The organism is Sporosarcina sp. P29 (assembly GCF_002743265.1).
GTDB lineage: Bacteria > Bacillota > Bacilli > Bacillales_A > Planococcaceae > Sporosarcina.
In genome coordinates this window covers 1-55,155 of sequence record NZ_PDYX01000019.1, presented here as the reverse complement: position 1 = coordinate 55,155, position 55,155 = coordinate 1, and the positions used below count along the sequence as shown (strand labels likewise).

General features: G+C 43.6%; 59 protein-coding genes and 1 riboswitch. Of the genes, 31 read left to right on the top strand and 28 right to left on the bottom strand.

The window, feature by feature from the left end; all coding sequences use genetic code 11:
• Window positions 1-666 precede the first annotated feature (666 nt).
• From CSV68_RS13665 to CSV68_RS13640, 6 genes are all read left to right on the top strand, one after another.
• Window positions 667-1,011: a lmo0954 family membrane protein gene (locus CSV68_RS13665; protein ID WP_099662407.1), complete on the top strand. Its 345-nt coding sequence runs from the start codon at window positions 667-669 to the stop codon at window positions 1,009-1,011.
• Window positions 1,012-1,026: 15 nt separating this feature from the next.
• A complete protein-coding gene (locus CSV68_RS13660) occupies window positions 1,027-1,659 on the top strand; it encodes a PspA/IM30 family protein (protein WP_099662406.1) in 633 nt (210 codons plus the stop codon).
• Between the two features lie 50 nt (window positions 1,660-1,709).
• Window positions 1,710-2,411, top strand: coding sequence for a cell wall-active antibiotics response protein LiaF (gene liaF / locus CSV68_RS13655; protein ID WP_099662405.1), 702 nt, complete (start codon window positions 1,710-1,712; stop codon window positions 2,409-2,411).
• On the top strand, window positions 2,408-3,451 hold the full coding sequence (locus CSV68_RS13650) for a sensor histidine kinase (protein WP_099662404.1): 1,044 nt from the start codon (window positions 2,408-2,410) through the stop codon (window positions 3,449-3,451). Before liaF ends, CSV68_RS13650 begins: the two co-directional genes overlap by 4 nt.
• Window positions 3,426-4,058: a response regulator gene (locus CSV68_RS13645; RefSeq protein ID WP_099662403.1), complete on the top strand. Its 633-nt coding sequence runs from the start codon at window positions 3,426-3,428 to the stop codon at window positions 4,056-4,058. Before CSV68_RS13650 ends, CSV68_RS13645 begins: the two co-directional genes overlap by 26 nt.
• Window positions 4,059-4,333: 275 nt before the next feature.
• Window positions 4,334-5,164: an undecaprenyl-diphosphate phosphatase gene (locus CSV68_RS13640; protein WP_099662402.1), complete on the top strand. Its 831-nt coding sequence runs from the start codon at window positions 4,334-4,336 to the stop codon at window positions 5,162-5,164.
• A gap of 562 nt (window positions 5,165-5,726) precedes the next feature.
• On the opposite strand, the gene CSV68_RS13635 is transcribed toward CSV68_RS13640, so the two are convergent.
• On the bottom strand, window positions 5,727-6,464 hold the full coding sequence (locus tag CSV68_RS13635; RefSeq protein WP_099662401.1) for an MBL fold metallo-hydrolase: 738 nt from the start codon (window positions 6,462-6,464) through the stop codon (window positions 5,727-5,729).
• A gap of 405 nt (window positions 6,465-6,869) precedes the next feature.
• Here CSV68_RS13635 and CSV68_RS13630 point away from each other — a divergent pair, with 405 nt between their 5' ends.
• From CSV68_RS13630 to CSV68_RS13610, 5 genes are all read left to right on the top strand, one after another.
• On the top strand, window positions 6,870-8,066 hold the full coding sequence (locus CSV68_RS13630; RefSeq protein ID WP_099662400.1) for a class I SAM-dependent rRNA methyltransferase: 1,197 nt from the start codon (window positions 6,870-6,872) through the stop codon (window positions 8,064-8,066).
• A gap of 83 nt (window positions 8,067-8,149) precedes the next feature.
• Window positions 8,150-8,536: a hypothetical protein gene (locus tag CSV68_RS13625; protein ID WP_099633923.1), complete on the top strand. Its 387-nt coding sequence runs from the start codon at window positions 8,150-8,152 to the stop codon at window positions 8,534-8,536.
• Between the two features lie 16 nt (window positions 8,537-8,552).
• Window positions 8,553-9,047: a DUF1648 domain-containing protein gene (locus tag CSV68_RS13620; protein ID WP_099662399.1), complete on the top strand. Its 495-nt coding sequence runs from the start codon at window positions 8,553-8,555 to the stop codon at window positions 9,045-9,047.
• A 91-nt stretch (window positions 9,048-9,138) separates the two neighbouring features.
• Window positions 9,139-10,869 (top strand): DUF2207 domain-containing protein, encoded by a 1,731-nt coding sequence (locus tag CSV68_RS13615; RefSeq protein ID WP_099662398.1) that lies wholly within the window; start codon window positions 9,139-9,141, stop codon window positions 10,867-10,869.
• 23 nt (window positions 10,870-10,892) lie between these two features.
• Entirely contained in the window at window positions 10,893-12,296 is a 1,404-nt protein-coding gene (locus CSV68_RS13610) for a cryptochrome/photolyase family protein (RefSeq protein WP_099662397.1), read from the top strand.
• Here the strand turns inward: CSV68_RS13610 and CSV68_RS13605 are convergent.
• A complete protein-coding gene (locus CSV68_RS13605; protein WP_158233528.1) occupies window positions 12,293-13,174 on the bottom strand; it encodes a MerR family transcriptional regulator in 882 nt (293 codons plus the stop codon). The genes CSV68_RS13610 and CSV68_RS13605 overlap by 4 nt on opposite strands.
• Before the next feature lie 128 nt (window positions 13,175-13,302).
• Here CSV68_RS13605 and CSV68_RS13600 point away from each other — a divergent pair, with 128 nt between their 5' ends.
• From CSV68_RS13600 to CSV68_RS13590, 3 genes are all read left to right on the top strand, one after another.
• A complete protein-coding gene (locus CSV68_RS13600) occupies window positions 13,303-13,749 on the top strand; it encodes a hypothetical protein (protein WP_099662395.1) in 447 nt (148 codons plus the stop codon).
• Between the two features lie 206 nt (window positions 13,750-13,955).
• Entirely contained in the window at window positions 13,956-15,026 is a 1,071-nt protein-coding gene (locus CSV68_RS13595; protein WP_099633929.1) for an ABC transporter permease, read from the top strand.
• A 4-nt stretch (window positions 15,027-15,030) separates the two neighbouring features.
• On the top strand, window positions 15,031-15,723 hold the full coding sequence (locus CSV68_RS13590; protein ID WP_099633930.1) for an ABC transporter ATP-binding protein: 693 nt from the start codon (window positions 15,031-15,033) through the stop codon (window positions 15,721-15,723).
• Window positions 15,724-16,285: 562 nt separating this feature from the next.
• Here CSV68_RS13590 and CSV68_RS13585 read toward each other — a convergent pair.
• The 7 genes from CSV68_RS13585 to CSV68_RS13555 all read right to left on the bottom strand — a co-directional run bounded on the left by CSV68_RS13585 (window position 16,286) and on the right by CSV68_RS13555 (window position 21,900).
• Complete coding sequence (locus CSV68_RS13585) at window positions 16,286-17,302, bottom strand: ThiF family adenylyltransferase (protein WP_099633931.1); 1,017 nt, start codon at window positions 17,300-17,302, stop codon at window positions 16,286-16,288.
• On the bottom strand, window positions 17,299-18,072 hold the full coding sequence (locus tag CSV68_RS13580; RefSeq protein ID WP_099625385.1) for a thiazole synthase: 774 nt from the start codon (window positions 18,070-18,072) through the stop codon (window positions 17,299-17,301). Before CSV68_RS13580 ends, CSV68_RS13585 begins: the two co-directional genes overlap by 4 nt.
• On the bottom strand, window positions 18,069-18,275 hold the full coding sequence (gene thiS / locus CSV68_RS13575) for a sulfur carrier protein ThiS (protein ID WP_099633932.1): 207 nt from the start codon (window positions 18,273-18,275) through the stop codon (window positions 18,069-18,071). Before thiS ends, CSV68_RS13580 begins: the two co-directional genes overlap by 4 nt.
• Window positions 18,259-18,858 (bottom strand): thiamine phosphate synthase, encoded by a 600-nt coding sequence (locus CSV68_RS13570; protein ID WP_099662394.1) that lies wholly within the window; start codon window positions 18,856-18,858, stop codon window positions 18,259-18,261. The genes thiS and CSV68_RS13570 overlap by 17 nt, the downstream gene beginning before the upstream one ends.
• A gap of 70 nt (window positions 18,859-18,928) precedes the next feature.
• A riboswitch (TPP riboswitch) is annotated at window positions 18,929-19,037 on the bottom strand.
• 57 nt (window positions 19,038-19,094) lie between these two features.
• A complete protein-coding gene (locus CSV68_RS13565) occupies window positions 19,095-19,784 on the bottom strand; it encodes a Crp/Fnr family transcriptional regulator (RefSeq protein ID WP_099662393.1) in 690 nt (229 codons plus the stop codon).
• Complete coding sequence (locus tag CSV68_RS13560) at window positions 19,762-21,663, bottom strand: heavy metal translocating P-type ATPase (RefSeq protein WP_099662392.1); 1,902 nt, start codon at window positions 21,661-21,663, stop codon at window positions 19,762-19,764. The genes CSV68_RS13565 and CSV68_RS13560 overlap by 23 nt, the downstream gene beginning before the upstream one ends.
• A gap of 15 nt (window positions 21,664-21,678) precedes the next feature.
• Window positions 21,679-21,900 carry a heavy-metal-associated domain-containing protein gene (locus CSV68_RS13555; RefSeq protein WP_099633936.1) on the bottom strand — a complete coding sequence of 74 codons (222 nt, stop codon included), beginning with the start codon at window positions 21,898-21,900 and terminating at the stop codon, window positions 21,679-21,681.
• A gap of 165 nt (window positions 21,901-22,065) precedes the next feature.
• On the opposite strand from CSV68_RS13555, the gene CSV68_RS13550 reads away from it, so the two are divergent.
• The 5 genes from CSV68_RS13550 to CSV68_RS13530 all read left to right on the top strand — a co-directional run bounded on the left by CSV68_RS13550 (window position 22,066) and on the right by CSV68_RS13530 (window position 26,803).
• On the top strand, window positions 22,066-22,746 hold the full coding sequence (locus CSV68_RS13550) for a phosphoribosylaminoimidazolesuccinocarboxamide synthase (RefSeq protein WP_085427902.1): 681 nt from the start codon (window positions 22,066-22,068) through the stop codon (window positions 22,744-22,746).
• Window positions 22,747-23,353: 607 nt separating this feature from the next.
• Window positions 23,354-23,878 (top strand): diaminobutyrate acetyltransferase, encoded by a 525-nt coding sequence (gene ectA, locus CSV68_RS13545; protein WP_233190416.1) that lies wholly within the window; start codon window positions 23,354-23,356, stop codon window positions 23,876-23,878.
• A 66-nt stretch (window positions 23,879-23,944) separates the two neighbouring features.
• Window positions 23,945-25,225, top strand: coding sequence for a diaminobutyrate--2-oxoglutarate transaminase (gene ectB / locus CSV68_RS13540; protein WP_099662391.1), 1,281 nt, complete (start codon window positions 23,945-23,947; stop codon window positions 25,223-25,225).
• A gap of 15 nt (window positions 25,226-25,240) precedes the next feature.
• A complete protein-coding gene (locus CSV68_RS13535; RefSeq protein ID WP_099633938.1) occupies window positions 25,241-25,630 on the top strand; it encodes an ectoine synthase in 390 nt (129 codons plus the stop codon).
• Between the two features lie 576 nt (window positions 25,631-26,206).
• Window positions 26,207-26,803 carry a superoxide dismutase family protein gene (locus CSV68_RS13530; RefSeq protein ID WP_233192924.1) on the top strand — a complete coding sequence of 199 codons (597 nt, stop codon included), beginning with the start codon at window positions 26,207-26,209 and terminating at the stop codon, window positions 26,801-26,803.
• A 709-nt stretch (window positions 26,804-27,512) separates the two neighbouring features.
• On the opposite strand, the gene CSV68_RS13525 is transcribed toward CSV68_RS13530, so the two are convergent.
• The 3 genes from CSV68_RS13525 to CSV68_RS13515 all read right to left on the bottom strand — a co-directional run bounded on the left by CSV68_RS13525 (window position 27,513) and on the right by CSV68_RS13515 (window position 29,463).
• Entirely contained in the window at window positions 27,513-27,803 is a 291-nt protein-coding gene (locus CSV68_RS13525) for a DUF2653 family protein (protein WP_099627715.1), read from the bottom strand.
• On the bottom strand, window positions 27,788-28,237 hold the full coding sequence (locus CSV68_RS13520; RefSeq protein WP_085427907.1) for a hypothetical protein: 450 nt from the start codon (window positions 28,235-28,237) through the stop codon (window positions 27,788-27,790). The genes CSV68_RS13525 and CSV68_RS13520 overlap by 16 nt, the downstream gene beginning before the upstream one ends.
• A 98-nt stretch (window positions 28,238-28,335) precedes the next feature.
• On the bottom strand, window positions 28,336-29,463 hold the full coding sequence (locus CSV68_RS13515) for a CAP domain-containing protein (RefSeq protein ID WP_099662389.1): 1,128 nt from the start codon (window positions 29,461-29,463) through the stop codon (window positions 28,336-28,338).
• Window positions 29,464-29,739: 276 nt separating this feature from the next.
• On the opposite strand from CSV68_RS13515, the gene CSV68_RS13510 reads away from it, so the two are divergent.
• Window positions 29,740-30,201: a hypothetical protein gene (locus CSV68_RS13510; RefSeq protein ID WP_099634016.1), complete on the top strand. Its 462-nt coding sequence runs from the start codon at window positions 29,740-29,742 to the stop codon at window positions 30,199-30,201.
• A 21-nt stretch (window positions 30,202-30,222) separates the two neighbouring features.
• Window positions 30,223-30,390, top strand: a complete 168-nt coding sequence (locus CSV68_RS17210; protein ID WP_158232159.1) for a hypothetical protein — start codon at window positions 30,223-30,225, stop codon at window positions 30,388-30,390.
• Window positions 30,391-30,436: 46 nt separating this feature from the next.
• On the opposite strand, the gene CSV68_RS13505 is transcribed toward CSV68_RS17210, so the two are convergent.
• The 4 genes from CSV68_RS13505 to CSV68_RS13490 form a co-directional block, all read right to left on the bottom strand.
• A complete protein-coding gene (locus tag CSV68_RS13505; protein ID WP_199175034.1) occupies window positions 30,437-32,593 on the bottom strand; it encodes an MMPL family transporter in 2,157 nt (718 codons plus the stop codon).
• A gap of 142 nt (window positions 32,594-32,735) precedes the next feature.
• Complete coding sequence (locus tag CSV68_RS13500; protein ID WP_009766462.1) at window positions 32,736-32,936, bottom strand: cold-shock protein; 201 nt, start codon at window positions 32,934-32,936, stop codon at window positions 32,736-32,738.
• 191 nt (window positions 32,937-33,127) lie between these two features.
• Window positions 33,128-34,126, bottom strand: a complete 999-nt coding sequence (locus CSV68_RS13495) for an inorganic phosphate transporter (RefSeq protein ID WP_099633943.1) — start codon at window positions 34,124-34,126, stop codon at window positions 33,128-33,130.
• Window positions 34,127-34,139: 13 nt separating this feature from the next.
• The gene (locus CSV68_RS13490; RefSeq protein ID WP_099633944.1) at window positions 34,140-34,760 is read right to left on the bottom strand and encodes a DUF47 domain-containing protein; all 621 of its coding nucleotides are present in this window, start codon (window positions 34,758-34,760) and stop codon (window positions 34,140-34,142) included.
• A gap of 232 nt (window positions 34,761-34,992) precedes the next feature.
• Between CSV68_RS13490 and chrA the strand changes: the two genes are divergently transcribed.
• From chrA to CSV68_RS13455, 7 genes are all read left to right on the top strand, one after another.
• Window positions 34,993-36,180, top strand: a complete 1,188-nt coding sequence (gene chrA, locus CSV68_RS13485) for a chromate efflux transporter (protein ID WP_099662387.1) — start codon at window positions 34,993-34,995, stop codon at window positions 36,178-36,180.
• A 72-nt stretch (window positions 36,181-36,252) separates the two neighbouring features.
• Window positions 36,253-37,470, top strand: a complete 1,218-nt coding sequence (locus tag CSV68_RS13480; protein WP_099633946.1) for a multidrug effflux MFS transporter — start codon at window positions 36,253-36,255, stop codon at window positions 37,468-37,470.
• Window positions 37,471-37,683: 213 nt separating this feature from the next.
• Window positions 37,684-39,069, top strand: a complete 1,386-nt coding sequence (fumC, locus tag CSV68_RS13475; RefSeq protein ID WP_099662386.1) for a class II fumarate hydratase — start codon at window positions 37,684-37,686, stop codon at window positions 39,067-39,069.
• 84 nt (window positions 39,070-39,153) lie between these two features.
• Window positions 39,154-39,678 (top strand): PCYCGC motif-containing (lipo)protein, encoded by a 525-nt coding sequence (locus CSV68_RS13470; protein ID WP_099662385.1) that lies wholly within the window; start codon window positions 39,154-39,156, stop codon window positions 39,676-39,678.
• A 785-nt stretch (window positions 39,679-40,463) separates the two neighbouring features.
• Window positions 40,464-41,456 carry a GNAT family N-acetyltransferase gene (locus tag CSV68_RS13465; protein WP_233190418.1) on the top strand — a complete coding sequence of 331 codons (993 nt, stop codon included), beginning with the start codon at window positions 40,464-40,466 and terminating at the stop codon, window positions 41,454-41,456.
• The gene (locus tag CSV68_RS13460) at window positions 41,453-42,127 is read left to right on the top strand and encodes a Dph6-related ATP pyrophosphatase (RefSeq protein ID WP_099662384.1); all 675 of its coding nucleotides are present in this window, start codon (window positions 41,453-41,455) and stop codon (window positions 42,125-42,127) included. Before CSV68_RS13465 ends, CSV68_RS13460 begins: the two co-directional genes overlap by 4 nt.
• Before the next feature lie 61 nt (window positions 42,128-42,188).
• A complete protein-coding gene (locus CSV68_RS13455) occupies window positions 42,189-42,626 on the top strand; it encodes a GNAT family N-acetyltransferase (RefSeq protein ID WP_099633950.1) in 438 nt (145 codons plus the stop codon).
• A gap of 104 nt (window positions 42,627-42,730) precedes the next feature.
• Here CSV68_RS13455 and CSV68_RS13450 read toward each other — a convergent pair whose 3' ends face one another.
• The 11 genes from CSV68_RS13450 to CSV68_RS13400 form a co-directional block, all read right to left on the bottom strand.
• On the bottom strand, window positions 42,731-43,261 hold the full coding sequence (locus CSV68_RS13450; RefSeq protein WP_099633951.1) for a YceI family protein: 531 nt from the start codon (window positions 43,259-43,261) through the stop codon (window positions 42,731-42,733).
• Window positions 43,262-43,334: 73 nt separating this feature from the next.
• A complete protein-coding gene (locus tag CSV68_RS13445) occupies window positions 43,335-44,240 on the bottom strand; it encodes a DUF5996 family protein (protein WP_099662383.1) in 906 nt (301 codons plus the stop codon).
• 125 nt (window positions 44,241-44,365) lie between these two features.
• On the bottom strand, window positions 44,366-44,647 hold the full coding sequence (locus CSV68_RS13440; protein WP_199168455.1) for a GNAT family N-acetyltransferase: 282 nt from the start codon (window positions 44,645-44,647) through the stop codon (window positions 44,366-44,368).
• 41 nt (window positions 44,648-44,688) lie between these two features.
• A complete protein-coding gene (locus CSV68_RS13435; protein ID WP_099662382.1) occupies window positions 44,689-45,279 on the bottom strand; it encodes an alpha/beta hydrolase in 591 nt (196 codons plus the stop codon).
• Between the two features lie 19 nt (window positions 45,280-45,298).
• Window positions 45,299-45,922, bottom strand: coding sequence for a flavin reductase family protein (locus CSV68_RS13430; protein WP_368665185.1), 624 nt, complete (start codon window positions 45,920-45,922; stop codon window positions 45,299-45,301).
• A 3-nt stretch (window positions 45,923-45,925) separates the two neighbouring features.
• Window positions 45,926-46,819: a VOC family protein gene (locus CSV68_RS13425; RefSeq protein ID WP_099662381.1), complete on the bottom strand. Its 894-nt coding sequence runs from the start codon at window positions 46,817-46,819 to the stop codon at window positions 45,926-45,928.
• Window positions 46,820-46,841: 22 nt separating this feature from the next.
• Window positions 46,842-47,795, bottom strand: a complete 954-nt coding sequence (mhqE, locus tag CSV68_RS13420) for a ring-cleaving dioxygenase MhqE (RefSeq protein ID WP_099662380.1) — start codon at window positions 47,793-47,795, stop codon at window positions 46,842-46,844.
• A gap of 82 nt (window positions 47,796-47,877) precedes the next feature.
• Window positions 47,878-48,333, bottom strand: coding sequence for a MarR family winged helix-turn-helix transcriptional regulator (locus CSV68_RS13415; RefSeq protein ID WP_099633956.1), 456 nt, complete (start codon window positions 48,331-48,333; stop codon window positions 47,878-47,880).
• 206 nt (window positions 48,334-48,539) lie between these two features.
• Window positions 48,540-49,223 (bottom strand): polysaccharide deacetylase family protein, encoded by a 684-nt coding sequence (locus CSV68_RS13410; protein ID WP_233192926.1) that lies wholly within the window; start codon window positions 49,221-49,223, stop codon window positions 48,540-48,542.
• A 427-nt stretch (window positions 49,224-49,650) separates the two neighbouring features.
• Complete coding sequence (rsiV, locus tag CSV68_RS13405; RefSeq protein ID WP_099633958.1) at window positions 49,651-50,523, bottom strand: anti-sigma-V factor RsiV; 873 nt, start codon at window positions 50,521-50,523, stop codon at window positions 49,651-49,653.
• On the bottom strand, window positions 50,520-51,017 hold the full coding sequence (locus tag CSV68_RS13400) for an RNA polymerase sigma factor SigV (RefSeq protein WP_199175033.1): 498 nt from the start codon (window positions 51,015-51,017) through the stop codon (window positions 50,520-50,522). Before CSV68_RS13400 ends, rsiV begins: the two co-directional genes overlap by 4 nt.
• Before the next feature lie 207 nt (window positions 51,018-51,224).
• Between CSV68_RS13400 and CSV68_RS13395 the strand changes: the two genes are divergently transcribed.
• The 3 genes from CSV68_RS13395 to gloA all read left to right on the top strand — a co-directional run bounded on the left by CSV68_RS13395 (window position 51,225) and on the right by gloA (window position 53,971).
• The gene (locus CSV68_RS13395; RefSeq protein ID WP_099662377.1) at window positions 51,225-52,478 is read left to right on the top strand and encodes an amidohydrolase family protein; all 1,254 of its coding nucleotides are present in this window, start codon (window positions 51,225-51,227) and stop codon (window positions 52,476-52,478) included.
• A gap of 322 nt (window positions 52,479-52,800) precedes the next feature.
• Complete coding sequence (gene gloB, locus CSV68_RS13390; RefSeq protein WP_099662376.1) at window positions 52,801-53,502, top strand: hydroxyacylglutathione hydrolase; 702 nt, start codon at window positions 52,801-52,803, stop codon at window positions 53,500-53,502.
• A gap of 88 nt (window positions 53,503-53,590) precedes the next feature.
• Window positions 53,591-53,971: a lactoylglutathione lyase gene (gene gloA / locus CSV68_RS13385; protein ID WP_099633962.1), complete on the top strand. Its 381-nt coding sequence runs from the start codon at window positions 53,591-53,593 to the stop codon at window positions 53,969-53,971.
• Between the two features lie 786 nt (window positions 53,972-54,757).
• Here gloA and CSV68_RS17460 read toward each other — a convergent pair.
• On the bottom strand, window positions 54,758-54,895 hold the full coding sequence (locus tag CSV68_RS17460) for a DUF3953 domain-containing protein (protein WP_255407213.1): 138 nt from the start codon (window positions 54,893-54,895) through the stop codon (window positions 54,758-54,760).
• Between the last annotated feature and the right edge of the window lie 260 nt (window positions 54,896-55,155).

Sequence of the window (55,155 nt, the reverse complement as noted above, 5' to 3'; positions counted from 1 at the left end):
GTCAACCGAGTTTCTAGATTGGGTAAGATACGCAATTTATCATTCTTAGAACCACAACCAAAATAAATAAAACTTAGCAGCGCAGGCACAACTGCGGGGTAGGCCGTGGCCGGGAGACAACTGGCAGCACCACCGCCAGCTGGCTCCTGGCTGTAGGCAATCCCCCACGTGCCTGCGCGAGTCCAGAAAGCAGACACTCACTAACTTCAGTACCCAACCACCAGTCGAGCAACGACCCCAACAAAAGTGCCAAAGACCCGCAGCCGCCTAGTCTTTCCGTCAACCGCGTTTCTAGATTGGGTAAGATACGCAATTTATCATACTTAGAACCACAACCAAAATAACTACCACTCAACAGCGCAGGCACAACTGCGGGGTAGGCCGTGGCCATGAGACAACTGGCGGCACTTTGCCAGCTGGCTCCTGGCAGTAGGCAATCCCCCACGTGCTTGCGCGGGTCCAGAAAGCAGACACTTACAAACTTCAGTAAACAACAACCAGTCGAGCAACGCCCCTAACCACATAGTCATTCCAACAAAACAGTTCCCAGCTGCGATACCTACTCACACTCAGCCTAAAGTCTGAGTAAGAAATCCGCTATGGGACCGTCGGAGAAAGCCGAAATTCATTATAAACTAAGGTTACAAATGAAGGGAGGACATCAACATGAAAAAACTTGGACTACTATTACTAGGAATTGTGGCAGGTTTAGCCCTAGTGCTAAACGTTGGCCCCATCATCGCTTTAGCAGTTACCGGAGCGATTGCACTTGTCAGCTACCACTACTGGAGAAAAAGCCACTCGATGTTCGCGAAAGTATTCTGGATGACGATCTTGATCATCAGTGTAATCAGCTCGATTTCAAACATCGGTGCATTCATCGGGATCATCGCATTGGTTGGAGTCTATTATGTATATCGCAAATGGAACGACCGCAATGTCCATCCGAATGTCATCTCCAATGACCCGTTCACAAACTTCGAACGCCAGTGGAATGAACTTACAAAATAAAAGGAGAGATGCAATATGAACGCATTTTGGCACAAATTGAAATATACGGTACAAGAAGATTTGAATAATTTGATGGATAAGCCGCAGAAGAAAGAAAATCCACTTGAGTTACTGAATCAGTATTTCCTAGATGCGCAAAAGCAAACAGCGGAAATCGGTAAGTTGCTTGAACGCCAAGGAAGACTGAAAGAAGAATTGGAAAACGAATGTCAGGATGCGGATTTGATGGCGGTAAAACGTCGTCATCAGCTAGAACTCGCTGAAGCGACAGGAGACGCAGAGTTGATTGCGTTTGCGAAAGAAGAAGTAGAGGCATATGAAGGACGAGTTGCCCGTTTGTCTGCGAGTATCCAAGACGCTACGCAAGAATTGCTGTCATTGGAACGGAAGTTTGAAGAGATGAAGCACCGCGTGAAGGATATGCGTGTTCGCCAGTTGCAATTGATGGGCAAAGAGAACGTGACGCGTGCGCAGGAAAAGATGGATCGTTTCGTCAAGCCGGATCAGTCATTCTCCACACTTGACGACTTGCATGCATACATCGAAAACCTTGGCGGTGGCACGAGAACGCCACAATCGCACTCGTCAATGGAGCAACGTTTAGATTCATTAGAGAAATCTAACGCAAAAACGCAAGATATTGTGTAAACTATAAGAGGAAGCATCGCGCTTCCTCTATCGAGAAGGGAGAGAATGGAATGGCTAAGAGGGATTCTACTAAAGTTTCGGTATACTTACTTGCTCTTTTGGCAATTGCTTTCGTCGAATCCATGTTGTTTTCAAACGGTAATTTCATCTTCCTCCTTCTCGGTTGGGGATTTCTCGATTATGGTTATCGAAAACGCGGAAAATGGACAGCAATTACAGGTATCGTCTTCATCGTGATCGCGCTTTTGACGTTATGGAGTGTACGTCTGCTGATTTTAGCAATTGTCTTGTATATTATAATGAAGTTATGGAAAGGCACACCGGCCAGTGAAGTATTTGGTGATTTGCAAAAGCCCCGAGTTAGACGATCGCAAGGTATGTGGAGAAACCGCTTATTCTCGGTCCAATCCACACCATTTGCGACGTATGAGTGGGAAGATATGCATCTGCAAGGGTTTTTCGGTGATGTACATGTCGATGTGACGGATACTGTATTGCCTAAAGGGGCTTCCTTTATTTCGATTCGGCAAATCTTCGGTAAAGTGCGTATTGAACTGCCTTATGACATCCCGGTGCGAATTCACTATGCCACATTGTATGGTGAAGCAAATCTTTTAGGTATGGCCCCACAGCAATTATTCAATGAAACGATACAGGAACATGATGGCTATGAAACGAAGCGATCGAATGATCCCGAGTTGATTATATCGGTGTTTACTTGGATTGGCGATGTGGAGGTGCGTAGAAAATGAAGGCAATCATTGGTCGCACCATTCTCTTGACGTTGACGTTTAGTACGATCGTCGCGGTCTTTTTCTATTTATTCATTGATGTATCCATCGCTGAATATCAAAGGTTGCTACTCGATACGGAAGCTGCGGATATGCCGTTGCTTGTCTGGTTATTCACAACGATTTTCATCATCAGCTTAGGAATTGCAAGCTGGATTAGCCTAAACAGCAGAACGAAAGAGAACATCATTATTGGGAAACTACAAGATTTGTATGCTAAACAGGAATTTACGAGCTCGAATAAAATGAAAAAACAAACGAATCGTTCCATTGAACAGCTGTATGAAGTACTCGAAGCCCAGCGAAATAGTTTGCGTAAGATTACGGATGAGCGAGTAGAGACACAAAATAAAATTATTCAGGAACGAATCGTCCAAGAACGTCAAAGGTTGGCGAGAGAGCTGCATGATTCTGTGTCACAACAATTGTTTGCGGCGTCCATGCTGTTGTCAGCACTTGCGGAACAGGCGGAAGAAGGTCCAATTCGTAAGCCGTTACTGCAAGTGGAGCGAATGGTTCAGCAAGCACAACTAGAAATGCGGGCGTTACTTCTTCATTTACGTCCGGCTGCACTGCATAACCAAACGCTTGCGAAAGGTCTCGAAGAGTTATTGAGCGAATTACAGGAGAAAGTAACGTTTGATATTACACATCGTTTAGAAGACATTGAGCTATCTAAAGGCGCGGAAGATCATTTATTCCGGATTGCACAAGAAACGTTATCGAATACACTTCGTCATGCCAAGGCAACGGAAGTAGAAATTTTATTAATCGAACGGGATGGATTGGCGATTTTGCGCGTGCAAGATAATGGCGTTGGATTTAAGCAAGATGACGGCAAAGGTGGATCATATGGTTTACAGAATGTGAAAGAACGTGCAATTGAGATCGGCGGCAGTTGTAAGATTGTCTCGGTACCGTCTCAAGGAACGATCGTAGAAGTGAAATTACCGATTTTGAAAGGGGAGCTGGCAGATGATTCGAGTGCTGTTGGTAGATGATCATGAAATGGTGCGCATTGGCGTATCGACGTATTTGCAAATGCAACCGGATATCGAAGTGATTGCGGAGGCGGAAAATGGTCAGATAGGTGTCGTGAAAGCACTGGATTTACGTCCCGATATTATTTTGATGGACATGGTCATGCCGGTTATGAACGGTGCTGAGGCGACGGCTGCGATTATCGATAAATGGCCGGAAGCGAAAGTCATTATCGTCACCAGCTTCCTCGATGATGATAAATTATATCCCGCACTTGAAGCCGGGGCTGTCAGCTATATTTTAAAGACATCCAATGCGAAGCGCGTGGCCGACGCTATTAGGGAAACGATGAAAGGGCAAACTGTGCTCGAGCCCGAAGTGACTTCTAAAATGATGACAAAAATGCGCGGTGGTCAGACGCATGCATTGCATGAAGATTTAACCGATCGTGAACTAGAAGTGTTATTATTATTAGCTAAGGGTAAATCCAATCAGGAAATTGCGGATGAACTATTCATTGCATTAAAAACTGTTAAGACTCACGTTAGTAATCTATTATCTAAATTGGAAGTCCAAGACCGCACTCAAGCGGTTATTTATGCGTTTCAAAATAAATTAACGGATTAATAGTCTACAAGTAAAAGCTACGGCATATTAGTAGATCAACGATAAAACTGTGGATAAACAGCGATTTTAATTGGAATAGTCTGAAGTTACGAACTTCTCCACAATCTATCCACGTACTATGTGTATAAGTATTCAGTTATATGCAAAAATAAAAAGTATGCACATGTGGATAAAAATATTCTGTCGGAAACTTATCCACTGTTTGTTACGTCATGGTAGACTGGATAAAAGAAAATAGAATAGCAGAAGGGTAGCCTTCGCGGAAAGAGAGTCATATGGAATTATTTGATTTAATTAAAGCGTTAATATTAGGGTTCGTAGAAGGAATGACGGAATTCGCGCCCGTTTCTTCGACTGGTCATTTGATTATTGTCGATGATATGTGGCTGAAGACGGAAGAATTTCTCGGGAAATATCCTGCAATAACATTTAAGATTGTCATTCAGCTAGGTTCAATTTTGGCTGTAGTCGTGGTTTTTTGGAAACGGTTATTTAGTTTAGTCGGTTTGTATAAAGTGGATAGCGAAGTCAAAATGAGCGAGCGTTTCAATTTGCTACACGTCATCGTTGGTATGTTGCCAGCTGTGATTTTTGGCTTTGCGTTGAAAGATTTAATTGATGATTATTTATTCGGTGTGGAAACGGTTATTTTTGCGCTAGTCGCAGGTGCGGTGCTGATGATCGCGGCAGATAAGTTTGGACCGAAAAATCCACGCGTGCAAACGTTGGATCAGATTACATATAAACAAGCATTCACAGTTGGACTGGTTCAGTGTTTGTCGTTATGGCCAGGATTTTCACGTTCGGGTGCGACAATTTCCGGAGGTGTATTGTTCGGAATGAATCACCGAACGGCTGCTGACTTTACGTTCATCATGGCGGTTCCGATTATGATGGGCGCAAGTCTAGTGTCGGTATTAAAGAACTGGGAGTATATGTCGATGGATGACATCGGGTTTTACGTGGTTGGTTTCTTAAGTGCATTTGTGTTCGCACTAATTTCAATCCGTTTCTTCCTGAAGTTAATTTCAAAGGTCAAGTTAATGCCGTTTGCGATTTATCGTATTGTGCTGGCAGCGATCTTGGCAGTGATTGTGTTTTTATAAGAAGTGAAGCGACCTTTGTGTAAGTGGCAGAGGTCGTTTTTTGTGGAATGAAATTCAAAGGCTGGCGTAGGATACGGTAGGGGATTTGCGCTCTAGGCGGACTCGTGTCTTATGGGTGGGCGGTGAACCACACCCTTCCGCTTCGCTCCGTTGGGTATTTCACCTGTCCCACTGATCCTCCTAGAGTCGCCGCCTGCCGCTTCAATCCTTTGCAATATCAGTGGGTTATAGTTATCAAAGTTCATTAAAGTTAGTGTTGTAATCATTTCTGTTTTTGACCTTAGATTAGTTTAAGGAAAACAATAATTCACTTTCTACTGGCAGTAAGTGACCCACATTCTTCTACTATCTATGTAGGATTGCAACGGAAGATAGGGGCGACTCCCGATGGATCAGCGCGGGCCTTGAGACCCCGCATTGATGCCTTAATTTCTGCAAAGTACACAGAAATACGGCAAAGCTAACCCTTCGCTGTTCGCTTGTCTCAAGGTCGCGCCCATGGGAAAGCGTCCCCTATCTGGAGTTGCAATCCCTTCATACTCACCAGTTTACTGTTCCAGTTTTAAAGTACTGTATACCTTTTTCCTACTTCTGCAATTTCCGTTAAACCGCTGAACGTTTTCTCCGCTTCATTCAATATCTCATTAATATCACCATGATGTGGCAGATGGGTGAGGACGAGTTGTCCCACGTCTCCTTGCTGTGCCATGTTTCCTGCTTGGCTACCTGCCATGTGACCTGGTGATTTGCCGAGGTGTTCTTCGTATAGATTGGCCTCGCAGAATACGATGTCTGCGTGTTGCGAGAACGTCACGAGCTTGTCGGACCATTCCGTATCGGCCGTGAAGACAGCTGACTTGCCGTCTACTGTGAACTTCATTGCGAGACAGTAGACAGGATGGGTGGTTGGACAAAACGTAACAGTGAACGGTCCGATTCGAACGGATTGGTTTTCTTGAATTTCGATACCTCGCGTTTGCTCTTTATACGACAACTTCGCAAATTGTTCCTCGTCCTGCGCATGTCCGTAAATCGGCAGTGGAGGGGAAGGTTGTCCAAGGTAGTACTGAATCAATCGGCTATATTGCAGGCTTCCTATGTCTGCGATGTGATCGGCATGATAATGGCTGATGACAACGGCGTCGAGTTGGTCGAGTTCGATGTAGTTTTGCAGGGAAGATAATACGCCACTGCCACAGTCGAATAGGCAATGGAATCCTTCGTGTTCAATGAGAAATGAAGAGGTGGCGCTGTTCGCTTTCGGATAGCCGCCCCAGATGCCTAAAGGGATGATGTTCATGTGAATTCCTCCTGTTTGCTTATTTTAGTACTTTCATTGTAAGTGAAGGGTGTGTAAATGTCGTGAAAGTAAGTGTTGTTTTGAGGTGTGGACTCCAATCGCCACCTTTCACTTTTGTGTCATCCAGTTCCAACGGCTAGGATCTCGGGTCATAAGTCGTGCTGGTCGTGAGGCAAAGGGCGCCTCAAGTCCAGCCCGTCTTATGCCTGTCGATCCTGACGAGCCGCTTTCACTTTTGTGTCATCCAGTTCCAGCGGCTAGGATCTCGAGTCATAAGTCGTGCTGTTCGTGAGGCAAAAAGCGCCTCAAGTCCAGCCCGTCTTATGCCTGTCGATCCTGACGAGCCGCTTTCACTTTTGTGTCATCCATGCGATAATAGAGAAAATACACTTTGAGGATGACGATATGAGTAAATTAGTTGAAATACAGTTAAATGCACAGGGCACGGTGGCTTTGAAGAAGGGGTATCCGTTGATTTTGAAGGATGCTGTGATGAGTAGTGAGATTCAGGCGAAGGAAGGTAGTTTGATTCGTTTGACGGATCGATACCATAAGTATTTGGCTACGGGTTATTATGGAATTCAAAATAAAGGAATCGGCTGGGTGCTGACTTCGAATGAAAAAGAAGAGATTGACTTTGATTTCTTTGATCAGAAAATGGCGACTGCTTTTGAGCGTCGTGACGCGTATATGAAAGATCCGAATACGACGGCTTTCCGTTTATTTAATGGAGAAGGCGACGGAATTGGTGGCGTGACGATCGATTATTTCGATGGTTATTATATGGTCAGCTGGTACAGTGAAGGCATTTATGCGTTCCGTCACCACGTCTATAATGTGTTGGATAAGCGTGGAGGTTACAAAGCGGTTTACGAGAAGAAGCGTTTTGATTCACAAGGGCAGTATGTGGAACAGGATGATTTCGTTCAAGGAACACCTGGAGATTTCCCGATTATCGTCAAAGAGAATGGTATGAACTTTGCGATTGATTTGAATGATGGCGCCATGACAGGAGTTTTCCTTGATCAGCGCGATGTACGTGAAGCGATTCGTGACAATTATTCGGAAGGTCGCGAAGTGTTGAATACGTTCTCTTATACAGGAGCGTTTTCGGTTGCAGCGATTTTAGGTGGAGCTAAGAAAACGACGAATGTTGATTTGGCGAAGCGTAGTGTCGCGAAGACGATTGAGCAGTTTAGCGTGAATGGCATTGATTATGAGCAGCAGGACATTAAAGTAATGGATGTCTTTGACTATTTCCGTTATGCGAAGCGTCATGACATGAAATTTGGACTCGTTGTACTCGATCCGCCGAGCTTTGCGCGTTCGAAGAAGTATACATTTAGTACAGCGAAGGATTATCCTATGCTGATGAAAGAAGCGATCGCGGTTACGGAGAAGAACGGTATTATCGTAGCTTCTACTAATAACGCAAGCTTCAGTATGAAGAAGTTTAAAGGTTTCATTGAGCAAGCATTCAAAGAGACGGATATTCGCTATAAAGTACTGGAAGAATCCTCGTTACCAAGAGACTTCCGTACACCACGGGACTATCCTGAATTTAATTATTTAAAAGTCGTGATTGTGCAGAAGTTACGTTAATTCGTCACAAAAACGTTGGGTGACACTGTCAATATTTCCTAGTACGATGGATCTAATGAAGTCGTGAAACGGGAGGAAGACATATGAAACAACTACTTGCGCTGTTGGCTGTGGTGTCCGTCTTAGTACTAACTGGCTGTTCCAATGTGTATAGCCAGGAAGACGGCTATCGCATGGCAATCATCAATCAAGGGTTTCCTGTTCCGAAAGAAGCGTATGAAGTGAAAGCAGAGGATTGCATAGGAGAGATTTCCAAATCGGCAAAGTATAAGCTAAAGGGAATCGGTGACGCAGACGGCAATCCGCCAGATCATTATTTGCGTACGATCGAGGAATGGGGCTGGGTAGAGATGGTGGAAGACCGTAGAGGATCCATCCATTTCTATGAGAAACAAGGCAAGATTATGTCGCTCAATATTAAAGAGAATGTCTTTGATGTATTTGAAATGACGAGCGCAACGGAATCATAAGTAAGGTGGCGAGAGTATGGAGATGAAAAAACCGAAGCTAGACATAGAGAAACCTGCTGTTGCAAAAGCGTTCGATGTGTTGGTTATCGCTTTATTCGCTGCTTCTCTCGTCTATTTAGTGTTGCAGTGGAATCAATTACCGGATCAAATTCCTGCGCATTTTGGTGCGGATGGGGAAGTGGACCGTTATGGGTCGAGAATGGAATTATTGCTGTTACCAGTCATTGGTATCGTTATGTGGGTAGGGATGTGGATGCTAGAGAAGTATCCGCATGCATATAACTACTTGAATTTGCGTCCTGATAACGTAGAAATCCAGTACCGCTATGGCGTGGTATTTATGAATGTAATGAAAAACATTTCGACACTATTATTTGTTTTTCTCATATGGCAGACAACCAATATCGCCTTGGCTCGAATCGAATCATTGAATATGCCGATTTTTATCACGATACTCGGGTTATTATTCGGTTCGATGGGTGTTTATTTTTATAAAGTAATGAAACTGTAGAGAATAGCTGTATTGTATTCCTAAGATTCTGCCAATAAATGAATCTATTGATCACCTCTTATCGTATACTCCTGATAAGAGGTGATTTTTTATGAAATGGAAACTGTTACTCGTCGCTTTACTAGCTTTCCTAGTTCTACCGACGACAGCTGGGGCTGTAGATTTCAGCATTTCGGATGTGAAAATCAACGCGCAGTTGGAACCGGATGGGACTGTTCAGGTGAAGGAGCAGCATACGTATGATTTCGATAGTGAATTTAACGGGATTATTCGTGAAATTCAACCGAAACAAGGAGCATCAATTGAAGACTTTACGGCTTCTGAAAAGGGGAAAGCGTTAGAGATTGAGAAGCGTGACGCGGAATATCGTGTGCACCGCAAGGGAGACAGTGAGGTCATTGTCTTTGATTTGCAGTACACGATCCGCAATGGAATGGAAAAGTATAACGATGGTGCACAGTTCCACTGGCCATTTTTTGACCGTCGTAATGAAACCGATTATGGCAATATGACAATTACAATTATACCTCCTAGTCAAGCGTCTGACGTGATGTTTATCGGCTATGACAGTGCAGAAGAGACAGGGGAAGTACAACCGGATGGAACAGTCATATTTTCATTGGGAGAAGTTCATGCAGGAGACAATGGAGATATTCGCGTTGTCTACGAGCCGTCTTTATTCCCAGCGATGACTGTAGTAGATGGCGACATCCGTCCAACGGTGAAAAAAGATCAGGAAACAGCAGCTATGCTACGTCAGGAGTTCAGTGAGAAACAACAGATGATCGGCACTGTGGGTAGTGTTAGTGCAACGGCGGGTATTTTTGGGGTTGGTTTGATTGGATTTTTTGCGAATGCTAGAAGGAAAAGATATGTGAAGGAAGCATACTATCAAATGGAGTCGAATGGTTTCTACGTTCCAGCGAATGATATGAGCTTACCAGCAGTACTTCTTTTCAAGAATGGAGTGGCTTCCGTCGAGCTGATGTCCGCGGCGCTGCTTGATCTCGTTCGGAAAGGGAATGTGAAGCAACTATCCGATGAAGAGTTTGAATTGGTCGATGCGAACGTTAAGTTAGAACATGAGAAGCAACTAATTCAGCTGTTATTTTTCCAAATTGGTCATGATAAAAAGTTCACATTGAGTGAGTTGAAAAGTTACACAAAAGAAGAGAAGAATTATGAAGCGTTTGATAAGAAATTTGTCGCATGGAAAGATCTTGTAAAAGCAGAATTGAATGAATATGAAATGAAGGTTAAGACTACGAAAGAACGTGTAATCCTAAGTTTAATTGGTGTACTTGGAATTGGATTCGCCATCTCCTTTATCTATTATGAGTTATATTTACAGCTAGTTATAGTGGGAATTTTGACGTTGGTTGCATTTGGATTCGCATTGTTTTATAGTCCATATAATTATGAAGGGACTTTGCGTAAACTCGAGTGGGAGCGAGTAGGTCAATGGATGAAGGAACTAGATACGAAGAAATGGGAAGGGTTATCCATTGATGATCGATTCCGTGTGTTGATTTACGGAGTGGGCGTGAAGCACCCTGAACTGGACGCGTATTATAAGGACTTCGTCAGCGCGCAGAAGCAGCTTGATCAAAATCGCACTCGTCATGATGAAAGATACCCACATGATACAGCAGACACACAGTACGGAAGCTCCTACTACGGAGGTGCCGTCTACAACCCTGTATTCCTTGCAGGTTCATTCAACCAAGCGTCATCCAATGTATCGAATAACGCTCCAAGTAGTGATAGTAGCAGTGGAGGCGGAGGAACCGGTGGCGGTGGCGGAGGATCGGGTGCGTTTTAAAGTAAGTAAAAGGAGGGAACAGAGTGAGTAAAACAATAGTTTGGTTCCGAAAAGATCTGCGTTTGCATGATCATCCCGCATTGGTGGAGGCGGCAGCACATGGTGAAGTGTTGCCCGTTTTCATTTTGCCAGTAACGCGTCACGCAGCATCGGATTGGTGGTTACATCACAGCCTGCTGGAAATAATCGAGCGCTTTGCGGAGCAGCAAATCCAGTTCGTCGTTAGACAAGGACAACCTGTTGAACAGTTGATGAAGCTAATAGATGAAAGCGGGGCAGAACAGCTTGTTTTCAATGAATTATATGATCCGGAAAGCCGTGAAGCAGAACGTGAAGTAGCGGAGGCTTGTGAGAAAAGACGAGTTCAAGTGCGTTCATTCCAAGGGGCACTACTCGTTGCGCCCGATGCGATTTTTAATAAAACGAATCAGCCATATAAAGTATTTACGCCCTACTGGAGGCGACTGCGCCAAGAACCCATCGCGACACCGCTTGCTACTCCTGAATTCGTGTCGTCTACTACTACACTACAATCTTTGTCTTCAGATGAATGGAGACTGTTATCGGATTTCCCTTGGTATGACAAGCTCGCAAGCTATTGGCAACCTGGTGAAAAAGCTGCAATGGAATGTTGGGAAACGTTCCGAGATAGTGGGTTATACGACTATTTAATAGAACGGGATCTTCCAGCACAATCTAGTGTCTCGCGTATGTCACCTTATTTGGCATGGGGTAATGTTAGCGTGCGTTCGCTATGGTACGGTGCGTTAGTTGCGGCGGAGGACGTTGGTGATCAACAAGTGGAAGCTTTTATTCGACAATTGGCGTGGCGCGACTTTGACAATTACCAGCTACTGTATTTTCCTGAGATGTTGACGAAACCTGTGCGGCCTGAGTTTGAAAATTTTCCGTGGCAACCAGCCGACGGTCAGCTTGAGGCTTGGAAAACAGGGCGTACCGGTTATCCGTTAGTTGATGCCGGGATGCGTGAACTATGGGAAACAGGCTATATGCATAACCGTGTACGGATGGTTGTGGCTTCTTTTTTGATCAAGCATTTATTGATCGATTGGCGTGAAGGTATGGCGTGGTTTGAAGAGACGCTGGTAGACTTGGATTTAGCGAATAATGCGATGGGATGGCAATGGGTGGCGGGCAGTGGTTTTGATGCTTCGCCGTATTTTAGAGTGTTTAATCCGATCCTTCAGGCGAAGAAATTCGATGGAGATGCGCAGTATATAAAAAAATGGCTGCCCGAGTTAACGGACATGCCAGTAAAGTATGTATTTCAGCCGGCGGAAGCACCGATTGATGTGTTGGAATCGGCAGGCGTTACGATAGGCACAACCTATCCGGCTCCGATCGTTGATCACCAAGCTGCCCGTGCGCGTGCATTGGCAGCATATGATACATGTAAAAACTCTTAAATCTCATCAATCGACTCCAGCAGACGGATATGTTGTAGATGTAACCGATCCGCCCAAATGATTGCCCCGTATCCACCTAGATAAAATTCAGTATCGGGATGTTGGCCTGCAAACTCGTCCAACTCCTGGATCATCTGCGGATCTTTCTCAAACGGAAACGTAGTGGATGCTGACAGCAACACTTTGACAGGCTTTATCTTTTCTATAAGAGACTGGATAGCGCCTGGAGCAGGTGAAGATCCAATCATTGCTGTGCGCCAACCGTCGAGCATGAGTTGCAGTAGAAAAATATGCACTGGGATTTCATGTGATTCATTCGGAAGACACGCGCCAAGCAGTATAGGCGAGTCTTCCCGGTATTGAAAATTGCGACGTAGCTGAACGAGCTGATCCCGCACGACCAAACTCGACAAAGCTTCCTGATATTCATCCCATTCACCACTAGCCCAGTGATCGCCTACTTGCTGTAAGAATGGAATCACGATTTGCTGCAGATAGTGTTCAAGTCCTAATCGATGATAGGCCGCTTGTAAGGAGAAGTTTAATTCTAGCTCATCACAATTTTTACCGTGGCGCAATAAGTCGCTCAGTGTATCTTCCAAATAGTTGTTTTCAGAATTCGATGGAATAGTGGAGTTTTTTTGAGACTTTGCCATTTCAGCTGCTTGTGATAGCGCAAAACCCTCTTCTGCATAGCGCTTCATCAGCAAAAATAACCGAATGTCCTCATCATGATAGACTCGATAGCCATTATCGAGACGCTGTGGAATTACGATATCATAGCGCTCTTCCCACTTCCTCAAGACTTGCCTCGACAAGCCTGTTTGATCTGCAACCTGTTTAATGGTATACGTAGGGGTTTCAGACGACGGCTTCAAAGCAATCAACCTTTCTGTGTACTAAAATTAGCGATCAACTATCGCTCTGTTCTTCATGTCTAACATTATACATAGATTTGACGAGGCAAGTCAAATCTGTTATTTTTACATTCTAGGAAGGTGTCTAAATGAAAAATACATATATTGTGCAAGGTACATGGATTGGTGTCATAACGGGGATTTTTCTCGCTATACTATTGAAAGGGGTGCAGTCCGTTACAGGTCACAAAGTGTATACTTTGCTATTGAATGTAGATTACATCCCCATCGTAAAAGAGTATGCATTTCCAGAAGTTATTGAAGTGTTTTTTCATCTAATTGTATCAGTTGTGCTCTGTATCATACTAGTGACGTTGTACGATAAATGCAACGGTTTCATCCGCAATCATGTGATTCTATTCACTTTTCTAGTGAATGTCGTTATCGGATTAATCTTGTATCCAACGACTTCATTTTCTGACCGAACGCCAAATGTTACGAACATGGTTTCCTTGTTTTGGTGGATTGCGGGACACGCGGTATATGGTTTCTTTGTAGGGGTTTTGATCAGTAGGAATTCGAAAAGTAAGAATTAGGTCTATGCTAATCAATTATTCTAGTATTTGTAGGCAGAGCGATGTATAATCAATTAACATAAACATTATACAAAGTGTAAACAAACTAAGGGATAGCAGTATATTTATATCAGTAGAGTAAAATGAATAATTGCGCAAAGCATTTCATCGATTTATGGTATATCGAAAGAAAAAGCAAAAATTTCTTATAAAGGAAGTGAGAATGCATGTTTTTAGCTTGGAGTGAAATTAAAAAGAACAAATTACGGTTTTTACTCATTACATCGATCTTGCTATTGGTGTCGTTCCTCGTGTTCTTCCTATCAGGACTGGCAAATGGGTTAGCCAGCATGAACAGAGAAGCGATTGACACATGGAAAGTTGATGCGGTGTTACTGACAGAGGAATCCGATAAAAGTTTATACGAATCGGCACTCAACAAAGAAGTAGCCGATGAGCTAGATGCGAAAGAAACAGCTGTTGTCAGTCAAATGGGTGCCATTGCGAACAACGGTGACACCAAGCAAAACGTTATGCTCTTCGGTATTGATCGAGATGAGTTTATCAAGCCGGAAGTCAGTGAAGGGGACCCGACGTTTTATGTTCAAAACGGTGTGGTAGCATCGGATGTGTTGAAAGATGAAGGCTTTAAGATCGGCGATACGCTGGAGCTATCTTCATCTGATACGGAACTGACGATTGTCGGCTTTACGGAAAAGGCTCGTTTTAATGCATCACCTATACTTTACATGAAGTTAAATGACATGCAGAAAATTAAATTTGGAGACGCGTATACAATGAATAAAGATATTGTCAACGCAATTGTCATTAAAGACAAAGAATGGGATGCACTATCCTTGCCAGACAATACGGAAATCATTGAAACGGAAACGTTCATTGAGAATCTGCCGGGTTATACTGAGCAGAATTTGACGTTAACATATATGATTTATTTCCTATTCGTTATCTCGGCTGCAATCGTTGCGATTTTCTTGTACGTGTTGACAGTACAGAAAATCAGCATGTTTGGCCTAATGAAAGCGCAAGGGATTTCCAGTGCCTATTTGGCAAGATCAGTTATCGCGCAGACATTCATTCTTGCGCTAATCGGGGTTGTCCTCGCATTTGGTCTGACATTACTTGCGGGAAGTTTCTTACCTAACGCAGTGCCTATCATGTTTGATATACCTACCATGATTATTTATGGTTTGATCTTAATAGTAGTGGCGATTCTCGGAGCTGTCATTTCGGTTTGGACGATTATCCGAATTGATCCGCTCGAAGCGATAGGAGGGTAAAACGATGGTACTCGAATTACGAAACGCGAAAAAGACGTTCGGTGAAGGCAATACGCTCGTTGAAGCGATGAAAGAGACCAATTTTGTAGTCGAACGTGGCGAATTGGTCGCAGTCATCGGTCCATCCGGTTCAGGTAAAAGTACGTTCCTGACGGTGGCTGGGGGTCTACAAACACCAAGCGAGGGCGAAGTCATCATTAACGGCAAAGAATTATCGCAGCTAAATGAAAAGCAACGTTCTAAAATTCGTTTGCAGGAAATTGGTTTTATATTACAAGCTTCCAATCTTGTCCCGTTCTTAACTGTTGACGAGCAACTCGAATTGCTAAACAAAGTGAAGAAAGACAATATGTCGAAAGACGAGCAACGTAAGTTATACGAGGATTTAGGTATTACCAAGTTGCATAAGAATTATCCTTCCGATTTATCGGGCGGCGAGCGTCAACGTGTGGCGATTGCCAAAGCGCTGTTCAGTAAGCCGGCGATACTTTTGGCAGATGAGCCTACTGCTTCGCTCGATTCTGATCGTGCGTTTGAAGTAATGGAGTTGTTACGAAATGAAACGAAGTCCAATCAAACGGCAACCATTGTCGTGACGCATGACGTACGATTGATCAAGTACGTAGATAAAGTGTACAAGATGACGGATGGTGTATTGAGGCTAGAGAGTTCGGCTGAGGCGGATGTGACTGAGTAAGTGTACGGCTAGAATTTTAATGAAATAAACGCTTCGGACGGCCGTTTTAGGGCTTTCCGGAGCGTTTTTTATGATGGTGTTTTGATGGGCACCTGATATAGAGTTTACTATTGAGCTCGCTCATAAAATCGTGGGCGCGCTCAATAGTGTTGGCAATCCGCTCAAAGTGACACGCTAGCCGCTCTACGCGGTAAGTTATCCGCTCATAAAACTGCTGGGGCGCTCTATACTGCTTGCGATCCGCTCAAAGTGACACGCTAGCCGCTCTACGCGGTAAGTTATCCGCTCATAAAACTGCTGGGGCGCTCTATACTGCTTGCGATCCGCTCAAAGTGACACGCTAGCCGCTCTATGCGGTGAGTTACCCGCTCATAAAACTGCTGGGGCGCTCTATACTGCTTGCGATCCGCTCAAAGTGACGTGTTACCCGCTCAATGCCAAGTTCAATCGTGTAGCTCATTCATAAAATCATGGCTGCGCTCAATAGTGTTGGCATCCGCTCAAAGTGACCCGCTACCCGCTTATAAAACCACGCACAACCGCTCTACCTAAGATCCAATCGTCACCCAAGCAAACCTGCCACGATCTTCCGCGCGGCCGTAATATCCTTCGTTCCATGCACCAACATCCGGCCATCGCGGAATAACACGAGTCGATGGTCGTTATATTCACAGGAAACTAAATAAGGGTTTTGCTTTAAATTAGAAACAATATCGCGAATGGAATTAGCAAATGGCATCAGCTCAACTTGTCGGTTCTTCGGCCATGTCAGTTGAACCGTGTCGCGTCCGCATAGTACGGCTGTACGAATTACTTCATTGGCAGACAAGTAAGGATAGACAGGGGTGTCTGAGCAACTTGGACAAGTAGGTTTTTTCATGCTTTGTACGTTCATGGCGGCACGTTCGCCTGTCCAGAGATCGACGGATTCCAGGCGGGGTTCCATCGTCGCCCCCGTGATACACTTCAGCAGTTCCGCGGTTTGACGGGCGGCAGTCGTGACGACGATGGGCGAGATGACGCCGACTGTATCGCATGTTAAAGACTGTGGCGGCAACGCTTCGAGCAGACAATGTAAGCAGGGCGTTCCTTCTTTTACACCAATAGGAAATGTCAGCCCATAGCTACCGACGCAAGCGCCCATGAAGAAGGGGATGCCGAGTTGTAATGCGGCGTCATTTGCGAGTAATCGAGTTTCGATATTATCTGTGCCATCGAGAATGAAATGATGGCCTTCGAATAATTCAAGGACATTTTCAGGCGTCACATCCGCCACAATCCCACGAACTTTCACGTCGCTGTTGATCGCGCGCAATCGGCTTTCCGCAGCGATTGCTTTCGGCAATTGATCGATGACATCTTGTTCTGAGTATAATTGCTGTCTATGAAGATTAGTCCATTCCAAAATATCGCGATCGACAATGGTCAGTTCGCCGACGCCTGCCCGCACTAGCATCTCCGCTCCTGAAGAGCCAAGAGCACCAGCTCCTAAGACGAAAACTTTTGCTTCGCGGATACGCTGTTGCCCGATTGGTCCGATGGGTGCAAACAGCTCTTGCCGAGAATATTTACTGTTCAAGTCGTCACAAGCCCTTCAGTTGGACTGCTAGCCACGCCGTAATCGCGGACCGGCATACGTCCAGCTTTATAACCGAGACGTCCCGCTTCAATTGCGAGCTTCATTGCCTCGGCCATCATGACGGGATTGGCTGCTTCCGATACGGCTGTGTTCAGCAATACACCGTCTGCACCGAGTTCCATCGCGAAAGCAGCGTCTTTTGGAGAGCCGACCCCTGCGTCAATAATGACGGGTACATTGGACTGCTCAATGATAAATGACAAATTCAACGGATTTAGAATGCCTCTGCCCGAGCCGATTGGCGCAGCACCCGGCATGATAGCGTGGACACCTAATTCACATAGTTTTCTCGCAAGTACTACATCGTCTGAAGTATAGGGTAATACAATGAAACCTTCCTCTAACAGCATTTCAGACGCGCGTAATGTTTCCACAGGATCAGGAAGCAGCGAACGGCTACAGCCGATGATTTCCACCTTCACCATGTCGCAAAGTCCGGAAGCTTTGGCGAGACGTGCGATATGTACGGCTTCTTCCGCTGTGCTAGCGCCTGCTGTATTCGGAAGCAATGTATAGCGCGTTAAATCAAGTTGTTCGAGGAAATTGGGTTGCGAAGCTTCAAAAATATCCATGCGTCGTACCGCAAATGTCAGAATCTCTGCTTCTGACACCGCCACTGCTTGCTTTTGAATATCAAATGAAGGATATTTCCCTGTGCCTAGTAATAAACGTGAAGAGAATTCTTTATCTGCAATTTTTAACATGTTCATCCGCCTCCTACAAAATGTATGATTTCAATTTGGTCTCGGTCCATGATCGGTGCGTCGTAGTGATCTTTCTGCAAAATTTCCTTGTTTTTCTCCACGATCAAAATACGATCGCCAAGCCCTAAGTGCTCAAGTAACTGCTGGATCGTCTCTACTTCAGGAATGACGGGGTACGAATTGCCGTTCAGATCAATCATTTTCTCCATGAGATACCTCTCCTTTTCTATAACTCTGCAAAGTTTTCAGTGAACGCATAGGGGATAATACGGCCACGCCTGTCACGTGATTTTGCTGTAAATTAGGTAAGTGATGCGGCTGAATTCCACCAATTGCATACACAGGAATCGAACTACACTGTGCAATAGAAAACAACTCTTCCGTTCCACGCGCTGGCAGCCCAGGTTTCGATGACGTTTCGAAAACATGACCGTACAATAGCCAGTTTGCTCCCTCATCCATAGCTACCTTTGCTTCTTCCAATGAATGAATCGAGCAACCAAAAGAGAGCTCGGGGAATTCTCGATGTGCATCCTGTAACGACATTCCATAGCCAGTCAGTTGCACTTTTTTGAGCTTCAGTCTTCTAGCCAAGTGAGGTCTGGCATGAAGAATAAGCTTGTCGAGTGGGAATTCAGTACTTGCAAGACGGGTAACTAGATCTACTAGCTGTTCATCTGACTTGGACTTTTCTCGCAAAATGATGGCATCAAGAAACGGTGCTGTGCGCAACAAATGTAGTGTCAGTTCATCCACCGAAAGACGGTCGTCGGTCACGCCCAATAATTTCATTCATTCCCCTCCAATAGAAAAAACCACTTCCCGAATCGGAAAGTGGTAGAAATGTCGACAGAAATACATACGGAACGACTCGCCACTTCCCTCCGCAGGTGCTAACCTGTTCAGGTAATAAGGGTTTCAGAGCCACACTCTTTTCTCAGTCCTTGTAAAGGATTCCCCTAATGGTCAAAATATTTGGTTTTCAGAACTAGCCTATCACGTGTACGATAGAATGAAAAGCGTTTCTTTTATAAAAGCAATAAAGCATCCAAATCTAGAATTTCTACTGCTTTCATACTGGACTGGCGAATCCAGCCAGACTCTTCGAAGGCGCTTAACTTTCGACTGATTGTCTCGGGTGTCGTCCCTAAGTGAGAGGCAAGGTCTTTGCGACTCATTGGTAACTCGACTATCAATTGTCTTTGTTCTTCTGATAAGTCAACTAGGTAAAGTGCGATACGCGTTTCTGCTGATTCCATACCGATTCGCGCCGCTCGTTGTTCCGTTCGGGCGAGGCGGGAAGAGAACTCCTCTAACATCTTCAATGAAATCGCGGGATGTTCTTGTAGAAGTTGCTGCATTTGGTCCCGTTGAATAACACATAGTTCTACGGGTTCGAGTGTTTCTGCATAGGCGTCATGAGGTTTAGCATCAAATAACGATAGCTCGCCTGTGAAATCTCCCGGCTCTAAAATTCGTACGATCTGCTCTTTGCCGTTTTCTGACAGGCGATATATTTTGATTCGTCCTTTATGCAAAATATACAAGCCTTCGGAGCGGTCGCCTTCATTGTAAATAATTTGTCCACGTGGGTAGGGGGTGCTTCGTGCAAGTTCTACAATGTGCTTCATCTGATCTTTTTCCAAGTGATTGAACAGTGGAACAAGCGATACACACATTCGATGATCGGTCGTGTTATTGTGGGGCTGCTGACTCATTCACCTTCACCTCGCTTACATTTCGATTGGACACTTTGTCACTAGTATAGCGTATTAATCGAATGGCGTTCAATATGACAAGAAGCACACTTGCTTCGTGGATAAGCATGCCGGATGCTAGGAAGACTTTGCCTAGCAGTACACCGATTAGCAATAAAACTACTGTGCCGACTGCGAAGAAAGTGTTTTGCTTCATATTGTTCACAGTCGCTTTCGATAATGCATAGGCGTGGGCGAATTGATCCAGTCGATCCGCCATCAAGACGATATCCGCTGTTTCCATGGAAATATCTGTTCCGCCTTTACCCATTGCCAGTCCGATATCTGCAGTGGCGATTGCCGGCGCATCATTGATTCCGTCACCTGCCATCGCTACTCGATGTCCTTGCGCTTTCAACTTTTGGACAGCGGCTACTTTGTCTTCAGGTAGCAGCTCCGCATAGACGCTATCGAGACCAAGTTGTTCGCCAACGAGTCGGGCGGTGTGTACATTGTCGCCGGTTAGCATAATCATTTGTTTGATACCATTTCTTCGTAGTTTAGCTAGGGCAGCCGCGGCTTCTGGACGGATTTGATCCGCTATGGAAATAATACCTGCGATTTCTCCTCCAATACTGATGAACACGGCTGTGTTACCTGCTTTTTCTCGCTTGGATGCATACTCTTCTATAGTTGGAGAGATAGCTATACCTTGTGAGATCATCAGCTTTCGGTTACCAGCTGCCAGTTGTTGGCCATCTACTTCAGCAAGAAGTCCGTTACCTTTCATAACTTGTGCGTCTTGTGCTTGGTGTTTTAAATGAATCAAGCGTTTTTTTGCTTCGCGAACGATCGTTTGACCGAGATGGTGTTCAGACATCAGTTCAGCTTCTGCAGTTAAGCGTAGTAGCTCTTCTTTGTCGATGCCAAAGCTATGGATGTCAGTAACTTCTGGACGTCCTTTAGTTAAAGTACCTGTTTTATCAAAGACGACAGTGTCGATTTTCGCCAATTGCTCCATCACGTCGCCACCTTTAATGAGCACGCCGTGACGGGCTCCGTTACCAATTCCGGCTACGATCGAGACGGGGGCTGAAATGACGAGGGCACCAGGACAAGCGATGACAAGGAATGTTAATGTCATTTCGATATTGCGTGTGAATATATAGACGATAATCGATAGGATGACGATGGAAGGTGTATAAATGTTAGCAAATCGCTCTAAGAATTTTTGAGTTTTCGACTTGGCTTCTTGTGCTTCTTCGACTAGCTCGATAATACGAGCGAATGCTGTATCGTCACCTACACGTTCTGCAATTATTTCAATATAGCCATTGTCTACTAACGTCCCGCTAAATACTTGATCATCTAGTGATTTGGATGCGGGTACCGATTCTCCTGTGATGGCTGCTTCATTTAGAGAAGCATTTCCTGAAACAATCGGACCGTCTACCGGAACTTGTTCACCTGAGCGAACGATTACCCGGTCACCGATTTCTACGTCATCAACAGCAATCGTGACAAGTTTACCATCCCGAAGGACACTCGCTTCTAGCGGGGCCAGATCAACAAGTGCTTTGAGGGAAGAGCGTGTTTTCTCCATTGTACGAATTTCAAGTAATGCTCCAAATAAAAATAGGAAAGTCACTGCCGCGGATTCTACATACTCGCCGATAAACAGTGCACCGATTACAGCGATGGTGACAAGAAGCTCAATACTGAAAGCTTTCATTCGAATAGCTTTCCACGCTTTTATAGCAATCGGAGTACCCGCAATGATAGTGGCAGCGATTAATGTAATCTGACGCGCGTCATGAAAGCCCGCGAAGTGCAAGATGATCGCTATACCAAGCAACATCGCGGATAGGGAAGTGATGCGCACAGTTTGTTTTGCATTCATTTGAATACCTCCTCTTTATGAGACTTTTTGATTGAGAACTGGATAGCCGAGTTTGACAATTAATTCCTGCAATTCATTGGCTTCTACGACAGATTCATCAAACTCGACCCGAACTTTACTGGAGTGGAATAATACTTTTACTTGTTGTACACCTTTCGCTCGGGATAGGGCACCTTCAATTTTCTTAACACATGATGGGCAGCTGAATGGCTCCATTAAAAATACGGCTTTTTTCATTTTCCTCATCCTTTTCGTTTGTATTTATTATCTTAAGTATAAGAAATTTTTGTGTACACTGCCTTGACGCCTGTCAAGATTCGTCAAACAAGACTTTTTCTTCTGACCAAAGTGCTTTATACTGAATAAGTAGTACACATTTATGAATAGAGGAGAATCGTACGGATGAAATTAACCTATTCTGGTAAAACGAAAGACGTCTACCGCTTGGAAGATGGCCACGTGCTATTGAAATTCAAGGATGATGTAACAGGGGAAGATGGTGTATTCGATCCAGGTGCCAACACAGTAGGCCTGACAATTGATGGCGCCGGAAAGTCCGGACTTCGCATGACACAATACTTTTTTGAGAAATTGGCGGAGCAAAACATACCGACACATTACATCGATGCTGATCTAGATGAAGTAACGATGACGGTGAAGCCTGCTACGGTCTTTGGTAAAGGATTAGAAGTGATTTGTCGATACCGTGCGGTCGGAAGTTTCTTGCGCAGATTCGGTGCGTATGCTGAAGAAGGACAAGTACTCGATGCTTTCGTGGAAGTGACATTGAAAGACGATGAACGTCAAGATCCACCTATTTCAGAAGATGCTTTGGCACAACTTCACATTTTGACGCATGAAGAATACGCAACTCTTAAAGAATTAACTCAGCAAATTTCTGAAGTAGTCCGATCAGAGATGGCAGAAAAAGGTTTAGAGCTATATGATATTAAATTAGAGTTTGGTCGCGATCCTGAGCGAAATATCATGTTAATCGATGAAATTTCAGGAGGCAATATGCGCGTCTATCAAGGCGATACATATATTGCACCAATGGAATTAGAAAAGATATTATTTTCATAAAATTCAACCGGAAACGAAAAATGTTTCCGGTTTTTTATATTCTCTCTCAGGCTATACGCTGACTGCCTTAGTCGCGCTTTACTTTTTAATCAAATAAATAAAATGATATATTTACTGTTGACAACGTTTTCAGAGTTTCCTATAATAGCAACCAGTGTCACAGGCGACACCTAGTTTGCTTCTTCGCCAGTGTGGGAACGTTGGTTGGATGAATGCGTATGGTAGTAAATTTTAGATAATGAAAGTGTCTTTCATATCAGCGAATCTTTAATCTATCTGCTGTTTCCATGAACAAAAGCTCCCCGCTTTTGTAAAGGCGCTCTTTTTTGCTCTTCATACCGCAAGGCAGAAAGATAGCACCCATAGTAGCCAGCACGAATCTCCATTTTGGCTTTTCTACGTAAGTACCCTTGCTATATCCGCTTGATTCATAACTAGAATCTGCCGAGTGTATGTGCTCGGTCCGTAAAAACCTCACATTGATGACTATTCGACGAACGTATTATAAGTAGATCGTGTTCTCGGGTAACGAAGCGCACATCTTAGAAATTCACAGATGATGAATACTTGTACAACTACATGTAAGAGAACTTGGAGGAGAAACTGTTTGGACACAAAACACAAAGTTTCGATTGCAGGGCTAGATCCGAACGATCCGTATTCATTTCGTATTCCGACTGTAGACGATGGAAAGTTCATCTGGCAGCTCATTAAAGATACGAACGTACTGGATTTAAACTCTTCCTATAGCTATTTGCTGTGGGCAGACCAATTCAGTGACACGAGTATTATCGTAGAAGATCACGGAAAGCTTGTAGGCTTCATTTCAGGCTTTATTCAACCGAAAGCGCAAGATACATTGTTTATCTGGCAAGTCGCAGTCGATGAATCGGTACGTGGTAAGCGTATAGCTTCCCGTATGTTGCATACGATTTTGCAAAGTAATGCATGTCGGAATATTCGCTATCTAGAAGCGACCGTCACACCATCTAATGAGGCGTCTACTAAGTTATTTACAGGCTTAGCACGCGATTTGGAGACGGAATGCACGATAACGGATGGCTATACGAAAGATCAATTCCCTGGTGGCGGGCATGAATCAGAAGAACTGTTCCGCATTGGACCATTCTGAGAAACAAGCCGATTGCCGCAACATGACACTGGAAAATACAGAATCTAACGGAGGAATTAATTACACATGGTACTGACAAAAAGTCAGAAAGTAATGGAAGTATTCGAGAATCGCGAGTCGCAAGTGAGAAGTTACAGCAGAAGTTTCCCAACAGTATTCAACAAAGCAAAAGGCTATAAGATGTGGGATACGGAAGGTAAAGAATATATCGATTTCTTCGCCGGCGCAGGTGCTTTAAACTACGGCCACAATAACGATAGAATGAAAGAAAAGCTGATTGAATATATTCAAGACGATGGAATTTCACATAGTTTGGATATGGGGACAACGGTCCGAAAAGAATTTCTTGAACGATTTAACGAAGTGATCTTGCAGCCGCGAAACATGAACTATAAAGTAATGTTTCCTGGTCCTACTGGGACGAATACAGTCGAAAGTGCGCTGAAAATCGCCCGCAAAGTTACGGGACGTCAAAATATTGTGAGCTTTACGAATGGTTTCCATGGCATGACGCTTGGTGCGTTGTCTGTAACAGGCAACTCATACAACCGTGGTGGAGCAGGAGTACCGCTTACCAATACGACCTCTATGCCGTTTGATACGTTTTTAGAAGAAGGACAATCATTGAACTTCCTGAAAAAGTATTTAGCAAATGCAAGCAGTGGCTTGGATTTGCCAGCAGCTATGATTCTCGAAACGGTACAAGGGGAAGGCGGCATCAATCCGGCAAGCTTTAAGTGGTTGCGGGAAGTGGAACGTCTATGCAGAAATTACGATATCTTATTAATTGTCGATGATGTGCAAGCAGGTTGTGGACGTACTGGAACTTTCTTCAGTTTTGAACCAGCCGGCATTAAACCGGACATCGTTTGTCTATCCAAATCCATTGGTGGCTACGGATTACCATTAGCACTCACGCTGATCAAACCAGAATATGATACATTCGGTCCAGCTGAGCATAACGGAACATTCCGCGGCAACAATATGGCGATTTTGACAGCGACAGAAGCTTTATCGTACTGGGAAACAGATGAATTCGCTAAATCGGTACAAGAAAAATCTAAGCTCATCACGAAGCGTATGGAAACCATCGTCGAAGACTATCCACAGTTGAAAGCTACAACACGTGGCCGCGGCTTCATGCAAGGAATCGTCTGTGGTGAAGGCAAGGAAGACTATGCGGATAAAATCTGTGCAAAAGCATTTGAAAAAGGCTTGATCATTGAAACGTCTGGACCTGAAGGCGAAGTCGTCAAATTCCTCGGTTCATTGATTATGGATGAAGAAGGTATCGATCAAGGCTTTGATATTCTAGAAGAAGCGATTGAAGAAATTGTTAAAAACTAAGGGAGAGAATGTTCAGTGATAGTACGTACAGTAGATGAAATCATTGGTAGCGAAAATGAAACAAAAGCAGAAACGTGGGCAAGCCGACGTTTCTTGCTAAAGAAAGATAATATGGGCTTCTCGTTCCACGAAACGATTATTTATGCTGGAACTGAGACACATATCCATTACCAAAACCACCTAGAAGCTGTCTACTGTGTAGCAGGCGATGGAGAAATTGAAACGATCGCAGACGGCAAAGTCTATCCGATCAAAGATGGTACGATGTATGCGTTGAATGAACACGACGAGCATTATTTGCGCGGTGGAAAAGAAGACATGCGCTTGATTTGTGTCTTTAACCCGCCAGTCGTTGGAACAGAAACGCATGATGAGAACGGTGTGTATCCGCTGATTGAAGATTAAGTGTTGTGGAATGTAATATGGTTAGTGAGCACTCTGAGGGTAATTCCTTGGAGTGTTTTTTTTGTGTGGAATGAAGGGAAGGGGGTAAGAAGGAGGGCCGCTCATTAATTTGGCTGAGTGCTCTATATTGTGGCTTATCCGCTCTTAGTTTCTGGGCGAGTGCTCTATCAGTCCTTATAAATGCTCAATGTAGTCTTGGCTCCGCTCTATGTCATGGGGGGGAGCGCTCAATGCGATGCTTTCTATCTATGGCTGCTCAAGGTCAGGAGGTAACCAATGGATCCGTGCAAAGTCATCCCCTTAATCGCTCAATGCGACCCTAGATCCGCTCAAAGTTAGTGTTTAAGCGCTCTATGCAATGCTAAATCTGCTCAAAGTCAGTCGTTAACCGCTCATTGCATGGTGGCGTCCGCTCAATGTCACAGATTATCCGCTCTATCCAGCACATGCTCCGCTCATAAAATCCCGTTTACATGTTAGAATTGCGTTAAATAGGGTACACTACACACTATGAGTTCATTATCCAAGCGGTAATGAGCAGTAATGTACATAACTTACACGAGGAGGAATTTAATTATGTGGAAACTACCTAGTATTGTATTGGGCTCGGCATTATTGATGGCAGCCTGCGGTGGCGCGGCGGATGAAGAAAAAGAACCGGTGAACGGCAGCGGTGATCCAGTCGTGGAAGAAGAGGGAACAGCGGAGCCTGAAGTGATGGCGCCGGTTATGAATGTTGACGGAGAAGAAATCGGTTCTGTAACGCTAACGCAAGGACCGTCTGGCGTAGCGATGGACATTGACGTAACGGGGCTTGAGCCAGGTGAACACGGGATGCACTTCCATGAAACGGGCGTCTGTACAGCACCGGACTTTAAAGAGTCGGCTGGCGGTCACTTTAACCCAACGGATAAAAAACACGGGTTAGAGAATCCGGAAGGACACCATGCAGGAGACTTGGAGAATCTTGTGGCGGATGAAGAAGGGAACGCAAAAGTTACTGTAACGACAGATGCAGTTACGCTTGAGTCCGGAAAAGACAATTCATTAATTGATGAAGACGGAACAGCTTTGGTTATCCATGAAGGTCCGGATGATAACGTAACGGATCCAGCTGGTGATTCAGGAACGCCATTTGCTTGTGCTGAGATTACATCTGAGAATATGAAGTAATAAAGTAGGATGTCCCGGAGTTTTGGGGCATCTTTTTTTGTGTTGTTTCGACTTGTTTAAGTGCAAGTGCAAGTGCAAGTGCAAGTGCAAGTGCAAGTGCTTGGAAAGAGTGAGTTACTTAGTGAGTACGTGGGATGGAAGCTCCAGTTGGCGGACGCTTTTCCATGGGCCCGCGGTGAGCCAACCAGGTCGCGAGCTCCCTATTGGTTGTCTCACCTGATCGGGCTGATCCATCGGGAAGAGCCGTAACGAAGAACGGCTTTTGCGAGTAAAAGCGCAGCGTTATGAGCACATCTTTGCACTTCGCCCCCAACTTCCGCTTCCAACCTACTTTTATAGTGGAAGGACTAAGAACACTTACTGTCGATAGTGTGTGAATTATTGTTTTGTCTTAACTTATTTTAATTCAAGTACTGAAGTTCAAAAGTGTATTACAACACTTACTTTAATGCGCAACGAAAAGTATCACCCACCCACACTGTAAGGGATTGGTGCGTAGGAGGGGCGACTCCTGGAGGATCAGTGGGACAGGTGAAACACCCAGCGAGCGAAGCGAAGGGGTGTGGTTCACCGCCCGCCCTCCGGAAAGCGTCCCCTCCGAAGCACCATTCCCCACCCCCAACACCACTGCCAGCCTCTCCATTAAACTATTGAAAAACTATTGAACACGAAAAAAAGAACGCCCTCCCGGAAAGGGGCGTCCTGTTGATTATCGAACAATCGCGATAATCCCTTCTTCATCATCCAGCTTTAGCTGAATGCCTGCTGCCATCGGATCCTGATCGAGATACTGCTCGATCCAAAGGCGAAGCGCTTCGACTAGACGGGAGGTATCCAAATGATGCATCTTGCCGTTTAGCTCGGCATCTGCTGAAAACCCAGTGTCGTCATCGTAAGCAAGTTCGACTTCCACGTCGTCTGGCATTGCACGTGACTCTTTTGCAATCAATACACATACTGCATTTACTACGTCCTGTTCGTAAATTATCTGTTGTTCCATTGATTCATGTCCTCATTGCGTTTACGCTCTTTCTCTTTGAAGATCGCGAAAATCTTCCGAACCATGTAAATGATGAAGACAATCGCTAACACGTTAATGAGCAAGCCCATAATGGATCCAAGCATACCCATATTCGCAAACAAGCTGCCGAATAATAGACCTGCCAGTCCACCAACGAATAGACCTTTCATCAAGCCGCCACCCATACCGCCTGGCTTCTTAGCTGTCTTACCTGCTGTTGCTTTATCGTTACTTTGATTGGTATCTTGTTTCTTTTCTGCTTTGTTCGGTTGTACACGGTTAGGTGTACTGAAGCTCTTCTTACCAGACTTATAGCCACGTGCTTCGGCAGTAATTTCATCTTGGAAGATGATGTTCCCGATTGGCGACAAAATCAACGTCGCAGCGAGGAAAAATGCAGCAAATTTTTTCAATTGATAATCTCCTTTAATGCTGTAGTGAAGGTCTGGGATCTACCCATGCCCTTCTCTTTATTTTACTGGATAACTAGCCGTAATGAAAGGAAATTCCCTTACTTAGCGAAGAAGTTTTCCGTATAAAATGGCTGTTCTTTGTCGTTGAAATCTACACCGATCCCAAGGAACTGATAGTCGCGGATTAATATGTTTTCTCGGTGGCCTTTTGAATTCATTAGCCCTTCGTGTGCAAAAATACTGCTTGATTGACCGTATGCTAGATTTTCACCGGCACTGACGAATTGGACGCCTTGTTTTTTCATGCGATCGAAAGGGGACTCGCCTTGTAAGTTTTCATGGCTGAAGTAATCTTGCACTGCCATATCGGTACTATGTAGACGTGCCGTTTCAGATGCGAGTTCATCCCATGTTAAAATGGAACGACCGTGGCGAACTCTTGCCGCGTTCGTCAAATCAAATAATTGCATCTCAAAGCCTTGGCGCATCGCATCGTTTTGAGGGGCGTAGAGAGCGGACTTTCTTTGCTCTAGCGAATCCGAGATTAATTGTACTGCGGTTACGGTATTTTCATTATGCAGATCATAAAAAACATACATATAGAGTCCATCTGAATGAAAGATGTCCATGCCCTCATCGTTTTGCAACTTATAAATGTTTGTCCCTTTACGGATTTCAGAGATTGGTTCGCCGAGTCCTTGACGTACTTCTGCTTTTGGCACGCCGTATTCGATACCGATAGATGAAGCAATCAGGCGATCATTTGTATAAATCGCATTGACGCGACGTTTAATATCGTATGACAGCATGACAAAGTTCTGATAGTTATCATGGAACGTCAGCCATTCTGTGCCGTATTCATTAACGGATTTCCGCGTAGGGTCTCCGAGCTTTTCCTTCACTTGTGCTTCGGTTGTACCGATTTCGATATTGTGAATAGAAATAATACCTGTTGCCGGCGCATCGAGCACAGGTTGGGCAACTTCCTCTGGGGGACTGCTTCCGTTTGCTTTTTCGGAAATGAATGTAATTAAATCGACAATCGATGCTTTTGTATAGTCAAGCGCAGATCCAACTACTTCCTCGTTCAGCACAGTTTCTACTTTGGCATCAAGCGGATCGAGAAACGATAAATCCACGTGTTCTGATACCGGGCCTTCCCATAAGGGCTTGAAAGCGTAGAGTAGTACGGCGAGAAAGAGTAACTGAAACAGGCGTTTTATCATAAGAAACCCACTCCTCCATCACATTATACTCTGTTTCCCCCTCAGCAATACAGTGGTAACTATGAAATGTTGAAAATTATCCTCCAGAGTAGCAGGAAAAAGGGTATACTAAAAAAAGAATGGAAGTTTGGAAGGAGTGGATGGCATGTTCGGTGGTGTGAGCAGTGTACCTTCCTGGTTTTATATAGTCGCAATTGCAGTCGTTATATTGCTTGTCCTGATTACAGAATGGCGAACAAGATGAACACTGAATATCAAGAGAAAGAAGGAAAAAATATGTTAACATTTGAAGAGAAACAACAGATTATAGAAGAGTTCCCGGAGTTAGTGAAGAAAGAAGTGTCTATGAAGCGCTTGAACTATCATTATGAAGAGTCTTTATACGATAAAACGGTAGTCGTGCAGCATTTGCACCCGAACGGTAACGCATTTGTTTACGTAGCAGATGTGAAAGGCTATGAGGCAGATGACCGCGGTCTAGTCAATGTACGCGAATACTCTGCGGATGAATTCCGTGCAGTGATTCGTGCGGCAATTGAAGGATTGGCGACAGAAGTAGAGGAACCTGAAACGATCGCAGAAACATGGCAGAATTCCAATGGTCAGATGCTGACACTTCTTGAAGAAGATGGCTTCTTTAATATTTACCATGAAGTAAACTTGGAAGAAGGCTTCGGAGATTACGGTGAGGCGGCAAGTTATTTGAAAGAAGAAGGCTTTTCCGTCAAAACGAAATAACAGCTACAGGAGTGATATCGAATGAAGGGTAAAACAGTTGCGATTTGGCTGATTGTCGTGTTGATTGTGGCGGTAGTGGGCGTCGTATTAATGGTTCAGACTACCTTCAAAAATAATCCTACACAAAAAAATCATCAATCATTGGACAACCAGTCGTATACCGAAATCGGCACATTTGGTTGGCAATAAAAGAAGAAGAGCCTGTTGAGAATATACAATTCTCAACAGGCACTTTTTATTTTTTTACACTATATTTCTGGCTATTCGAACGATACAAGCCTTTACCAAACGGCAACCACCAGTTCCATTTGCCAAACAGTTTCATTAAGCTCGGAACTAGCAACAGTCTGATAATCGTCGCATCGATCGCCACTGCAACTGCAATCCCGACGCCGATTTGCTTCACGGGCATGACGTCTGTAAACGCAAAGGCGCCTGTTAGAACGATCATAATCAGCGCGGCAGACGTGATGACTTTACTCGTCGTGGCCAGTCCTTCGACTGTAGATTTATCATTATCGAACGACTGCGCGAACTCTTCTTGCATGCGCGAGATTAAGAATACTTCATAGTCCATGCTCAAGCCAAACACGAGACTGAAGACGATGACTGGAATGATGAGCGCTACGGTCCCCGGATTTAATCCGAAGTGGCCATACTGGAATATATAGACGAGAATGCCGAATGTTGCGGATAATCCGAGAATATTCATCAGAATCGCCTTCACCGGAATGATCAATGAACGGAATGCGAACATCAAGATGAAGAAGGTAGAGACGATGATAATGAGCAATACGTATACGATGTGATCCGCTATTTCATCGAAGATTTCCTGGTTAAACCGCGGTTCACCGCCAAGCAAAATGTTAAAACCGGTATCTTTCTCTGACCAATCGCGGATCCAGTCTTGTGCTTCATTCGAACTGCCGGCAGCCTGTAATGTCACGGGAATGAACAAGCGGTTACCGCTGTCTGTGAATTTCTTCAATACCGGATTGAGCTGGTCGTACATTTGCGGAATACGAAGCGTTTGCTCCCATTGCGCAACATTATCAATTCTGCTGATCGTAAAGGCCGTCGAAATATCTTTGACCAAAGCATCGTCCGTCAACTGATCTTGTAACGTTAACATGTCGTGAAGACCTTCCGTCGTCTTCCAACTACCGTCACGCTCTGCGATCAAGAAAACAGTGCTCTCGTCGCCTAAACCAAATGTATCTTGCATCTGTTCAAAAGCTACACGAGTATCAAAGGTTTCCGGTAGTGAATCAATCTGCGGGATCGTTAATTCCATATTTTTTACTGGAATTACAGCAATGGCAAGTAACACAAATGCTACGATCGCAATCGTAACGGGGCGCTTAATTACATAATGCGCAAACTTTCTCCAACCGTTCGCATCTTCGCCACGCTCTTTTAGCAAACGTCCTTTATGGATGCGATCACCGAGCATCAGCAGAACGGAAGGCAGAAGAGTAAGGGAAGAAACGACCGCCATCCCGACGACAATCATCCCTCCGAGTGCGATATTCATGAAAATATCTACTTGGATAAGAAGCATTGCACCAAGTCCAATGAACACACAAACAGCAGAGAAAATAATCGAACGACCAGCAGTGCGAATCGTCATGATGATAGACTCTGTCACGCTGCGTTTAGTCAGCTCTTCCCGATAGCGACTAATGAATAATAACGCGAAGTCGATCGAGAGGGCGAGACCGAGCATCGGTACGATATTCAGTACGAAAATGGAAAGGTCCACCGTATTGCCGAGCAATGCTAAAATGCCGAGAGTAGAGACGACCGTGCCGATGCCGACGATCAATGGAACGAATGAAGCCACGATGGTACCAAACGCAAACAGCAACACAATAATCGCAATCGGCAAACCAATTGCTTCAGCTGTCATCAAATCGCGTTGACTAGCCTGGTTGACGTCGTGTTCAAATGCTCCTCCGCCAGTGAGCGTCACGCCTGGTTGACCATCGATTTCACCGCGGATATCTTCCACGACTTGCGGCATATCATCAGGCGCCGTATCAAATTGCAACAAGGCATAGGATAAGTCTTTCGTATACTGCGCTTTTTCAGCTAGAGGGGATACGATATCCGACATGACACCGAGCTTCTCCAGCTGATCAAGTGACGTATCGATTTCTGCGTCAGTTTTTCCGTCAAAAACTAAAAACAAAGACTCTGCAGGTAAGCCGAAGTCTTCCGAGATAATCTTCATCACTTGTTCGTGCTCACCGTCTACACGGAAGCCGTCTCCAGCAAGTAGGCCGGGCAATTGGATGGCGAAATACGTCATCACCCCAAATAGTAAAATCCAAAACGTGAAAATCCATTTATATGATTGGGTTACAAACTTCCCGAAGCGTTGCAACGTCATTCCTCCTCACTCAATGCATAAAATTCATTCATCTCATATCTATGCTTATCATAACAAGGAAATATAGAGAAGTGTTACGCAAATATGGAAAGAAATGCACAAAAAAACCACTTCCTAAAAGGAAGTGGTTTGTATAGTTAAATTAGTTTTTAGTTACGTTAGTAGCTTGAAGTCCGCGTTGTCCTTGTTCGATCTCGAAAGACACGTCTTGACCTTCTTCAAGAGTTTTGAATCCGTCACCTTGAATAGCTGAGAAGTGTACGAATACGTCGTCGCCATCTTCACGTTCGATGAAGCCATAACCTTTTTCTGCGTTAAACCATTTTACTTTACCTTGTTCCATGTTTGTTTCCTCCTCGTGCACACTCGTGTACACATTGTATTACTATCCTTGCTCAATTTCTAAAAAACGGTCGAGATAAATCGTAGACCAACGTCGAACAAAAATAATTCTTCTTTATCATAACAAGAAAAGGCAGATAAAGCAAGTAGAATGATTAGTTGAAGAGAATGGTCGCTTGGATTCTTAGGCAGTTATAGGAAAAGTGTGAATATTTTATAGACGACTGCAGCCATTAAAGCAGAGATCGGCATCGTGATAATCCACGTCAAAACGATCTTCTGTGCAACTCCCCATTTCACCCCTTTTAAGCGTTGCGCTGAACCGACTCCCATAATAGAAGAAGAGATAACGTGCGTCGTGCTGACAGGTAAATGAAGGAGGGTAGCGCTGAAAATAATGACTGCGGAGTTCAAATCAGACGCAATCCCGTGAATCGGTCGGATTTTCATAATCTTGCCGCCAACGGTCTTGATTATCTTATATCCGCCGATTGACGTCCCGATTCCCATCGCCGTCGCCGCCGCAATCCGTACCCATAATTGGATATCATCGGTTGTCTGCAATTCTGCTGCGATCAACGCCATCGTAATAATTCCCATCGCCTTTTGCGCATCATTCGTACCGTGCGTGAACGATTGAATTGCTGCCGTACCGATTTGCATGTAACGAATCCGACGGTTGGCTTTAAATAAATTACGATTTTTTAATACCGTACGTAATAGGGTCATGACAAGAAATCCGCCGACGAGTGCAATGATAGGAGATAGCAACAGCGCCTGAATGATTTTAATGAAGCCACTGTAATTTAAAATGCCGAATCCGGCTGCCGCAATCGCTGAGCCGGCAATAGAGCCGATCAGTGCATGCGACGAGCTAGAAGGAATTCCAAAATACCACGTGACCAAGTTCCAGATAATCGCGGAAACGAGTGCTGCCAAAATAACGAGAGAACCATTTTCTAATAAGAACGGATCGACAATATCTTTCGTAATGGTTTTTGCTACGCCTGTGAATGTCAGCGCACCAACGAAGTTCATCGTGGCGGCAAGCATAATCGCAGTCCGTGGCTTCAATGCGCGAGTCGATACCGAAGTAGCAATCGCGTTGGCTGTATCGTGGAAACCATTGATGAAGTCGAATGCCAAGGCAAATACCACGACGAGAATGGTGAGTATGAGAATCGTATCCATCGCTTAGGACTCCTTACGCGTTGCGCATAATGATTGTTTCGATATTATTTGCTACGTCTTGACAGAAATCTGCGGTATCTTCAAGTAGTTCATATAGATCTTTCAATTGAATGATGCGAATGGGATCTTTTTCACGAATGAACATTTGCTTAATGGAAGTCCGCAACACTTCGTCGCAAATTCGTTCGTACTCTTTGATTTGCACGGCATGCGTACGCATTTCGACTAACTTTTTCTTCGTCAGCAATTCCATCGCCAAAACGATCTCATCTGAACTTTTCATAATGTTGATCATGAACTTCTGCATGTATTCATCGATTTCAATGAGAGAAAACATCTCAAGATTAGCAAGAAAATGCTCCATACCGTCGAGGATATCATCCATTGCAATCGCGATATTCAAAATATCTTCCCGTTCAATTGGTGTCATGAACGATGTATTCAATTTCGTGATTAATTCATGAATTAACGTATCACCAGCTGTTTCATATTCTTTCATTCGAATGCTGACATCTTTCAAATCAGAGACAGAATCGACTTTGAAATCGTTCGCATAGTGCATAGATTCCTGCACATGCTTGGCGATGTCCAATAACGCTGTGAAAAACGGATCGGGTTTACGTGGACCTAGCATCTAAATTCCTCCATCTATTGTTGACATCGATAGTTATTACATCATACAAAAACCGTGCGAAAAAAGATAGCGAACGATGTAGAATTTGAGCGATAGTTGCGAGGCTTTTTTTAGTCCGTAATTTGTCCGGCGATTGTTAAGTTATCGTAAAGTTCTCCATAATCTGTTGAAAATACATGGATGCATGAGATGATCGGCAATAAAGCATTGTGTAAGTGGAAAGGGGATCGAAATGAAGAATCACACAGCTACTTCCGTAAAAAGGCTAGTAGAACTATTTATCGTCTCTCTTAAACTAGGACTGACTTCATTCGGTGGGCCAACCGCGCATTTAGGTTATTTCCATGAAGAGTATGTCCGGAAACGGAAGTGGATGGATGAAAAAGGGTATGCGGATTTAGTAGCGTTAGCGCAATTCCTTCCAGGCCCGGCAAGCAGTCAGGTAGGGATTGGAATGGGTGTGGCACGTGCAGGAGTAGTAGGGGGGCTAGTTTCCTTTCTAGGTTTCACGATGCCGTCTGTAGTGGCATTAATCTTGTTTGCTACGCTTCTCGCAGGTTCAGATGTTAGTGAGGCCGGCTGGTTGCATGGATTGAAGATCGTGGCTGTAGCGATTGTTGCCCATGCGGTCCTCGGAATGGCGAAGAATTTAACACCGGATGTTAAGCGTAAGGCCATCGCATTACTAGCGCTCGTTGTTACTCTTTTATGGCAAGCGGCTTTCACACAAGTCGGTGTGATTATAGTAGCGGGGTTAGTAGGGTTATGGCTGTTCAAAGTTCACGATTCGTCAGATGCTAGTTCATCCAAATTCCTCATATCAAAGAAAACAGGAATCATTTGTTTAACACTGTTCTTTACTTTGCTTGGTATATTGCCATTGCTTCGAGAACTGACGGGATCTTACTGGATCGCGTTATTCGATAGCTTTTATCGATCGGGCGCGCTCGTATTCGGAGGAGGACACGTCGTCTTGCCTTTATTGGAACAGGAATTAGTGCCAGCGGGATGGATCGGAAACGAGTCATTCCTAGCGGGTTACGGCGCGACACAAGCCGTTCCGGGACCATTGTTTACGTTTGCTGCCTATCTCGGTGCCGTGATGAACGGTTGGCAAGGTGGATTATTCGCGACCGTTGCGATTTTCTTGCCTGCCTTTCTATTGATCATCGGAGCACTGCCTTTTTGGGACATTTTGCGCAATCATCCGAAAATCAAAGGAGCGGTCATGGGTGTCAACGCCGCAGTAATTGGAATTTTACTCTCGGCATTATATAATCCAATTTGGACAAGCTCAATTTTGCGTGCAGAGGACTTCGCATTGGCGGCCATTTTATTCAGTATGCTAACCTTTTGGAAGATGCCTCCATGGATCGTCGTGCTAGTCGGTGCGGTAGGTGGAGCTGTATTGTCCATATAGTATAAAAGTAACCAAATGCAAGTGCTTTTGTTATACTAAATGAATTCTATAAAAGAAAAGGGTTATGTACATATGAATACTTCATTACAAAAAAAGATTGCTATGCCAACTGTTTGGCTCGTAGTATTGCTCGGCTCACTGTCCGCATTCGGTCCGCTATCGATGGATATGTATTTGCCAGGATTGCCGATTGTGGCGGAGGATTTAAATGCTTCAACGTCACTAGTTCAATTAAGTTTGACAGCCTGTTTGATCGGCTTAGGTGCAGGGCAGCTCATATTCGGACCGTTAAGTGATATTTATGGCAGACGGAAGCCGCTCGTCATTACGCTCAGCGTGTATGCAATCGCTTCTGTTCTATGTGCGTTTAGTCCGAATATCTGGATTTTCGTTGCATTACGTTTCGTCCAAGGTATGACAGGCGCTGCGGGCATTGTCATCGCGAGAGCTTGCGCACGTGACTTATATGTAGGAAATGAATTAACTAAATTCATGGCAATGCTGTCGATCGTCAGTGGATCAGCACCGATACTTTCACCGATAATTGGCGGAGTCGTGCTGAATTACTCTTCGTGGCATACGGTATTTCTCTTACTTGGAGTGATCGGTTTGTTAATGTTTTTATCCACAGCATTTTTCTTGCCGGATACATTGCCGGTTGAAGCGCGTGCGGAGAGTGGAATGCTGGCAGTCGTCAAGACGTTTAGTGGCCTACTAAAGGATAAGTGGTTTTTAGGCATCGCGTTGACGCAAGGCTTGATCATGTCGGGTATGTTCGCATACATTGCAGGATCTCCGTTTGTTTTGCAGAATATTTATAATGTCACAGCGCAACAGTTTTCCTTGTTCTTTGCGATGAACGGTGTCGGGATTATTACGGCAGCGCAAGTGACGGGTCGACTTTCTGGCAAAATTCATGAGTTGAAGTTCCTGCGCGCGGGTGTGTTACTTTCATTCACGGCTAGCATTTTACTTCTATTGACGGTTTGGAATGAATGGCCACTTGCCGTAATTGCGACGGCATTATTCTTTATGGTATCGAGCGTTGGTTTAGTGTCGCCGGCAGCGTTTTCGCTAGCGATGCAGAGTCAAGGTAAGTCAGCAGGAAGCGCATCGGCGTTTCTCGGGCTATTGCCTTTCATCGGCGGTGCAATCGTTTCGCCGCTAGTAGGACTCGCAGGAGACAGCTCGGCTTGGCCGCTTAGTATTATCGTATTGACATGCAGTACCGCGGCGTTAGTGATCTACTTTACAGTGGTTCGGAAGGCGTATCGTCTGCAAGAGATTTAAGTAGAGAGACTGTTGGGGTTGGCGCTTCGGAGGGGGATTTTCTAGAGGACTCGCGGTGAGCCCTCTAGAAAAGCGTCCGCCAGCCGGAGCTTCCATCCAATCGTACACACTAGATAACTCCCACTCCCAATCCTTTTTAATTCAAATTTGCGCGAAAATAGGGCATGATAGAGATAGAGAGTCTGATTATTACTTTGAGAGGTGGATGTAAAGATGGAATATCGTATTGAGCATGACACGTTCGGAGAAATACAAGTACCAGCAGATAAGTTATGGGGAGCGCAGACACAGCGCAGTAAGCACAACTTTAAAATCGGCGGGGAACGCATTCCGCTTGGTGTAATCCAAGCCTTTGCCCATTTGAAAAAATCAGCAGCGATCGCAAGTCATTCATTCGGAAATCTATCCGAAGTCAAAATGAAAGCTATTAAAGCAGCAGCAGAAGAGGTTATCCAAGGCAAATGGGACGAGCACTTCCCGTTAGTCGTTTGGCAAACAGGAAGCGGTACGCAGTCGAACATGAACATGAACGAAGTACTCGCTAACCGAGGTAACCAGTTGCTTGAGGAATGGGGCGAGGAAGAACGCCTACACCCGAACGACGATGTCAACAAATCACAAAGCTCCAACGATACATTCCCAACAGCGCTACACGTAGCAGGTGTAATTGCGGTAGAGCGTGAAGTATTGCCGGCAATTGATAAACTAGCAGCAACACTTCAAAAGAAATCCAAAGACTTCGCGGATATCATCAAAATTGGACGTACGCACTTGCAAGACGCGACGCCATTGACGTTAGGACAAGAAATCAGCGGATGGCACAGAATGCTAGAGAAAACGCACAGCATGCTAGAAACAAGTGTCCAGACAATGAAAGAACTCGCAATCGGCGGTACAGCAGTTGGTACAGGACTTAACGCACCGGCTGGATTCGGCGATAAAGTTGCAGAAGAGATTTCAAAATCTGTAGGCATTGAGTTTACATCTGCACAAAATAAATTCCACGCATTGACGAGCTATGATGAAGTCGTCTATACACACGGCGCACTGAAAGCATTGGCTGCGGACTTGATGAAAGTAGCGAATGACGTACGTTGGTTGGCAAGTGGTCCACGTTCAGGTATCGGTGAAATTACGATTCCGGAAAACGAACCGGGCAGCTCGATCATGCCAGGTAAAGTAAACCCGACGCAAAGTGAAGCATTGACGATGGTTGTGGCACAAGTAATGGGTAACGACGCGACAATCGGTTTTTCTGCGAGCCAGGGGAACTTCGAATTGAACGTCTTCAAACCAGTTATTATCTACAACTTCCTACAATCAGCGAAATTACTTGCTGACGGTATGATTAGCTTTAACGATAACTGTGCGGTAGGAATTGAACCGAACCGTGAAGAAATCGACAATAAAGTGAAGAACTCTTTGATGCTCGTTACAGCATTGAATCCACATATCGGCTATGAAAATGCGGCGAAGATTGCGAAGAAAGCTCATACAGAAGGTACAACGCTGAAAGAAGCAGCACTTTCTACTGGTTTATTGACAGAAGCGCAATTTGACGAATATGTAGACCCAAGCAAGATGACGGGCAACTCATAATTGTCATGAATTTGTACGCTTGTTTTTCCCGCAAACCTTGTATACTAAAGGCATAACCTCTATACAAAGGAGTCAGGAATATACATGAAAAAGAAGGTACTTGCAGGACTGACGGCGCTGACTTTAGCGCTTGCGGCATGCGGAAACGGCGCTACAGAAAAGCCTGCTGAAGTTGATCCGACAGATGCGCGGGTAGAAGTAGGACATGACCACGCAGAACATTTGCCAAACGGCGACTTGCAGGAAGTGACCGCATCAGCGGATATCCTGCCTTCATTCTTAGAGGATAAGCCAGAAGATATGCGCATGGTCTATCAAGTGGCGGGCAACGCAACGGACGTTTTGGAATACATGCCTTGCTATTGTGGCTGCGGAGATAGTGCCGGGCACAAGAGCAATATGAATTGTTTCTTGGATGAAATACGCGAAGACGGCTCCGTTGTCTGGGACGACCATGGCACGCGTTGCCTAGTTTGCCTGGAGATCGCAGTGAAATCCGTACAAATGAAGCAAGACGGCAAGTCCATGAAAGAAATCCGTGACGCAATTGACACGGAATACGGTAACGGAGACTATGCAAAACCTACAGATACTCCAATGCCTGCTTGAGTGGTTGATTTTATAAGCTGCAGATTCACTCTTTTAATGGGTGGGTCTGCAGTTTTTTGTTTTGGCTCAATATTGACGTGTTTGCGGTCAGAGTTTAAGGATGAGTGCTCTATGTATGCTCACCCTCGCTCAAAGTTCGAGGTTGAACGCTCTATCAAGCTACGGTCCCGCTCATAGTTCGAGGTTGAACGCTCTATCCGGCTCCGGTCCCGCTCATAGTTCGGGGTTGAACGCTCAATCAAGCTACGGTCCCGCTCCTAGTTCGAGGTTGAACGCTCTATCCGGCTCCGGTCCCGCTCATAGTTCTAGGTTGAATGCTCTATCCGGCTACGGTCCCGCTCCTAGTTCGAGGTTGAACGCTCTATCAAGCTCCGCCTCCGCTCAAAGTTCGAGGTTGAACGCTCTATCAAGCTATGGTCCCGCTCATAGTTCGGGATTGAACGCTCTATCCGGCTCCGGTCCCGCTCATAGTTCGAGGTTGAACGCTCTATCAAGCTACGGTCCCACTCCTAGTTCGAGGTTGAACGCTCTATCCGGCTCCGGTCCCGCTCATAGTTCGAGGTTGAACGCTCTATCCGGCTACGGTCCCGCTCATAGTTCGAGGTTGAACGCTCAATCAAGCTCCGCCCCCGCTCAAACATCAAGGTTAAACGCTCTATATATCTCCACATCCGCTCTATACCAATAACCCACCTATCACCAAAAACACCTCCCATCCATTCATTTCATTGGCAAGCTAAACAGTTGTGGTATAATTTAGTTAAATTAGGCAGGAGGGGATTCTGATGATTCATTTTGTACAATTTGAAGAGCAGTATGTACCGAAGATGGCCACGTTATTAGCGGCGAGACATGCAGATGAACGACAGCGTTTTCCGTTTTTGCAGGAACGCTTTGAGGACATCGAGCAAGCTGAGAATCGCTTGCGTGAAGAATTGGAGAAACCGTATACAGGGGGACTCGTGACGTTGCGTGACGAAGACGTCATCGGCTATTTATTATACGAATATCGTCAGGATGCTACTCGCGGACGTACGGTATATGTTGGGTATCCATCGTTTGTCATTCATGAAGATGAGCATCCAAGATTGGCACGTTTGATGTACACGGAAGCTGGCGCGGAATGGGTTCGCAATGGCTATTTTGAACATCTCATGGATATTCCGGTTGGTAATGACGAATTAATTCTTGAAATGCTGGAGCAGTCGTTTCATTTCGAACAGCGCTTTGCGGCGTTGTCACTGGAACACTATCGCGCACAGCCAGGAGAGAATAGTCTCGTTAAGATGAAGGAACTAGTAGGAGACGAGCAAAAAACATTGCATAAGATGGCGCCGTGGAACAGTTTGCATCAGGCGAAAGCGCCAGCATGGAAACCGATTACACAAGAAGCGTTGGATGCAGAGCGTGATGTATTTGCGGCGTATGAAGGCAAGGAAGGTACGCGTAGCTGGGTTGCAGAGCAAGATGAAGTACCTGTAGCCTTTCATCTATTCACACCGGCAGACGCACGTCATGCGATGACCACACCGGATGAGTCGGCAGTGCTTGTACAGGCGACGACGAATATAAAGATGCGTGGACAAGGAATCGGCAAATCGATTGCGAATCACAGTTTCACACAAATGAAAAATGCGGGTTATAAATATGTCATGACCGATTGGCTGACGGCGAATCATTTGGCGTCGTATTTCTGGCCTAAGCTTGGATTCCGTTCGTACATGATTCGCATGGCACGTACAGTGGATGCACGCATCTCATGGGCGGACGGACAATGACGGGCGTGAAGTTCGTTACGTCATGGAGTGGCGGCAAGGACTCTGCACTCGCAACGTATCGCGCAATCCAAGAGGGAAATACGCCGGCTATGCTGTGGACAATGTTCGAGAAAGATCAGCCACATTCCAAATCACATGCATTGCCACTGGAGATCGTTCAAGCACAGGCGAAGCAGATGGATATTCCATTGATGATTCGAAAAGCAGACTGGGCTGGCTATGAAATACAATTCATAGATGCTATGCGCGTTTCGAAAGCCCATGGTATTCACAAAGCAGTTTTTGGTGACATCGATTTAGAAGATCATTTACTATGGGTACAGTCGATGTGTGCCAAAGTGGGTATGGAAGCATATCATCCACTTTGGGAAGAACCGCGACGTAAGCTACTTGAAGAATTCATTGCAGAAGACTTTGAAGCCTATGTGGTCGTTGTGAATACAAAGATGATGCCTGCTAAATTTCTCGGTAGACGTTTCACGGTGGAATTAATGGATGAACTCGAAGCACTCGGCATCGATAGTTGTGGGGAGTCAGGGGAATTCCACACGGTCGTAGTCGATGGACCGATTTTCAAGGAACGCATTCCGGTGAAGATGAGTGAGACTATCGAAAAAGATGACTATGTATTTTTGAAATGTGAGATAGAACAAGAAACTTCCACAGACTGAGAGATTGTCTGGGGAAGTTTCTTATTTACGGAAGAAAAGTAAAAAGAGGAGTTGATGCACGATGAACTTTAAGAGAATACGTACAGAAGAAGATCTTCAAAAGTCTTTCAACATACGAAAAGCGGTATTCGTCGAAGAACAACAGGTTCCGGAAGAAGACGAGTTTGATGAATTTGATGTGTTGAATGAATTATGTGAACATATAGTAGTAGAAGATGAAGGACAAGCGATCGCGTCAGGTAGAGTAAGAGTAGTAGATGGAGTAGGGAAGTTAGAACGCATTTGTGTGCTAGCCTCTCATCGCAGTGCAGGTATTGGAAAGATAATTGTTCAAGGCTTGGAAGAGATTGCAATGGACAAGGGACTGGCGCGGCTGAAGTTGCACGGTCAAACGCATGCAGAGGAGTTTTATCTTAAACTCGGATATAAAACTACATCCGATGTATTCATGGAAGATGGTATACCACATATCGTAATGGAGAAAAAGTTAGCTTTATAGATAGAAAGAAAAGCCCCTACAGGTAGAAGATAAAATCTACCTGTAGGGGCTTGCTATATACTTCACATTATCAGCCGTTTCAAAAAGGCTGAATTTTATATGGCTTACTTACGTAATTGAATTTCGATATTGATCTTTACTTCATCACTCACGACAACGCCGCCAGTTTCTAGTGCAGCGTTCCATGTTAAACCGAATTCTTTACGGTTAATCGTTGTTTTACCTGTAAATCCAGCAGCTTCGTCTCCGCTCATCGGATCTTTAGCCATACCTTCATACTTTACATTGAACGTGACAGGCTTTGTTGTATCTCTAATCGTGAAGTCGCCAGTTAAGTCGTACGTATCTTTAGAAGTCTTCTCAATTTTTGTTGCTTTGAATGATAATTTCGGGTAATTTTCTACATCGAAAAAGTCAGCTGAACGTAGATGATTGTCTCGATCGGCTTTACGTGTATCAATACTGTTCGCATCAATTGTGAAATCGATAGACGCTCCTGTTAAATCTTCTGGATCCGCTTCGATGTTTCCTTGGAATTCGTTAAATGTTCCTTTTACGTTTGAAATCATCATATGTCTTACGGAAAAACCTACTGTACTGTGTGCTGTGTCTACGTTCCATGTTGCTTTTGTCATAAAAAATCTCCTCCAATAATGGTTTGTTTATATTTACTATAGTCATTTAACGTTTTCATACAATAAACCGTGTTTATTGTTTTTTATTCGGTTCCATTTTTAACTCTACGAAGCAGTGATGGGTATTTTCCCATTCTAAGTATTCGAACGACTTTCTGCATGAAGCTTCCAGGAAGCGAATGACTTCAGCAGGGTCCGCTTGATCGACGTCACTTTTGATTTCATACAGGTATTCAGCCATATCGGGACTGAAGTAACTACCTTCTGGGAAAGAGTCATCTGTTTTTAATTCCACGCCTTCGACAAACGGATAGGGCAGTGTGAAGAAGGTAGGATGTTCAAATTTGTCATCACCCAACCAAAAGCCAAACTCGATCATATGTTCATCAAAAGCAGCTCGTTCAATTACTCTACTATCATCTGGGAAAGGTTCGAGTTCGTTATACACAATGATACCTGTCACGTCGAACGTGCCCCAGAAAAGACCTGGATAAATCTTTCGTTGTCTGATTGGAGCAAGGAATTGTTGCTCAGCATCCCATGCAAATTGGAACCACTTAAGAATTTGTTTAGCTACGTCTTCGTTGTAGTGATGATGTTCAACGTCGTCTTCAAAAGGCGTCGTCGTTTCCATTTCCTGAGGTGTTGTATGGATAGACAATGGTATACCGAGATCATCGGCAGTGCGAATGATTTCCTGATAGTAGTCACGAATCGTCTTTCCGTCCTCAAGTTTGATTACCGCGTCATCTTTTTCTGTTTTACTAATGATTACGTTTTTAATTAAATCGACTTCAATTTCAAAGTGGTGAGCGTTATATCTCAGTAGCCCTGTAGTAAACCCGCGCGGTGTAATATCGAGAACTACGTGCGCCCATTGGGGTTCCTGTGCAGCATATTCTAGTTTCACTTTCCCTAAAATTTGAGAAACAAGCTGTAAGGTGATGATTTCATTCTTATGCGTTTTATAAAATCCCACTAATAGCACCTCCTAGGAATTACTTACCCTTTTTTGAAAAATATAAGCTTAGAGTAGGGGATTCGATAGAAATTGGTCATTGTAGTATCGTTTCATAGCGTAGTAATGAAAATGCAGTCGGCTTATTATTTCGCTTTCAACACATCTTCGTATTGCGCTCTGTTTTTCTCAAGTCTCGCTTTAGCGAAAGGACATAAAGGGATAATTTGACGATTGTTTTCACGCGCAAATTTCACTACTTCTTCTAATAGCATATCGCCAACGCCTTGGCCTCTTAATTGGTCGCTAACCATTGTATGATCAATGATGAATTGCTTTGGACCATTCAAGACGATCGTCATTTCCGCTAGAGGTTCTTCCGGGTTGTCACCAACATAAAATTTCTCATTGCTTTTTTTAATTTCCATTATTATCACTCCTATTTATATTTTTAGTATATAGAATGTGTTTACTTCAACCAGTTTTTCGCTTGCATTGCGACTTCCTGTGTAAGGCTATGTCCTTTAACCCAAGCCGTTGTAACGTTTGCGCCTCTTTCTTCAAAGAGACGGATGACGCGCTTGCTTTCAGATTCAGGCACAATCGGATCACCTTCGCCTAGTGAAAGGAATACTTCCACATTACTGAAACCATGTTTTTCTTCTAAATCTGCGGGATACAGCGGTGCGAATAAAGCTGCTTTTTTAAGTGTTTCTGGGTGCTTGAGCATCATTTGAATCGCAATGTTCGAGCCGTTTGAGAATCCGACTAGCACCGTATCTTCCATTTTGAAATCATATTCTTTTGATTTTTCTTCAATGAATTCATACAGTTCATTGCCTCGGAACTCAAGATCTTCCCAGTCGTACTGACCTTCACCATGACGCTTGAAGAATCTATTCATGCCATTTTCCTGCACATTTCCTCTAATGCCCAACACGTTGTATTCAGGATTGAGTAGTTCGGCAAGAGAGACTAAGTCTGTTTCCGTACCACCTGTGCCGTGGAGCAATACGAATACGGGTGCACCTTTTTTATTTTCATTGTAAATATATTTCATTACACGTCAACTCCTTTGGTTATTTAAGGGGGCGTTCTACTGTGAATAGCTTACCTATTTCAGCGTAATCGCTACCGGCTAGTCTACTTACAGCTTGTAGTTTCAACGGGTCAATATAGCCGTTGTGATAGATTGTTTCGTCTATATGATAGTGTTTTACTTTCAGCAATAAAACATCTGTAGTTGCGATGTTGTCTTCATTGTAAATGACCATTGAATCGTATAATTCTGTTTCAAATCTCACTTTGGTTTCATTCAATCCTGGAACTTGAATCGCTTTTGAGTCTACTGTCGTAAAACTCGAGACGTCCAGTTCGCTTTCATCGGGCCTTAGCGGTGCGGAAGTCGCGTTTGCTGCTTCTACGTTATCTGTATCGACAACCTGGACTACGGCTTCTTTATTTTCATAAATATTTCTAGCAGTATCTTTCGATTTCCCGTCTACGCGCTGTACAGCGATGGACAGCATCGGGGGGTCATATGTGACGATATTGAAATAACTGAATGGTGCAATATTTACAATACCCGAATTCGACATCGTAGAAACCAATGCGATAGGTCTAGGAATAACTGAACCAATCAGGAATTTCTTCTTTTCTTTTGCCGTTAGATCTTGTGGAGAGAAGTTGAGCATTTTATTCATCTACTATACCTCCAATTTCGGCAGCAGACTTTCGTATTCCTGCCGGTTCTGTTCGTATTGTTCCGGTAATTTCAGCATGGAACCAAGTGATTTCATATCTTCATCTACATCGAATCCTGGACCGTCAGTTGCAAATTCGAAAATGACGCGTCCTTTTTCTTTAATATAGATCGAGGTGAAGTAATTTCTGTCTTTCACTTCAGTGACTTTAAATTGTTCATCTGCCAGTGCAGACTGCCACTCTTTCAATGCTTCCTTATGCGGCAAGGACCACGCGATGTGATGGACCGTACCAATACCGAATCTTCCGGCAGGTTGCGGGGGAGTGGCTGTAATAATATGGTGCTTTTCCTTGCCTACTGTTTCAAAATGTTGATTCTGATCATCTATATTGAGTTCAGTTAAACCCATAAGGCCGGTAAGTAAGTCTTTAGTGCCTTCGGGATTTTCTGACAATAAAACAGCGCCATGAAAATCAACTATATCGTAATGATCTGCAGTTATTTCACCTTCGACCAGTGCGAGCTCGAGTCCATGAACATCAACGAACTCGAGTGTCTCTTGACCGAAAAGCAGTGTCATTTCAATGGGAATACGCTGGGCAGTTAAATGCTCTTTCCAATAGTCCATGCTTCCTTTTGGTATTCTGAAAGCAATCCGTCCGACCTGACCGCTGCCTTTTCTACCTTGATTCTGATTTGTCCAAGGGAAGAATGTAATAACCGTTCCAGGAGTTACATTATGATCCCCAAAGTACAAATGATAGACGCTCGGATCTTCAAAGTTTACCGTTTGCTTTATGAGACGGAGTCCCAAAACATCTCTGTAAAATTTCAGATTTTCATTAGGATCTCCTACAATAGCTGTAATATGGTGGATCTTTTTAATAGCTTCCATTTATAAAACTCCTTTACAACTGTTATGAACGTGTTGTATCGAATGGGCGAATCTGTGATTCAATATATTCACGTTTTGGTTCAAGGAACGGTGGAAGGGATAGGCTTTCTCCCAATGTTTCGTATGGTTCGTCCGTCATGAAACCTGGTCCGTCTGTTGATAGCTCGATCAGAATATGACCGACACGTGTATAAAGTGCTTCAAAGTAGAAACGGTCTACGTGACCGGAATGTTGCATACCCATTGCATCATACTTTGCTTCCCAGTTTTTAATCGCTTCATGATCTTTCACCCGGAACGACACATGGTGAACCTGTCCATACCCTTGACTACCTTGTGTTGTATCATCATTTCGTAAAATGACTTGACCTCCGTTGCCACCTTCGCCTATATCAAACAGCGTTACATTCTCTTCTTCAAGAATCGGTTTCATACCGTATACTTCAGTGAGCATTTTCTTGAAATCTTCAAAATAGCTGACTGTGATTTCAATTGGTCCTAAACCATAAATCGCGTGCTCTTCAGGTACGGGTCCATTTTTCCAAGGTGTGCCGGGTGCTACGCCTTCATTATTCTCATCAGAGAACAGTTGATATTTTTGTCCGTCAGCTTCTTGGAAAGGTAGTACTTTTTTGCCGAAAAGTTCTTGAATGCCGTCGTTATCTACGCCAAATTCTTTGAAACGCTCTAGATAATATTCAAGCGCTGCATCGTTAGGTACCCGTAGACCAGTTCTAGAAATCGAGTTCGTTCCCGGTGTTCCTTTCGGGTTGTTCGGGAAGTCGAAGAACGTCATGTCAGTCCCTGGCGAACCGACATCATCCGCGAAAAATGTGTGATACGTGTGGATATCGTCTTGGTTTACCGTTTTCTTAACCAATCGCATGCCGAGTACGTTTGTGAAAAATTCATAGTTTCTCATTGCGTTATCTGTCATTGCAGTTACGTGGTGAATGCCTAGTAATTCGTTTGTCATGTCATAAAACCCCTTTGTAATTTATATTTAGTTGATATAATATCAATTCGAGAGAATAGTTGTGAAAAAACTAGATTTACCATTACATATTCTGTGCATGTAAACCTAATTTTTTTAACTGTGTAATTAGTTGTTCTTTTTCTTGTATATCTAGTCCGCTAAAAATTTCTTTGATCGCCTTTTTGTGAGGAGGGAAGATTTCATTCATCAATTCCGTCCCATCCGTTGTAATGGACGCATGTGTGACACGTCGATCTTTTGGACAAGGCTTTCTTTTGATTAAGTTTTTCTTTTCTAATTTATCTACAACGTAAGTGATACTACTGCTAGCAATCAATACTTGCTCACCGATTTTTTGTATCGGTTGATCACCTTTACTATAGACTAATTCTAAAACGGCAAACTCTGTTGGATTTAATCCTGAGCGTTTTATATCTTCTTCCACACGCACTTTAATGGATTGCAATGCACGAGTTAAAACAATGAATGCCTTTAGAGACAAATCTTCTTCATAGATTTCTTTATTTTGATTGTCCATGACGTTCTCCTTTTATCTCGAATTCAAGGTAATCATATAATATTCACTTTACGATGTCAACCCATACGTTTATAAAAGATCTACAATACGTAAAAAGTTTGCATCATTTCAAATGGAAATGGTGAAACGAAAGGGGAGGCTAGCTGCACGTACTAAATAGCCTCCATACACTATCATCTATTAGTAGATTCTAATACATCGTGGTGTTAAAGCGCAGCATCATTTTGGAAGTTCATGACAAAGTGAGACGCATCATTGTACACTCCGAAAACGTATCCTTGTTCTTTGAAAAAGTTCAAAACTCCAGGAAGTGCTTCTAAAGTTTGTGATTTTTCGTGCATTAATACAATTTCTTTATCAGAAGTAGTGTCTTGTTTGATGTTTTGTATTATTTGAGAAGGATTACCGGGTAGTTCCCAATCATGCGAATCGATTGTCCAATCCCAAATTTTAATATGGGCGTCAGCTAATTGTTTCCGTATTTGTCCGCCGTTCAATCCAGGCGCTGATCCATAAGGAGGGCGAACTAGACTAGGAGTAGTTCCTGTGATTTTATGAATTAGATCTAGTGTTTCAAGCATCTCGGGTACAAACTGTTGATTCGTGTAAAGTGCTTGATAATTGTGAGTCATACTGTGGCCGCCAATATAATGACCTTCTTGTACTGCTCGTTTTACACTATTCTGAAGATGTTCTTTCTTCAAGTTGCTCCCTTGCATGAAAAATGTAGCTTTCGCATCATGTGCAGCCAAGACATCTAAAAACTGCTCAGTCCATTTGCTTGGACCGTCATCAAATGTTAAATACACTACTTTTTCTGGTTTTTCCTCTTCTACAGGTGGCTCCGTGTTTTCTTCAGCTGGCGTTTCCGTTGGTCCTTCAGAAGATATCTCTGTTTCTTCTTCGGTAGGTGTTTCTGTTTCATCGGATTCTATTGTAGGGAAAATTTCAGGTTCAGGACTAGATTCTTCTGGCGGTGTAATAGGTTCTGGCTGATCAGTTGATGGTGGTGTTTCAGTTGGTGCTGGTTTGGTTACAGGTTGATCCGGTGTACTAGGTACTTCACGGAAAGAGTAGGACGTCCCAACAAAAAGAACAGTACCCGATAGAACGAGAAGAAAAATCAGAAGCAGAAAATATCTTTTCTTCAGCTTTCTTCTTTTCTTTCCGACTTGTTGATGTAGCGTATTCATAAAATTTACATCTCCTATCATTTTGTGTTGAATAGACCGTTTATGACCTTATGTATGTATAGAAACACCTTTATCTATAGGAAGAACAGCAGACGAAATCCATCATCTGCTGCTGTTAAATAACTTACTGAATATATGTGTCCCCGACTAGGGCATCCTGTAAAATATGTGAAGGAATCTCAAATGTGACGACCCCCATATAACCCGGTGCTACTTCATACTGATCAAAAGAAATGACGAGTGTATGATCCGCAGTAATATAGAAGTCTTGATTTGCTTGAATTGAACTGAACTCAATGTCCGCTCCTTCGATAGCTAAATACGCAGTGTTTTCATCCTCTTCCATTTGTCGCTTCATCTCTTGTTTAATATAGGTAGTAATGATCTCGACATAGGAATCGTCTTTAAAGAGACTTGGTAATGTAAGAAGAATATTATGTTGTTTATCAATCGTGTCGTATTGCATTTCAGTGGAAGAAGATCCCGCCGTAGTGGTTTCGTAACGCGCAATAGATAAAATTTGTTCTGTGTCGGTTTTTACTTCATAACCTGAATCCATACCTAAATGACCGCTACCTGCCTCTTCTAGTCTGGCGATCTCTTCCTCAAATTTCGTAAAGAGCGCTTTGTTTTCTTCGATATATTTTTCATTTAGCGCAGTTTGCAATCCTTCGTTTTCTAAACCATCGATTGCCGGCGTTTTCATGTTTGCCTGATACGTTTCCTCTTCCAGAGTTAAGGTGTCTATCGTGAAAACTTGCACGATGGAACCAAGAACGGGGATGTTCGCTAGTGAATTGGCGAAAGTAGGACTAGCATTAATACTGCCAACGAATAAAGCAGCCGCAGCAGCGACTCCAATCGACCAGTTTCTCACGGGTGAGCGTTTCTTTTTAGCATTTTTTGCACCTTGGATAGAATCCTTCACTAAATTGTCCAATTCGGGAGGAATTTCAATATCGTCATATTCTTTCTTGAGTTTGTTTAACCGTTTCATTCCAAATCCCCCTTTTCAATTTCTATACGCAGTTTCTTTAAAGTCCGGTAAAGCCTGGTTTTCACTGTATTACTGTTTTCATCTAAGACGGCTGCCACTTCGTCAATCTTCAAATCCTCGAAGAAACGTAAAATAATTAACGATTTTTCATCTGGAGGCAGTGTATCTAGCGCATCTAGTAAATCTATATCAGTTGGTTCATCTTCAGTTTGTGGTAAATAGCCACCTAGAACTTCATCATCCATCACCATCACCCGCTGATGTTTGCGAATAAAATCAATGGAAGTATTCACGAGTATCCGATAAAACCACGTCTTTAAATACTTGATTTCTTCCAAGCGATGAATGGATTTTAACGCTTTGAAAATCGAGTCTTGCACAATATCCAGTGCGTTTTCTTTGTTTTTCACATAGCTATAGGCGAGCCGATAATGAGCATTTTGGTTTTCAATTAAAAATTGCTCAACCTGCTCTATTTTTTTATTTTTTGTCATGACAAAAGGTTCACCTTCTTTAATTTTAAACATGTCGCGATCACGTCTTACTCTTTTGACGGACAGCTTCTGCAAAAAGTTTGGATTTTATTTTAAAAACAGACAAGAATAAGCTGATCACATGCTGTTGAGAGCAAGAATTATTTTTCTTGTTTCGTAACTGCTATACTCATGACTATACCAACGGATAAAGGAGCAATGTATTTTATGAAGAAATATATAAATGCGAATATATACGGTGACCCAGATTCCCATGAGTTTTTAGTGAAAGATGGTCAGTTTACCGCAATAGGTAATGATCTAGATAACGCAGATGAAGTAATTGACCTGCAAGGACGTTTAGTATTGCCACCTTATGTGGACCCTCATTTACATTTGGATTATATCTTTTCGGGACTAGGCGAAGGAAATGCAAATGTATCCGGAACATTATTTGAAGGCATTCAGCGTTGGAGTGATAATAAGAAATCATTGACTGAAGAAATGGTGCGTGAACGTGCGATAAAAGGAATTCAAAAAGAAGTGAGTAAAGGAGTTCAATTCATTCGTACACATGTAGACATTACAGATCCAAATTTAACGGGAATGAAAGCGTTAGTTACACTGCGCGAAGAATTGAAAGACCTCGTTACATTACAACTCGTAGCTTTTCCTCAAGAAGGATTCTTTAGATATGAAGGGGCAGAGCGTTTAATGCAAGAAGCGCTTGAAATGGGTGCGGACGTAGTAGGGGGGATTCCTCACTTTGAAATTTCGTATGAGCATGGCGTGGAGTCATTGCGACGTATTGTCGACATGGCCGTAAAGCATAACGTGATGATTGATATTCACTGTGATGAAAACGATGATCCAAATAGTCGTTTCTTAGAAGTGTTAAACGCGCTCGTTATGGAAAAAGACTACGGTAAATATACAACGGCTAGTCATACATGTAGCTTCGGTTCAGTCGATAATAGCTATGCCAATAAAATGTTAGGTCTTTTTAAGGAATCACAAATTAATTTTATTTCTTGTCCAACTGAAAATGCTCATTTACAAGGACGGGGAGATAGCTATCCTAAACGTCGTGGCTTAACACGAGTAAAAGAGTTGTTGAATAACGGAAACAATGTGGCGTTTGCTCAAGATTCCATAGCAGACTACTGGTATCCTTTAGGTAATGGAAATATGATGAATATTTTAGATAATGGGATTCACTTAGCGCATTACACACATATTGACGAGATCAATAAGGCGTTGGATTTGATCACGTATTACGGTGCGAACATTATGAGAGTAAACGATGCGTATGGTATTGAAGTGGGGAAGCCTGCGAACTTTATCGTGTTGGATGCAAAAGATCCGTATGAGGCTATTCGTGAGCGGGCGGAAGTGCTGATGTCCGTAAGAAACGGTGGCTATCTCTTTAAGCGTGAACCGCGAAAAAATGAAGTCGAAGTGGATTTTTTAAAGCAATCGTGAGAGTTCTTGTTCATACTTAAAAGTCTTCCTCAACCTAGTGTTGAGGAAGACTTTTATTTTTCATAAAATATTGGAAGTAAATCAAACCCAGTAGAAGAAGTACAGGAATTGAGGTAACAATTAAAACCAAATTTTTTAACTTTCCTTAACTTTTTTCAAAATGATAGGATTTAGTATTGACTTACAGACAGAGGAGGTTGTCTTCTTCATGTATATAAATTATCTCTGTGTTATGATAGCTGGATAAATTAAAACTTGTCGGTGGAAGGGGAATAAGTCTCCAAACCGCAAATTAAATATATAAAAGAGGAGGAATCATAAAGTGATTATTCATCCAATCAAAGCCTTTTCTGATAATTATATATGGTGCATTCAAGAAGAAACAGAGGTCGTTGTGGTGGATCCAGGAAAAGCGAGTGTTGTCCTGGAGTACCTTGAAGAAAAGCAGCTTCGTTTGGCGGCCATTCTTTTAACTCATATGCATGAAGATCATACTGGTGGGGTACGGGAGATTCTAGCGAGTCATCCTGAAATTCTCGTTTATGGCCCGGAAGAAACGAAAGACTTGGTGAATAGTGTGGTAAAGGAAGGGGACTCCTTTAACTTGATGAGTCAAACTTTCCAGGTCTACGAATCAGGAGGTCATACGCATGGCCATATCAGTTTTTTAATGGGGAAAAACCTCTTTTGCGGGGATGCCTTATTTTCAGCCGGATGTGGTCGGGTCTTTACGGGCGATTACGAAGCTCAATATGAAACGTTGCAGAAATTTAAGCACTTGGACGATGATATAAACGTTTATGCCGGTCACGAGTATACCGAAACTAATTTACGTTTTGCATACGAAATACAGCCGGATAATAAAAAAATCTCCAACTCATTGGATGAAGTCCAAGAAATGCGTGCTAAAGGTCAGCCAACGCTCCCGTCAACAATCGGCAGAGAGAAGGAAATTAACCTCTTTTTGCTAGCAGAAACTTTGGAAGACTTTATCGAACTACGTAACGCGCGTGATAATTTCTAGGGCAACTGACTTTGTTCAATCGCATAAAGTGTACGGATATAGTATCTATGATAAGATTAGGTCAATAAAATCATGGAGGATGATAGTGATGAACCAAGTACTCGTTGAAATTTGTTTACGTGTTAGAGACATTGATGCGACTTTAGATTTTTATACGGAGCTTTTTGATTTTGAAGTAGCCAGTCGCAGAGAATTCCCTGAGAATAAATTTGATTTAATCTATCTAAATTCACCAGGGTCTTCAGTACAAATAGAACTTACGTATAATTATGATGCAGAACCATATGTTATAGGAAATGGTTTCAGTCATTTAGGTGTAACCGTAAATGATTTAGAAAAAATGCATGAAATCTGTAAAGCTTCTTCTTATGAAACAGGAGAATTAAAAGGACTTGCAGGCGGAACACCTTCTTACTTCTTTGTTACTGACCCTGACGGCTATAGAATCGAAGTAAAGCGTAAACACTAAAACATTCTAAATTCAAAAATGATTGTAAATAGCCTACCCCTCGACACTCTTTTACCAAACAGAGAATGGAGGTGTAGGCTTTTTTATTGTCGTGGTATTTCTCGTTAGACGGATGATTGTATCAATCGCGTCGTTTTCATGACCAGCTCGACTATGGATTTCCTCGCATTTGCTCGGTGAAAACGTCCGTTGTGAATGTTGTTCTGTCTGTATTAATAACCGCATCTTTTACACTGTCGTTATTGATTTCTACTCCGTTATCTTCTTTGACTTGATCAGCTATGATTAAAGAAATCAGCCTGATTGAGGCATGGTCCTTATTCTATACTAGCACCCATAGTTCGGACAGTGGTTTGAAACCGTTGATCTGCGTTGCAGCCGGACGCGTTCCGGAGGGCGGGCGGTGAACCACACCCCTTCGCTGCGCTCGCAGGGTGTTTCACCTGTCAATGCAAAGATGTGCTCCTTTCCGCTCCGCTTCACTCGCAAAAGCCGTTCTTCGTTACGGCTCTCGCTGATCCTCCCGGAGTCGCCGGCTTCCACTCCGATCAACTAAGCGACTACAAATAAGCTTCTTCCATAATCGCACCCATAGATGGGATAACGGTTGGAACTCGTTGATCTGCGCTCCAGCCGGACGCGTTCTGGAGGGAGGGCGGTGAACCACACCCCTCCGCTTCGCTTCGCCGGGGTGTTTCACCTGTCCCTCTGATCCTCCCAGAGTCGCCGGCTTCCGCTCCGATCAACTAAGCGACTACAAATAAGCTTCTTCCACAATCGCACCCGTTAACTTAATAAGAATCCATGAATTATGACAAACAAAGGAAATAGAGATATTACCAGAAGTAGCCAACCGTAAGCTTTTCGACCTTTTTTAAACTCTTGAAGACTCATTACTAAAAACACTAGACCTAAGCACAACATCATATAACTTTGGAATTGAAAGTCTTTTGTAATAAGTCCATATGCTGCAAAGAAAATACCCAATGCAGCAAATATAAAGTGTAGAATTCTTAGCAACAGATTACTCCCCTCAATTCAACAACATTTTGGCCCGATTACCGAAGATGAATGATTTCATCCTTCTACTAAAAAACAGTAGTAATCTTAATTTCTTTTCGTTTAATGAGATCCGCTAAAGTAATTCCATCTATTTTCACATAATCAATTATATATTGATTAAG

Excerpts from the sequence above, each read along its gene's own strand:
- CSV68_RS13665 (WP_099662407.1), top strand. The coding sequence starts at position 667 with ATGAAAAAACTTGGACTACTATTACTAGGAATTGTGGCAGGTTTAGCC.
- CSV68_RS13660 (WP_099662406.1), top strand. The coding sequence starts at position 1,027 with ATGAACGCATTTTGGCACAAATTGAAATATACGGTACAAGAAGATTTG.
- liaF (WP_099662405.1), top strand. The coding sequence starts at position 1,710 with ATGGCTAAGAGGGATTCTACTAAAGTTTCGGTATACTTACTTGCTCTT.
- CSV68_RS13650 (WP_099662404.1), top strand. The coding sequence starts at position 2,408 with ATGAAGGCAATCATTGGTCGCACCATTCTCTTGACGTTGACGTTTAGT.
- CSV68_RS13645 (WP_099662403.1), top strand. The coding sequence starts at position 3,426 with ATGATTCGAGTGCTGTTGGTAGATGATCATGAAATGGTGCGCATTGGC.
- CSV68_RS13640 (WP_099662402.1), top strand. The coding sequence starts at position 4,334 with ATGGAATTATTTGATTTAATTAAAGCGTTAATATTAGGGTTCGTAGAA.
- CSV68_RS13635 (WP_099662401.1), bottom strand. The coding sequence starts at position 6,464 with ATGAACATCATCCCTTTAGGCATCTGGGGCGGCTATCCGAAAGCGAAC.
- CSV68_RS13630 (WP_099662400.1), top strand. The coding sequence starts at position 6,870 with ATGAGTAAATTAGTTGAAATACAGTTAAATGCACAGGGCACGGTGGCT.
- CSV68_RS13625 (WP_099633923.1), top strand. The coding sequence starts at position 8,150 with ATGAAACAACTACTTGCGCTGTTGGCTGTGGTGTCCGTCTTAGTACTA.
- CSV68_RS13620 (WP_099662399.1), top strand. The coding sequence starts at position 8,553 with ATGGAGATGAAAAAACCGAAGCTAGACATAGAGAAACCTGCTGTTGCA.
- CSV68_RS13615 (WP_099662398.1), top strand. The coding sequence starts at position 9,139 with ATGAAATGGAAACTGTTACTCGTCGCTTTACTAGCTTTCCTAGTTCTA.
- CSV68_RS13600 (WP_099662395.1), top strand. The coding sequence starts at position 13,303 with ATGAAAAATACATATATTGTGCAAGGTACATGGATTGGTGTCATAACG.
- CSV68_RS13595 (WP_099633929.1), top strand. The coding sequence starts at position 13,956 with ATGTTTTTAGCTTGGAGTGAAATTAAAAAGAACAAATTACGGTTTTTA.
- CSV68_RS13590 (WP_099633930.1), top strand. The coding sequence starts at position 15,031 with ATGGTACTCGAATTACGAAACGCGAAAAAGACGTTCGGTGAAGGCAAT.
- CSV68_RS13580 (WP_099625385.1), bottom strand. The coding sequence starts at position 18,072 with ATGAACATGTTAAAAATTGCAGATAAAGAATTCTCTTCACGTTTATTA.
- thiS (WP_099633932.1), bottom strand. The coding sequence starts at position 18,275 with ATGGAGAAAATGATTGATCTGAACGGCAATTCGTACCCCGTCATTCCT.
- CSV68_RS13570 (WP_099662394.1), bottom strand. The coding sequence starts at position 18,858 with ATGAAATTATTGGGCGTGACCGACGACCGTCTTTCGGTGGATGAACTG.
- CSV68_RS13565 (WP_099662393.1), bottom strand. The coding sequence starts at position 19,784 with ATGAGTCAGCAGCCCCACAATAACACGACCGATCATCGAATGTGTGTA.
- CSV68_RS13560 (WP_099662392.1), bottom strand. The coding sequence starts at position 21,663 with ATGAATGCAAAACAAACTGTGCGCATCACTTCCCTATCCGCGATGTTG.
- CSV68_RS13555 (WP_099633936.1), bottom strand. The coding sequence starts at position 21,900 with ATGAAAAAAGCCGTATTTTTAATGGAGCCATTCAGCTGCCCATCATGT.
- CSV68_RS13550 (WP_085427902.1), top strand. The coding sequence starts at position 22,066 with ATGAAATTAACCTATTCTGGTAAAACGAAAGACGTCTACCGCTTGGAA.
- ectB (WP_099662391.1), top strand. The coding sequence starts at position 23,945 with ATGGTACTGACAAAAAGTCAGAAAGTAATGGAAGTATTCGAGAATCGC.
- CSV68_RS13530 (WP_233192924.1), top strand. The coding sequence starts at position 26,207 with ATGTGGAAACTACCTAGTATTGTATTGGGCTCGGCATTATTGATGGCA.
- CSV68_RS13525 (WP_099627715.1), bottom strand. The coding sequence starts at position 27,803 with ATGGAACAACAGATAATTTACGAACAGGACGTAGTAAATGCAGTATGT.
- CSV68_RS13515 (WP_099662389.1), bottom strand. The coding sequence starts at position 29,463 with ATGATAAAACGCCTGTTTCAGTTACTCTTTCTCGCCGTACTACTCTAC.
- CSV68_RS13510 (WP_099634016.1), top strand. The coding sequence starts at position 29,740 with ATGTTAACATTTGAAGAGAAACAACAGATTATAGAAGAGTTCCCGGAG.
- CSV68_RS17210 (WP_158232159.1), top strand. The coding sequence starts at position 30,223 with ATGAAGGGTAAAACAGTTGCGATTTGGCTGATTGTCGTGTTGATTGTG.
- CSV68_RS13505 (WP_199175034.1), bottom strand. The coding sequence starts at position 32,593 with ATGACGTTGCAACGCTTCGGGAAGTTTGTAACCCAATCATATAAATGG.
- CSV68_RS13500 (WP_009766462.1), bottom strand. The coding sequence starts at position 32,936 with ATGGAACAAGGTAAAGTAAAATGGTTTAACGCAGAAAAAGGTTATGGC.
- CSV68_RS13495 (WP_099633943.1), bottom strand. The coding sequence starts at position 34,126 with ATGGATACGATTCTCATACTCACCATTCTCGTCGTGGTATTTGCCTTG.
- CSV68_RS13490 (WP_099633944.1), bottom strand. The coding sequence starts at position 34,760 with ATGCTAGGTCCACGTAAACCCGATCCGTTTTTCACAGCGTTATTGGAC.
- chrA (WP_099662387.1), top strand. The coding sequence starts at position 34,993 with ATGAAGAATCACACAGCTACTTCCGTAAAAAGGCTAGTAGAACTATTT.
- CSV68_RS13480 (WP_099633946.1), top strand. The coding sequence starts at position 36,253 with ATGAATACTTCATTACAAAAAAAGATTGCTATGCCAACTGTTTGGCTC.
- fumC (WP_099662386.1), top strand. The coding sequence starts at position 37,684 with ATGGAATATCGTATTGAGCATGACACGTTCGGAGAAATACAAGTACCA.
- CSV68_RS13470 (WP_099662385.1), top strand. The coding sequence starts at position 39,154 with ATGAAAAAGAAGGTACTTGCAGGACTGACGGCGCTGACTTTAGCGCTT.
- CSV68_RS13465 (WP_233190418.1), top strand. The coding sequence starts at position 40,464 with ATGATTCATTTTGTACAATTTGAAGAGCAGTATGTACCGAAGATGGCC.
- CSV68_RS13460 (WP_099662384.1), top strand. The coding sequence starts at position 41,453 with ATGACGGGCGTGAAGTTCGTTACGTCATGGAGTGGCGGCAAGGACTCT.
- CSV68_RS13455 (WP_099633950.1), top strand. The coding sequence starts at position 42,189 with ATGAACTTTAAGAGAATACGTACAGAAGAAGATCTTCAAAAGTCTTTC.
- CSV68_RS13450 (WP_099633951.1), bottom strand. The coding sequence starts at position 43,261 with ATGACAAAAGCAACATGGAACGTAGACACAGCACACAGTACAGTAGGT.
- CSV68_RS13440 (WP_199168455.1), bottom strand. The coding sequence starts at position 44,647 with ATGGAAATTAAAAAAAGCAATGAGAAATTTTATGTTGGTGACAACCCG.
- CSV68_RS13435 (WP_099662382.1), bottom strand. The coding sequence starts at position 45,279 with ATGAAATATATTTACAATGAAAATAAAAAAGGTGCACCCGTATTCGTA.
- CSV68_RS13430 (WP_368665185.1), bottom strand. The coding sequence starts at position 45,922 with ATGAATAAAATGCTCAACTTCTCTCCACAAGATCTAACGGCAAAAGAA.
- CSV68_RS13425 (WP_099662381.1), bottom strand. The coding sequence starts at position 46,819 with ATGGAAGCTATTAAAAAGATCCACCATATTACAGCTATTGTAGGAGAT.
- mhqE (WP_099662380.1), bottom strand. The coding sequence starts at position 47,795 with ATGACAAACGAATTACTAGGCATTCACCACGTAACTGCAATGACAGAT.
- CSV68_RS13415 (WP_099633956.1), bottom strand. The coding sequence starts at position 48,333 with ATGGACAATCAAAATAAAGAAATCTATGAAGAAGATTTGTCTCTAAAG.
- rsiV (WP_099633958.1), bottom strand. The coding sequence starts at position 50,523 with ATGAAACGGTTAAACAAACTCAAGAAAGAATATGACGATATTGAAATT.
- CSV68_RS13400 (WP_199175033.1), bottom strand. The coding sequence starts at position 51,017 with ATGACAAAAAATAAAAAAATAGAGCAGGTTGAGCAATTTTTAATTGAA.
- CSV68_RS13395 (WP_099662377.1), top strand. The coding sequence starts at position 51,225 with ATGAAGAAATATATAAATGCGAATATATACGGTGACCCAGATTCCCAT.
- gloA (WP_099633962.1), top strand. The coding sequence starts at position 53,591 with ATGAACCAAGTACTCGTTGAAATTTGTTTACGTGTTAGAGACATTGAT.
- CSV68_RS17460 (WP_255407213.1), bottom strand. The coding sequence starts at position 54,895 with ATGTTGTGCTTAGGTCTAGTGTTTTTAGTAATGAGTCTTCAAGAGTTT.